At 74.0% G+C, this 55,967-nt stretch carries 50 protein-coding genes (2 of these 50 cut by a window edge); 22 read left to right on the top strand and 28 right to left on the bottom strand.

Annotated features, from left to right (window positions below; translation table 11 throughout):
• Nucleotides 1-549: the 5' portion of a DUF2637 domain-containing protein gene (locus ACIQPQ_RS20115; RefSeq protein ID WP_401305555.1), read on the bottom strand. It extends 501 nt beyond the left edge of the window; 549 of the gene's 1,050 nt are visible here — the first part of the coding sequence; it begins with the start codon at nt 547-549; its stop codon lies beyond the left edge, outside the window.
• Nucleotides 550-864: 315 nt separating this feature from the next.
• Nucleotides 865-1,722 (bottom strand): (2Fe-2S)-binding protein, encoded by an 858-nt coding sequence (locus ACIQPQ_RS20110; protein ID WP_401305553.1) that lies wholly within the window; start codon nt 1,720-1,722, stop codon nt 865-867.
• Nucleotides 1,723-1,904: 182 nt separating this feature from the next.
• Here ACIQPQ_RS20110 and ACIQPQ_RS20105 point away from each other — a divergent pair, with 182 nt between their 5' ends.
• The gene (locus ACIQPQ_RS20105; protein WP_401305551.1) at nt 1,905-2,777 is read left to right on the top strand and encodes a GntR family transcriptional regulator; all 873 of its coding nucleotides are present in this window, start codon (nt 1,905-1,907) and stop codon (nt 2,775-2,777) included.
• Between the two features lie 85 nt (nt 2,778-2,862).
• Here the strand turns inward: ACIQPQ_RS20105 and ACIQPQ_RS20100 are convergent, their stop codons facing one another.
• Nucleotides 2,863-3,621: a hypothetical protein gene (locus ACIQPQ_RS20100; protein ID WP_383775201.1), complete on the bottom strand. Its 759-nt coding sequence runs from the start codon at nt 3,619-3,621 to the stop codon at nt 2,863-2,865.
• Between the two features lie 142 nt (nt 3,622-3,763).
• Nucleotides 3,764-5,698 (bottom strand): PucR family transcriptional regulator, encoded by a 1,935-nt coding sequence (locus ACIQPQ_RS20095; RefSeq protein ID WP_401305549.1) that lies wholly within the window; start codon nt 5,696-5,698, stop codon nt 3,764-3,766.
• A 604-nt stretch (nt 5,699-6,302) separates the two neighbouring features.
• Here ACIQPQ_RS20095 and ACIQPQ_RS20090 point away from each other — a divergent pair.
• The 4 genes from ACIQPQ_RS20090 (at nt 6,303) to ACIQPQ_RS20075 (ending at nt 11,457) form a co-directional block, all read left to right on the top strand.
• Nucleotides 6,303-7,193, top strand: a complete 891-nt coding sequence (locus ACIQPQ_RS20090; protein WP_401305547.1) for an FAD binding domain-containing protein — start codon at nt 6,303-6,305, stop codon at nt 7,191-7,193.
• Nucleotides 7,193-7,783, top strand: coding sequence for a (2Fe-2S)-binding protein (locus ACIQPQ_RS20085; protein ID WP_401305545.1), 591 nt, complete (start codon nt 7,193-7,195; stop codon nt 7,781-7,783). Before ACIQPQ_RS20090 ends, ACIQPQ_RS20085 begins: the two co-directional genes overlap by 1 nt.
• A 1-nt stretch (nt 7,784) precedes the next feature.
• A complete protein-coding gene (locus ACIQPQ_RS20080) occupies nt 7,785-10,169 on the top strand; it encodes a xanthine dehydrogenase family protein molybdopterin-binding subunit (RefSeq protein ID WP_401305544.1) in 2,385 nt (794 codons plus the stop codon).
• Nucleotides 10,170-10,305: 136 nt separating this feature from the next.
• The gene (locus ACIQPQ_RS20075) at nt 10,306-11,457 is read left to right on the top strand and encodes an XdhC family protein (RefSeq protein WP_401305905.1); all 1,152 of its coding nucleotides are present in this window, start codon (nt 10,306-10,308) and stop codon (nt 11,455-11,457) included.
• A 75-nt stretch (nt 11,458-11,532) separates the two neighbouring features.
• Here ACIQPQ_RS20075 and ACIQPQ_RS20070 read toward each other — a convergent pair whose 3' ends face one another.
• Entirely contained in the window at nt 11,533-11,973 is a 441-nt protein-coding gene (locus tag ACIQPQ_RS20070) for an SRPBCC family protein (RefSeq protein WP_401305542.1), read from the bottom strand.
• A 124-nt stretch (nt 11,974-12,097) separates the two neighbouring features.
• Nucleotides 12,098-12,925, bottom strand: coding sequence for a polysaccharide deacetylase family protein (locus ACIQPQ_RS20065; protein ID WP_401305540.1), 828 nt, complete (start codon nt 12,923-12,925; stop codon nt 12,098-12,100).
• A gap of 219 nt (nt 12,926-13,144) precedes the next feature.
• On the opposite strand from ACIQPQ_RS20065, the gene ACIQPQ_RS20060 reads away from it, so the two are divergent.
• From ACIQPQ_RS20060 to ACIQPQ_RS20050, 3 genes are all read left to right on the top strand, one after another.
• The gene (locus ACIQPQ_RS20060; RefSeq protein ID WP_401305538.1) at nt 13,145-13,846 is read left to right on the top strand and encodes an SDR family oxidoreductase; all 702 of its coding nucleotides are present in this window, start codon (nt 13,145-13,147) and stop codon (nt 13,844-13,846) included.
• A 69-nt stretch (nt 13,847-13,915) separates the two neighbouring features.
• A complete protein-coding gene (locus ACIQPQ_RS20055) occupies nt 13,916-14,560 on the top strand; it encodes a TetR/AcrR family transcriptional regulator (RefSeq protein ID WP_401305537.1) in 645 nt (214 codons plus the stop codon).
• A 231-nt stretch (nt 14,561-14,791) separates the two neighbouring features.
• Nucleotides 14,792-15,877 (top strand): GNAT family N-acetyltransferase, encoded by a 1,086-nt coding sequence (locus ACIQPQ_RS20050; protein WP_383775179.1) that lies wholly within the window; start codon nt 14,792-14,794, stop codon nt 15,875-15,877.
• A 269-nt stretch (nt 15,878-16,146) separates the two neighbouring features.
• Here the strand turns inward: ACIQPQ_RS20050 and ACIQPQ_RS20045 are convergent, their stop codons facing one another.
• Complete coding sequence (locus tag ACIQPQ_RS20045; RefSeq protein ID WP_401305534.1) at nt 16,147-16,602, bottom strand: tellurite resistance TerB family protein; 456 nt, start codon at nt 16,600-16,602, stop codon at nt 16,147-16,149.
• Between the two features lie 80 nt (nt 16,603-16,682).
• Entirely contained in the window at nt 16,683-17,657 is a 975-nt protein-coding gene (locus ACIQPQ_RS20040; protein WP_401305533.1) for a sporulation protein, read from the bottom strand.
• A gap of 351 nt (nt 17,658-18,008) precedes the next feature.
• Here ACIQPQ_RS20040 and ACIQPQ_RS20035 point away from each other — a divergent pair, with 351 nt between their 5' ends.
• The 3 genes from ACIQPQ_RS20035 (at nt 18,009) to ACIQPQ_RS20025 (ending at nt 21,754) form a co-directional block, all read left to right on the top strand.
• Entirely contained in the window at nt 18,009-19,457 is a 1,449-nt protein-coding gene (locus ACIQPQ_RS20035; RefSeq protein WP_401305531.1) for a hemolysin family protein, read from the top strand.
• Nucleotides 19,454-20,503, top strand: coding sequence for a hemolysin family protein (locus ACIQPQ_RS20030; protein WP_401305529.1), 1,050 nt, complete (start codon nt 19,454-19,456; stop codon nt 20,501-20,503). The genes ACIQPQ_RS20035 and ACIQPQ_RS20030 overlap by 4 nt, the downstream gene beginning before the upstream one ends.
• A 123-nt stretch (nt 20,504-20,626) precedes the next feature.
• Nucleotides 20,627-21,754: a winged helix DNA-binding domain-containing protein gene (locus ACIQPQ_RS20025; RefSeq protein WP_401305527.1), complete on the top strand. Its 1,128-nt coding sequence runs from the start codon at nt 20,627-20,629 to the stop codon at nt 21,752-21,754.
• Between the two features lie 34 nt (nt 21,755-21,788).
• Here the strand turns inward: ACIQPQ_RS20025 and ACIQPQ_RS20020 are convergent, their stop codons facing one another.
• The 4 genes from ACIQPQ_RS20020 to ACIQPQ_RS20005 form a co-directional block, all read right to left on the bottom strand.
• Nucleotides 21,789-22,469 carry a LysE family translocator gene (locus ACIQPQ_RS20020; RefSeq protein WP_401305525.1) on the bottom strand — a complete coding sequence of 227 codons (681 nt, stop codon included), beginning with the start codon at nt 22,467-22,469 and terminating at the stop codon, nt 21,789-21,791.
• 294 nt (nt 22,470-22,763) lie between these two features.
• Nucleotides 22,764-23,555, bottom strand: a complete 792-nt coding sequence (locus ACIQPQ_RS20015; protein WP_401305524.1) for a S1 family peptidase — start codon at nt 23,553-23,555, stop codon at nt 22,764-22,766.
• 245 nt (nt 23,556-23,800) lie between these two features.
• Nucleotides 23,801-26,620: an AAA family ATPase gene (locus ACIQPQ_RS20010; protein WP_401305522.1), complete on the bottom strand. Its 2,820-nt coding sequence runs from the start codon at nt 26,618-26,620 to the stop codon at nt 23,801-23,803.
• A 349-nt stretch (nt 26,621-26,969) separates the two neighbouring features.
• A complete protein-coding gene (locus ACIQPQ_RS20005; RefSeq protein WP_401305520.1) occupies nt 26,970-27,980 on the bottom strand; it encodes a response regulator transcription factor in 1,011 nt (336 codons plus the stop codon).
• Between the two features lie 124 nt (nt 27,981-28,104).
• Between ACIQPQ_RS20005 and ACIQPQ_RS20000 the strand changes: the two genes are divergently transcribed.
• Both ACIQPQ_RS20000 and ACIQPQ_RS19995 read left to right on the top strand, forming a co-directional pair.
• Nucleotides 28,105-29,775, top strand: a complete 1,671-nt coding sequence (locus tag ACIQPQ_RS20000) for an AMP-binding protein (RefSeq protein WP_401305518.1) — start codon at nt 28,105-28,107, stop codon at nt 29,773-29,775.
• Nucleotides 29,772-31,403, top strand: coding sequence for an AMP-binding protein (locus ACIQPQ_RS19995; protein ID WP_401305516.1), 1,632 nt, complete (start codon nt 29,772-29,774; stop codon nt 31,401-31,403). The genes ACIQPQ_RS20000 and ACIQPQ_RS19995 overlap by 4 nt, the downstream gene beginning before the upstream one ends.
• 31 nt (nt 31,404-31,434) lie before the next feature.
• Here the strand turns inward: ACIQPQ_RS19995 and ACIQPQ_RS19990 are convergent, their stop codons facing one another.
• From ACIQPQ_RS19990 to ACIQPQ_RS19980, 3 genes are all read right to left on the bottom strand, one after another.
• Entirely contained in the window at nt 31,435-32,205 is a 771-nt protein-coding gene (locus ACIQPQ_RS19990) for a hypothetical protein (protein WP_401305515.1), read from the bottom strand.
• A gap of 104 nt (nt 32,206-32,309) precedes the next feature.
• Nucleotides 32,310-32,576 (bottom strand): hypothetical protein, encoded by a 267-nt coding sequence (locus ACIQPQ_RS19985; RefSeq protein WP_401305513.1) that lies wholly within the window; start codon nt 32,574-32,576, stop codon nt 32,310-32,312.
• A gap of 54 nt (nt 32,577-32,630) precedes the next feature.
• Nucleotides 32,631-33,479: a TIM barrel protein gene (locus tag ACIQPQ_RS19980; protein WP_401305512.1), complete on the bottom strand. Its 849-nt coding sequence runs from the start codon at nt 33,477-33,479 to the stop codon at nt 32,631-32,633.
• Nucleotides 33,480-33,671: 192 nt separating this feature from the next.
• Here ACIQPQ_RS19980 and ACIQPQ_RS19975 point away from each other — a divergent pair, with 192 nt between their 5' ends.
• The 6 genes from ACIQPQ_RS19975 (at nt 33,672) to ACIQPQ_RS19950 (ending at nt 37,846) form a co-directional block, all read left to right on the top strand.
• Nucleotides 33,672-33,998, top strand: coding sequence for a hypothetical protein (locus ACIQPQ_RS19975; protein WP_401305510.1), 327 nt, complete (start codon nt 33,672-33,674; stop codon nt 33,996-33,998).
• Nucleotides 33,995-34,363: a helix-turn-helix domain-containing protein gene (locus tag ACIQPQ_RS19970; RefSeq protein WP_401305508.1), complete on the top strand. Its 369-nt coding sequence runs from the start codon at nt 33,995-33,997 to the stop codon at nt 34,361-34,363. The genes ACIQPQ_RS19975 and ACIQPQ_RS19970 overlap by 4 nt, the downstream gene beginning before the upstream one ends.
• A gap of 176 nt (nt 34,364-34,539) precedes the next feature.
• On the top strand, nt 34,540-35,058 hold the full coding sequence (uraD, locus tag ACIQPQ_RS19965; RefSeq protein ID WP_401305506.1) for a 2-oxo-4-hydroxy-4-carboxy-5-ureidoimidazoline decarboxylase: 519 nt from the start codon (nt 34,540-34,542) through the stop codon (nt 35,056-35,058).
• Nucleotides 35,055-35,474 (top strand): hydroxyisourate hydrolase, encoded by a 420-nt coding sequence (gene uraH / locus ACIQPQ_RS19960; RefSeq protein ID WP_401305504.1) that lies wholly within the window; start codon nt 35,055-35,057, stop codon nt 35,472-35,474. The genes uraD and uraH overlap by 4 nt, the downstream gene beginning before the upstream one ends.
• Before the next feature lie 6 nt (nt 35,475-35,480).
• The gene (gene pucL, locus ACIQPQ_RS19955) at nt 35,481-36,401 is read left to right on the top strand and encodes a factor-independent urate hydroxylase (protein ID WP_401305502.1); all 921 of its coding nucleotides are present in this window, start codon (nt 35,481-35,483) and stop codon (nt 36,399-36,401) included.
• A 68-nt stretch (nt 36,402-36,469) separates the two neighbouring features.
• Complete coding sequence (locus ACIQPQ_RS19950; protein ID WP_401305501.1) at nt 36,470-37,846, top strand: 8-oxoguanine deaminase; 1,377 nt, start codon at nt 36,470-36,472, stop codon at nt 37,844-37,846.
• 16 nt (nt 37,847-37,862) lie between these two features.
• Here ACIQPQ_RS19950 and ACIQPQ_RS19945 read toward each other — a convergent pair whose 3' ends face one another.
• Complete coding sequence (locus tag ACIQPQ_RS19945; protein WP_401305903.1) at nt 37,863-38,243, bottom strand: Rid family hydrolase; 381 nt, start codon at nt 38,241-38,243, stop codon at nt 37,863-37,865.
• 319 nt (nt 38,244-38,562) lie between these two features.
• On the opposite strand from ACIQPQ_RS19945, the gene ACIQPQ_RS19940 reads away from it, so the two are divergent.
• Nucleotides 38,563-39,051, top strand: a complete 489-nt coding sequence (locus ACIQPQ_RS19940) for a MarR family winged helix-turn-helix transcriptional regulator (RefSeq protein WP_383777180.1) — start codon at nt 38,563-38,565, stop codon at nt 39,049-39,051.
• Between the two features lie 22 nt (nt 39,052-39,073).
• On the opposite strand, the gene ACIQPQ_RS19935 is transcribed toward ACIQPQ_RS19940, so the two are convergent.
• The 5 genes from ACIQPQ_RS19935 to ACIQPQ_RS19915 all read right to left on the bottom strand — a co-directional run bounded on the left by ACIQPQ_RS19935 (nt 39,074) and on the right by ACIQPQ_RS19915 (nt 44,486).
• Entirely contained in the window at nt 39,074-39,496 is a 423-nt protein-coding gene (locus ACIQPQ_RS19935) for an acyl-CoA thioesterase (RefSeq protein ID WP_401305500.1), read from the bottom strand.
• A 98-nt stretch (nt 39,497-39,594) separates the two neighbouring features.
• Complete coding sequence (locus ACIQPQ_RS19930) at nt 39,595-40,281, bottom strand: hypothetical protein (protein ID WP_401305498.1); 687 nt, start codon at nt 40,279-40,281, stop codon at nt 39,595-39,597.
• A 106-nt stretch (nt 40,282-40,387) separates the two neighbouring features.
• Nucleotides 40,388-42,448 carry an NAD(+) synthase gene (locus ACIQPQ_RS19925; protein WP_401305497.1) on the bottom strand — a complete coding sequence of 687 codons (2,061 nt, stop codon included), beginning with the start codon at nt 42,446-42,448 and terminating at the stop codon, nt 40,388-40,390.
• Between the two features lie 145 nt (nt 42,449-42,593).
• Complete coding sequence (locus ACIQPQ_RS19920; protein WP_401305496.1) at nt 42,594-43,193, bottom strand: histidine phosphatase family protein; 600 nt, start codon at nt 43,191-43,193, stop codon at nt 42,594-42,596.
• An 84-nt stretch (nt 43,194-43,277) separates the two neighbouring features.
• Entirely contained in the window at nt 43,278-44,486 is a 1,209-nt protein-coding gene (locus ACIQPQ_RS19915) for a pyridoxal phosphate-dependent aminotransferase (RefSeq protein WP_401305494.1), read from the bottom strand.
• 81 nt (nt 44,487-44,567) lie between these two features.
• Here ACIQPQ_RS19915 and ACIQPQ_RS19910 point away from each other — a divergent pair, with 81 nt between their 5' ends.
• Complete coding sequence (locus tag ACIQPQ_RS19910; protein ID WP_401305492.1) at nt 44,568-45,203, top strand: winged helix-turn-helix transcriptional regulator; 636 nt, start codon at nt 44,568-44,570, stop codon at nt 45,201-45,203.
• A 101-nt stretch (nt 45,204-45,304) separates the two neighbouring features.
• Here the strand turns inward: ACIQPQ_RS19910 and ACIQPQ_RS19905 are convergent, their stop codons facing one another.
• From ACIQPQ_RS19905 to ACIQPQ_RS19895, 3 genes are read right to left on the bottom strand one after another with little or no spacing between them, the layout of a single operon-like run.
• A complete protein-coding gene (locus tag ACIQPQ_RS19905; protein WP_401305490.1) occupies nt 45,305-46,108 on the bottom strand; it encodes a hypothetical protein in 804 nt (267 codons plus the stop codon).
• The gene (locus ACIQPQ_RS19900; protein ID WP_401305488.1) at nt 46,108-47,370 is read right to left on the bottom strand and encodes a vWA domain-containing protein; all 1,263 of its coding nucleotides are present in this window, start codon (nt 47,368-47,370) and stop codon (nt 46,108-46,110) included. The genes ACIQPQ_RS19905 and ACIQPQ_RS19900 overlap by 1 nt, the downstream gene beginning before the upstream one ends.
• A gap of 43 nt (nt 47,371-47,413) precedes the next feature.
• Nucleotides 47,414-48,937, bottom strand: coding sequence for an IucA/IucC family protein (locus tag ACIQPQ_RS19895; RefSeq protein WP_401305486.1), 1,524 nt, complete (start codon nt 48,935-48,937; stop codon nt 47,414-47,416).
• Nucleotides 48,938-49,314: 377 nt separating this feature from the next.
• Between ACIQPQ_RS19895 and ACIQPQ_RS19890 the strand changes: the two genes are divergently transcribed.
• Entirely contained in the window at nt 49,315-50,856 is a 1,542-nt protein-coding gene (locus ACIQPQ_RS19890; RefSeq protein ID WP_401305901.1) for an IucA/IucC family protein, read from the top strand.
• 202 nt (nt 50,857-51,058) lie between these two features.
• Here ACIQPQ_RS19890 and ACIQPQ_RS19885 read toward each other — a convergent pair whose 3' ends face one another.
• The 4 genes from ACIQPQ_RS19885 to ACIQPQ_RS19870 all read right to left on the bottom strand — a co-directional run.
• Nucleotides 51,059-51,862: a hypothetical protein gene (locus tag ACIQPQ_RS19885; protein ID WP_401305484.1), complete on the bottom strand. Its 804-nt coding sequence runs from the start codon at nt 51,860-51,862 to the stop codon at nt 51,059-51,061.
• Nucleotides 51,859-52,371: a hypothetical protein gene (locus ACIQPQ_RS19880; protein ID WP_401305482.1), complete on the bottom strand. Its 513-nt coding sequence runs from the start codon at nt 52,369-52,371 to the stop codon at nt 51,859-51,861. The genes ACIQPQ_RS19885 and ACIQPQ_RS19880 overlap by 4 nt, the downstream gene beginning before the upstream one ends.
• On the bottom strand, nt 52,368-54,617 hold the full coding sequence (locus tag ACIQPQ_RS19875; RefSeq protein ID WP_401305480.1) for a glycoside hydrolase domain-containing protein: 2,250 nt from the start codon (nt 54,615-54,617) through the stop codon (nt 52,368-52,370). Before ACIQPQ_RS19875 ends, ACIQPQ_RS19880 begins: the two co-directional genes overlap by 4 nt.
• A 1,126-nt stretch (nt 54,618-55,743) precedes the next feature.
• On the bottom strand, nt 55,744-55,967 hold the 3' portion of the coding sequence (locus tag ACIQPQ_RS19870) for a TetR/AcrR family transcriptional regulator (RefSeq protein WP_401305478.1). Its footprint extends 373 nt past the window's final position; 224 of the gene's 597 nt are visible here — the last part of the coding sequence; the start codon falls outside the window, past its right edge — the gene reads right to left on this strand; the stop codon is at nt 55,744-55,746.

The following is a 55,967-nucleotide window of genomic DNA, read 5'->3' as shown; positions in this document are numbered from 1 at the left end:
CAGCGCCGCCCGGCGGGTCTGCTTCAGCGCCCGGTCGAACAGCACGGCGGCCGAGAGGGACATGCCGGCGAAGAAGTGCGGCGCGCCGTCGTGGCCGAAGCCGCGGGGCGCGTGCACCCAGTTGAACCACGCCGCCGCGCCCGCGAACGTCCACACGAGTATGCGGGAGCCGAGGGCGGCGTCACCGTGGCTGGCCTCGCGCACGGCGAGCACCGAGCAGAACATCGCGGCACCGTCGAGGCCGAACGGGACCAGGTACTCCCAGCCGCCGGAGAGGTTCAGGTTCTGCTGGCCGAAGCCGACCAGTCCGTGGAAGGAGAGCGCGGCGGCCACCGCCGCGCAGCAGAACAGCAGGACATAGGAGGCCGTGCCGTATATGGCCTCCTTGCGCCTGCGGCGCTCCTCGCTGCGCTCCCACGAGTCTTCCGCGTGCGCGTTCTCCCCCGAGGAGCGCTTGCCGCGCGCGAGCACCGCAACCGCCGCCAGCATGCCCAGGAGCAGTACGGCGCCCGGAAGCAGCCAGTTCAGCGATATGTCGGTCAGTCTCATCTGGGGTCCCTTGCATTGGGATAGGGCGTAACGCCCGCCATAGTGGACCAATCCCGACGTCCCTCAGGGGGTTTCGGGGCAAGAGGCCGCCAAGGAGGTGCAAGGGATTGCCCAGGGCGGCGTTCTGCTCGAACTGCCGCTTGAGGGGCGGGAGTTGAGTTCGAATAAGACTACCCGTACGGGTGGTTCCTCGGAAACTTCCTGAGCCTGGTGAGGAAATCGTGAAGTCCCTGTGACCCAGGTGCGGAGGCGACCGGTGACGATCTTACGGGACGCGCCGGACGGCCACCGACCGCGCCCCCCGCCGACGGCCCGTCAACCGGCCGCCTCCGCCAGGAGTTTGGTGACCCGTTCGGTGTCGCAGGCGCGCGGGCAGGTGGCGCACGACTCCGCCGGGCGCACGGTGTAGAACATGCAGCAGCTCGCCCGGTCCCGCGTCGGCAGCGGCTCGCCGTCCGGCCCGGACAGCTCACGGAAGGCCGCCGAGCCGACGTACGGCCTCGTCGCCCCCGGCAGCAGCAGCTCCAGTTCGCGCCGCGCCCGCTCCTTCTCCTCCGCCCCGAACAGTTCGGCGACGTACCACAGGCTCTCGACGATCTCGTCGGTCACCATGCCCCACAGGGCGCGCCCGCGCCGCCGGGCGACCGGGCCGAACCCGGCCAGCACCGGCTCGTGGTGCGCGGCGACCGCGTCCCGCACCTCGGCGCGCAGCGCCGCCTCGTCGGCCACCACGCGCGCGCCGGGCAGCGCCGCCGCCGGGTCGCCCGGCAGGCACGCGAACGAGACGGGCGGGCGGACCGCCATCCGCATGACCTCGCCGGTCCGGTCGTAGGAGACGTGCGTCACGGGGAAGCGCGGGACCCGGCGGTGCAGGAACCAGGGCACGGTGATCAGCAGGCAGGCGGGCCAGGAGTACCGGTGGAGTCCGAAGCTCGCCACCACGTCCGGGCGGGCCCGCTCGCCGTAGTCCCGCAGCACCTGGTCGTCGTCCCACGCGAGGAAGTCCGCGAGGCCGCTCCCGCCCTCCGCCAGCGCCGCCGCCGAGACCCAGCCGCCGCCCCGGGGGGCCGGTTCGCCGGGGGCGAGTTCGGTCACGGTGAGGTCGGGCATCACCTCGGCGAGCCGGGCGTACGCGTCCGCCACGGCCGAGCGGACCGACGGGCGTGCGGGCATCACGGGACCACCGATCCACGGCGAGGGCGACTGGGCGTACGGAAAGCCGATGAGAAGTAAGGCTTACCTTAGCCAGTATGGTCGAGACGTGACCTGGCTGCCAGTACCCCTAAGGTGCTTGACGTGCGAGTGACAACCCGCCGTAATGACCCCTAAGTACTGACACGTCCGGAGGAGGACCCGTGGAGCGCAGCGCGCAGGCATGCTCGGGCGCGGCCGCTCCGGCGGGAACGACCACCGGCCCACCGGCCGCGGCGCCGCGCGTCCCGGCCCAGCAGCGCGCGACGGACCGTGACCGTACAGCTCGTACGGCGGGACCCGTGCTCGGCGGCGCGCGTGGCGAGCACACCCACGGCGAGACGCCCCTGCCGGGCACGGGTACCGGCACGGGTACCGGCTCCGGGGCGGGCGCCGCCCCCGCCGTCCGTCCCGTCGTGCGCCGCACCTCCGTCCGCGGCCAGATCCTCGACGCGCTGCGCACCGCGCTCGTCTCCGGGGACCTCGTCCCGGGCGAGGTGTACTCCGCGCCCGTCCTCGGGGAGCGCTTCGGGGTCTCCGCGACGCCCGTGCGCGAGGCGATGCAGCAGCTCGCGCAGGAGGGCGCGGTCGAGGTCGTGCCCAACCGGGGCTTCCGGGTCGTCGTGCGCGGCAGCCGCGAACTGGCCGAACTCGCCGAGGTGCGGGCCCTGATCGAGGTGCCCGTGATGCTGCGGCTGGCCCGGACCGTGCCCGCCGACGGCTGGGCGCGGATGCGTCCGCTGGCCGAGGCGACCATCCGCGCCGCCGCCTCCGGCTGCCGTGCCACCTACGCCGAGTCCGACCGCGTCTTCCACCGCGCCCTGCTCGGCCTGGCGGGCAACGAGCAGCTCGTCGCCGTGGCCGAGGACCTCCACCGCCGGTCCCAGTGGCCCCTGGTGGGCGGCCAGCCCGGCCGGGGCCGCGCCGACCTGGTGGCCGACGCGGCCGAGCACATGGCCCTGCTGGAGGCCCTGGCCGCGGGCGACCTGGACGCCGTCCAGGCCCTGGTCCGCGAGCACTTCACCCACGCGGCCTGAACTCCCGTACGGGGCAGGCCGGTACGGGGCAGGCAAGCAGGGCGGTCGTCATCCGGCGCGCGGTCCGGGGACCGGTGCCGCGGGGTCAGGCCGTCGCCGCAGGTGGGGCCAACTGGCGGGCGAGCCAGGTGGGGACGCCGCCGAGGAGGCGGAAGAGACGGCGGGCCTCCTCGCGCAGCCGGGACGCCTCCGGCTCGGACTCCGCGTCCGCCAGCGACACCAGCGCCGGGGCCGTGCCCACGAGATAGCCCAACTCCTCCCGGATGCGCAGCGATTCGGCGAAGCCGTGCCGGGCCTCGGCCGTCTCCCCGTCGCGCAGGGAGAGTCCGGCGAGGTGGCGCCAGGTGAACGACAGCAGCAGCGCGTCGGAGTGGGCGGCGGCGCCCGCGTGGGCCCGGCGGTAGGCGGCGCGGGCCGCCTGCGGGGAGCGGGTCAGGTTCTCCGCGAGGAGGCCCCGGCGGAAGTCCAGCACCGCCCGCCCGACCGTGTCCGGCGGGATCAGCGCGGCGGCCCGGCCGAGCGCGGCCCGCGCCTCGTCGACCCGGTCCCGTACCCCGTGCACCGTCGCCGCGTACGCCAAGTGCCCCCGTTCACAAGCCGCGGCGCCCCGCTCCTCGTCGGTGTGGGCGAGTGCCTCGGCCGACCGGAGCGCGTCCTCGGCGTCCCGCCAGCCCTGCTCGGTGTACAGGCACCGCTCCACGAACAGCGCCGCCCGCTGGACCGTCCCCGCGGCCGTGTCGGACGGGAGCAGCGCGGCGGCGTCGGCCCAGCAGGCCCGCGAGCGCAACCGCCATACCGCTATCTGGAGGGGATCGTCACCAGAGGTCGTTCCGTTACCAGACATGGCGGAATGCGCCACGTTGCCCTCCCCGAGCACACCGTTGAGCTTTGAGTGGTGGCGGCATCTCAGCACGGATCGCGGCGCCGGGCCAAGGGGGCGGGTGAAGGATTTCACAAAGTCGTGGGACTCAAGGGGTTCCCGGGATTCAGCTCATCCGCAGTGCCAGGAAGAAGTCCAGCTTGTCCTCCAGGCGCGCCAGGTCCCGGCCCGTCAACTGCTCGATCCGGCCGACGCGGTAGCGCAGCGTGTTGACGTGCAGGTGCAGCCGGGCCGCGCAGCGCGTCCACGAGCCGTCGCAGTCGAGGAACGCCTCGAGCGTCGGGATCAGCTCGGCCCGGTGGCGGCGGTCGTAGTCGCGCAGCGGGTCCAGCAGGCGCGCGGTGAAGGCGCGGCGCACGTCGTCGGGGACGAACGGCAGCAGCAGCACGTGGGAGGCAAGCTCCTGGTGGCCGGCCGCGCAGACCCGGCCGGTGCGGGCCGCCGCGACCCGGCGCGCGTGCCGGGCCTCCTCCAGCGCCCCGCGCAGCCCCTCCGCCGAGTGCACGGCCGCGCTCACGCCGAGGGTGAGCCGTCCGTCGCCGTCCAGGCCCGCCGTCAGCGGCTCCCGTACGGAGGCGAGGAGGGCGTCGGCGAGGATGCCGGTCTCGCTGCCGTCGTGCTCGCTGGACACGGCGGGCAGCGGGACCAGGGCCACCGCCTCGTCGCCGGTGTGCGCCACCGCGATCCGGTCGGACGGCTCGGTGCCGGTGGCGTGCGGGTCGACGAGGATCTCCTCCAGCAGGGCCTGGGCGACCGGTCCGCCCGCGATCCCGCTCCCCGTCCCCCCGCCGCCGGGCCCTCCGGCGGTTCCCCCGCCGCTCCCGGGCATGGCGCCACCGGTTGCGCCGCCGCTCCCCGCCAAGGTCCCCCCGGTTCCGCCGGTCGTCCCCGCCCCGCCGCTCCCACCGCCCGTGCCGCTCCGCCCGGCGGTCTCCCCGCCGTCCCCCGGCAGCCCGCCGCCCCCGCCCGCCGCGCCCGCCGCCCCCGCAGTACTGCCCGCGCCGCCCGCAGCCCCGGCGGCCCCCGCGCTCCGCGCGTCCCACTCCACCCGTGCCACGACCACCTGCCAGTGCGGCGCTGCCCCCAGCCCCGGCAGCAGCACCGGCGCGGCCACCCGCAGCCGCGCCGCGATCTCGGAGGGGGCCGCGCCCGACTGGACCAGTTCCAGGATCTCCTGCGCGAGCCGCCTGCGCACGGTGCGCGCCGCGTCCCGCCGCTCCCGCTCCACCGCGATCAGCTGCGTGACGCCGTACAGCAGGTCGAGCCGTTCCTCCGCCCAGTCCCCGGCGTCCGCCTCGACCGCGAGCAGCCAGTCCGACAGCACGCTCTCGCGCACGTCCCGCCCGGCCTCCCGCTCCCGGCCGCCGCCGCCGTGGATCGGGAAGAGGGAGTACGTCGTGCGTCCGGCCGCGACCCGGTGCGGTGCCCGGCGGCCCGAGCGGACGGCGGCGAGGTGTTCGGCGGCCAGCCGCGCGCCCACCTCGGGCGCCAGCCCGGGGCCCGCGGCCTTGGGGCCCGCGACGAGCCGTCCGGCGGGGGAGAGGACCCAGGCCCGCAGGTCCAGGTCGGAGCCGAGCAGGTCCAGGACCACGTCCGGGCCGCCGCCCGCCGGGCCGGAGGTCATCAGCCTGCGGTGCCGGTCGACGACGGCGGCGAGGTCCCCGGCCCGCTCCCCGGACACCTGCCGGACGACGTACTCGGTGATGGTGGCGAAGGCCACCGACTCGTGCACCGCGAACAGCGGCATCCGGTGCCGCGCGCAGGCCCGCACCAGGTCGTCCGGGACGTCGGCCAGCTCGGCCTCCCCGGCGGCGAGGCCGCTGACCCCCGCCTGCGCCAGGATGCGGACGAAGGGCTCGGAGTCGGCCGCGTCCCGGCGCCAGGCCAGCCCGGTCAGGACCAGCTCGCCGCCCGAGAGATAGCGGCTCGGGTCCTTGAGGTCGGTGGTCATGACCCCGCGGACCGAGCGGTTCAGCTCGTCCTCGCCGCCGAGCAGCCGCAGCCCCAGCGCGTCCGTGTCCAGCAGTGCGCGCAGCCGCATTCTCGTCGCCGCCGTTCCTTGTCCGGAAATCTACGATGAAGGTGTGGGGACGAGCGGGGTCCCGCGGCGCCCGCGACGGGTGCCCCGGCCGTCCGGCCTCCCGGCCGCTCTGTCCAGCGGCATTCTTCGGTGACCGGACCGCTTCCCACGTTTCCACGGGAAAACCAGGAGGTTACTGATGGCTTCCGTTCATACGAATCTACAAGATGCCTGGGGTGACCAGCCAACTCCTTCATGGTTTCGGTGACTGACCCGACCGGAGCAGCACCCTGTGTACTGGCGGCGATCCGTGTGAACAGCACAGGGGAGAAGACCCCTCACGGAAGGCGCCGGGCGCGCGGGACGCGTCTCCCGCCGCCCGTCACGAGAGCACAGATCAGGCCGCACGAGACCCGCCCGCACCATCCGGCCCACCGGCCCACCGCATCCGCGGACCCACCGGACCCGGAAGCCACGCCAGACCCCCAGCCCCCTGACCCGCCACCCCCTCCCCGACCCGCCACCCTTCCCGGACCCGCCGAGCCCCCCGACCCGCAGCGCCGCCTGCCCCGCCGCCCCCCCGGACCCGCCCGACACGCCTCACGACACCAGAAGAGAGCCGGTCATGGACTTCCTTCGCCCCGCCAGCTGGGAGGAGGCGCTCGCCGCGAAGGCCGCGCACCCCTCCGCGGTACCGATCGCGGGCGGCACCGACGTCATGGTCGAGATCAACTTCGACCACCGTCGGCCCACGCACCTGCTCGACCTCACCCGCGTCGGTGACCTCTACGAGTGGGAGACCGGCGCGGACTCCGTACGGCTCGGCGCCTCCGTCCCGTACACGCGGATCATGGAGCACCTGCGGACCGAGCTGCCTGGTCTGGCGCTCGCCTCGCACACCGTGGCCTCCCCGCAGATCCGCAACCGCGGCGGCGTCGGCGGCAACCTCGGCACCGCCTCGCCCGCCGGGGACGCCCACCCCGCCCTGCTCGCGGCGGGCGCCGAGGTCGAGGCGGAGTCGGTACGCGGCACCCGGCGCATCCCGATCGACGCGTTCTACACCGGCGTGAAGCGCAACGCGCTCGCCCCCGACGAGCTGATCCGCGCCGTGCACGTGAGGAAGGCCGACGGGCCGCAGCAGTACTCCAAGGTCGGCACCCGCAACGCCATGGTCATCGCGGTCTGCGCCTTCGGCCTCGCCCTGCACCCCGCCACCCGGACCGTGCGGACCGGGATCGGCTCCGCCGCGCCCACCCCGGTCCGCGCGAAGACCGCCGAGGAGTTCCTGAACGCGGCGCTCGACGAGGGCGGCTTCTGGGACAACGGCAAGGTCGTCACCCCCTCCGTCGTCCGCCGGTTCGCCGACCTGTGCGCCGCCGCCTGCAACCCGATCGACGATGTCCGCGGCACCGCGAGCTACCGCCGGCACGCCGTCGGCGTCATGGCGCGCCGCACGCTGACCTGGACCTGGGAGTCGTACCGCGGCGGTCGCCGCGCCACCGAGGGAGCTGCCTGATGCGTGTCACCTTCACCGTCAACGGACGGCCGCAGGAGGCCGACGACGTCTGGGAGGGCGAGTCCCTGCTGTACGTGCTGCGCGAACGGCTGGGCCTGCCCGGCTCCAAGAACGCCTGCGAACAGGGCGAGTGCGGCTCGTGCACGGTCCGCCTCGACGGCGTGCCGGTCTGCTCCTGTCTCGTCGCCGCCGGTCAGGCCGAGGGCCGCGAGGTGGTCACCGTGGAGGGCCTCGCCGACCTCGCCCGGCGGCGCGCCCACGGCACCGACGCCGCGGACCCGGCGCACGGAGGCGGGATCTCCCTCGACGAGGCCCGCACCTGGCAGGCCCGCGGGGCCGACTCGCAGACCGGCGAGGGCGACGCGCTCTCCCCGGTGCAGCAGGCGTTCGTCGACGCGGGCGCCGTCCAGTGCGGCTTCTGCACACCGGGGCTGCTGGTCGCCGCCGACGAGCTGCTGGAGCACCACCCGAGCCCGTCGGACGCCGACATCCGCGAGGCGCTCTCCGGCAACCTGTGCCGCTGCACCGGCTACGAGAAGATCATGGACGCGGTGCGCCTCGCGGCGGCCCGCCAGGGCGAGGGGGTCTGAGATGCCCACCGACGGTGTGCCCACCCGCCTCACCCAGGGCTCGCGGACCCGCGGCGGCATCGGCGAGTCCACGCTCCGCCCCGACGGCGTCCTCAAGGTCACCGGCGAGTTCGCCTACTCCTCCGACCTCTGGCACGAGGACATGCTCTGGGGGCAGATCCTGCGCTCGCCCGTCGCCCACGCCGAGATCGTCTCCATCGACACCGGCGAGGCCGTCGCCACCCCCGGCGTGTACGCCGTCCTCACCTACGACGACCTGCCGACCCGCGTACGGAACTACGGCCTGGAGATCCAGGACACCCCCGTCCTCGCCCACGGCAAGGTCCGCCACCACGGCGAACCCGTCGCCCTCGTCGCCGCCGACCACCCCGAGACCGCCCGCCGGGCCGCCGCCAAGATCCGGGTCGAGTACCGCGATCTGCCGGTCGTCACCGACGAGGCCTCCGCGACCGCGCCCGACGCCGTCCTCGTCCACGAGGGCCGCACCGACCACCACATCGGCCACGTCGCCCACCCCAACATCGTGCACCGCCAGCCCGTCATCCGTGGCGACGCCGACGCCGCCGCCCTGCGCGCGGACGTCGTCGTGCGCGGCGACTACGTCTTCGGCATGCAGGACCAGGCCTTCCTCGGCCCGGAGTCCGGCCTCGCCGTCCCCGAGGAGGACGGCGGCGTCCACCTCTACATCGCCACCCAGTGGCTCCACTCCGACCTGCGGCAGATCGCGCCCGTCCTCGGCCTGCCCGAGGAGAAGGTCCGCATGACGCTGGCGGGCGTCGGCGGCGCCTTCGGCGGGCGCGAGGACCTGTCGATGCAGATCCACGCCTGCCTGCTCGCCCTGCGCACCGGCAAGCCCGTCAAGATGGTCTACAACCGCTTCGAGTCCTTCTTCGGCCACGTCCACCGCCACCCCGCCCGCCTGCACTACGAGCACGGCGCGACCCGCGACGGGAAACTCACCCACGTCCGCTGCCGGATCGTCCTCGACGGCGGCGCCTACGCCTCCGCCTCCCCGGCCGTCGTCGGCAACGCCGCCTCGCTGAGCGTCGGCCCGTACGTCGTCGAGGACGTCGACATCGAGGCGATCGCCCTCTACACCAACAACCCGCCCTGCGGCGCGATGCGCGGCTTCGGCGCCGTCCAGGCCTGCTTCGCCTACGAGGCCCAGATGGACAAGCTCGCGAAGGAACTCGGCCTGGACCCCGTGGAGTTCCGGCAGCGCAACGCCATGGAACAGGGCACGGTCATGCCGACCGGACAGCGCGTCGACTCGCCCGCCCCGGTCGCCGAACTCCTGCGCCGCGTCAAGGCGATGCCGATGCCGCCGGAGCGCCAGTGGGAGAGCAGCGAGGGCGCCGACATCCGCGCGCTGCCCGGCGGGCTCTCCAACACCACGCACGGCGAGGGCGTCGTGCGGGGCGTCGGATACGCGGTCGGCATCAAGAACGTGGGTTTCTCCGAGGGGTTCGACGACTACTCCACCGCCCGGGTCCGCCTGGAGGTCGTCGCGGGCGAGGCCGTCGCCACCGTGCACACCGCGATGGCGGAGGTCGGCCAGGGCGGCGTCACCGTGCACGCGCAGATCGCCCGCACCGAGCTGGGCGTCGCCCGCGTCACCATCGACCCCGCCGACACCCGGGTGGGCAGCGCCGGTTCGACCTCCGCGTCCCGGCAGACGTACGTCACCGGGGGCGCCGTCAAGAACTCCTGCGAGCTGGTGCGGGAGAAGGTCCTGGAGCTGGGGCGGCGCCGCTTCGGGACGTACCACCCGGCGTGGGCGCACGCCGAACTCCTCCTGGAGGGCGGCAAGGTGGTCACCGACGCCGGTGAGGTCCTCGCCGACCTGGTGGACGTCCTCGGCGACGACGCCGTCGAGGTGGAGGCCGAGTGGCGGCACCGGCCCACCGAGCCCTTCGACCTGCGCACCGGGCAGGGCTTCGGGCACGTCCAGTACTCGTTCGCCGCGCACCGGGCGGTGGTCGAGGTCGACACCGAACTCGGCATGGTGAAGGTGGTCGAGCTGGCCTGCGCGCAGGACGTCGGCAAGGCCCTCAACCCGCTCTCCGTCGTCGGCCAGATCCAGGGCGGCACCGTCCAGGGCCTCGGCATCGCGGTGATGGAGGAGATCGTCGTCGACCCGGTGACGGCGAAGGTCCGCAACCCGTCCTTCACCGACTACCTGATCCCCACCATCCTCGACACCCCGACCATCCCCGTCGACGTCCTCGAACTCGCCGACGACCACGCCCCGTACGGGCTGCGCGGCATCGGCGAGGCACCCACCCTGTCGTCCACCCCGGCGGTCCTCGCGGCGATCCGCGCCGCGACCGGCCTGGAGCTGACCCGCACCCCGGTCCGCCCCGAACACCTCACGGGCACCGCGTGACCGCCCGCGCCCGGTCCCGCGCCCCGGCCGGGCGACCACCGCCCCCGCGGCCCCGAGCCCGCCACCGGGAGCGGTGCCACCAGGGACGTCGACCACCGCGGACGTGACACCGCCGGCACAGCCCGAGGAGACCGAGATGCTGGACATCGCCGAGGAACTCGACCGGTGGGTCGGGCAGGGCCGCGACTTCGCCGTGGCCACCGTCGTCGCGGTCGGCGGCAGCGCCCCGCGGCCGCCCGGCGCCGCCCTCGCCGTGGACCGCGGCGGCGAGGCGGTCGGCTCGGTCTCCGGAGGCTGCGTCGAGGGCGCCGTGTACGACCTGTGCGCGCAGGTGCTCGCCGACGGGGTGCCCGTCCTCGAACGGTTCGGCTACAGCGACGAGGACGCCTTCGCCGTCGGCCTCACCTGCGGCGGCGTCCTCGACGTCCTCGTCGTCCCGGTCCGCCGCGGCGATGCCGTGCGCCCGGTCGTCGCGGCGGCCCTGCGGTCGGCCGCGGAGGGCGCGGGCGCGGCGCTGGCGCGGATCGTCACCGGGCCGGCCGACCTGGTCGGCCGCGCCCTCCTCGTCGGCCCCGGCGGCTCCCGGCAGGGCGGCTTCGGCGCCCACCCCGAACTGGACCGCACGGTCGCCGCCGAGGCGCTCGCCCTCCTCGACGCGGGCCGCACCGGCACCCTGGAGATCGGCGCGGAGGGCTCCCGCTGCGGCGCCCCGCTCACCGTCCTCGTCGAGGCGTCCGTCCCGCCGCCCCGGATGATCGTGTTCGGGGCGATCGACTTCGCGTCGGCGCTGGTCCGGGTCGGCAAGTTCCTCGGCCACCACGTCACGGTCTGCGACGCCCGGCCCGTGTTCGCGACGCAGGCCCGCTTCCCGGAGGCCGACGAGGTCGTCGTCGCCTGGCCGCACCGGTACCTGGAACGCACCGCGACCGACGCCCGCACCGTCCTGTGCGTCCTCACCCACGACGCCAAGTTCGACGTCCCGCTGCTCCGCCTCGCGCTACGGCTCCCGGTCGCCTACGTCGGCGCCATGGGCTCCCGCCGCACCCACCTGGACCGCAACGCCCGCCTGCGCGAGGTCGGCGTCACCGAGCCCGAACTCGCCCGCCTGCACTCCCCGATCGGCCTCGACCTCGGCGCCCGCACCCCCGAGGAGACGGCCCTGTCCATCGCCGCCGAGATCGTCGCCCTCCGCCGCGGCGGCACCGGCGCCTCCCTGACGGGCGCCCACACCCCGATCCATCACGACCGGGTCGGGGGACCGGAGGGCCGGATCACCTCCCCGGCCTGACCGGCCCCACCCGCCGCGCCACCGGCTGATCGGGCCAGGCGAACGCGTACGCCGTCTTGCCCGCGCCGCGCACCTTCACGGCATGCGCAGCAACCGGTTCGCGGCGCGGCCGAAGACCGCCAGGGACGTGGAGCGGACCAGGGGGTTCGCGGCGGACGGGACGAGGCGGAGGCGGAGGTCCTCCTCCCAGCGGACGTGGGCGCGTCCGCCGGGGCCGGGGCCGACGGTGATCTCGGCCCAGCCGTGCACCGTACGGCCGCGCTTCTCCAGGCGGCAGCGGCCCGGTTCGCCGTCCCCGGGCGGGGACCAGACCGTCACCTCCATGCGGTCGTCGAAGGCGAGCGGGCCGATGCCCGAGCGGGCCACGAACTCCGTGCCGACGCGGGTCGGTCCCGGGGTGAGCATGGTGACGCGGGTCAGCGGGACCACGGCGCCGTGCCGGGGCCAGTCGGTGAGCCGCCGCCAGGCCTCCGCGGGGGAGAGCGGGGCCGTGCGTTCGAACTGGAAGGTGACCACACAGTGATCGTAAGGAGTCCCGGCGACCGGACGGACCGTTCCGTCCCGGCTCACACTTCCGGCCCAGCGCGGGATGCGCGCGCGAGCGTATGCGAAACGTTTCGCCGTGTCCGGTGCGCGGGGGTCAGCGGTAGACCTTTCCGGGCTCCGCCCGCCCCGGCGCGAGCAGTTGGGGGACCGTCACGAAGACGTAGCCGCGCTCCTTCAGCGCGTCCACGATGCCCGGTACGGCGGGCACCGTCCCGGCGTAGATGTCGTGCAGCAGGATGATGCCGTCCCGCTCGGTCCGGTCGAGGACGCGGCGGCGGATGAGGTCGGAGTCCTCGGTCGTGTAGTCCTTCGCGGTCACCGTCCACAGCACCTCGGCGAGACCCAGTTCGCGGCAGATCCGGTGCACGGTCGCGTCGGTGCGGCCCTGCGGCGGGCGCATCAGGGTGGGGCGGCGCCCGGTCAGCCGCTCTATCTCCCGGTCGGTGCGCTCCAGTTCGTCGCGTATCCCGTCCGGCGGGAGATCCGTGAGGATCTTGTGGTCCCAGGTGTGACTGGCCACCTCGTGGCCCTCGGCGGCCATCCGCCGCACCAGCTCCGGGTACTTCTCGATGTGCCGCGCCCCGAGCAGGAAGAACGTCGCGGGGACCTGTTTCTCCTTGAGGATGTCGAGCAGGCGGGCGGAGTTCTCGCTGGGGCCCGCGTCGAAGGTGAGGGCGACGCACTTCGCGACGCGGCAGTCGACGGTCCCGAACCGGGCCGCCTGCGTGGCCGCCGCCGTCACCGCGGGCTCCGCACGCACCGTGCTCGGCGCGGTGGTCTCCAGGCGCGTACAGCCGGTCAGGGCGAGTGTCAGCGCGGCGACGGCGGCGGCCACCGCGGCCCCCGTTGTCCGGATCGCGCCCAACGGGTTCCCCGTGCGCGCCGTCTTCGTGGTCGGAATCTTCTTGGTCAGAAAAGGCATGCCGGGACTATACAAAGAACGTATAGACGGTGTGTATAGCGGGTCACCTGCGGAGATGGTGCGGTGAGCCCGCGTTTTGGCGTGTCTGAGGCCGCCCCCCTCGCTCTTGGAAACCGATCGGTTTGACTCCTGAAACCGATCGGTTTACGCTGCCCTGGACAGCTCGGAAACCGATCGGTTTCAGGTGGGGGAGATGCTGAAGAAGATCAGGAGACGCCCATGACCGCGATCCAGAACTCCGTCGTCCTCGTCACCGGCGGCAGCCGCGGCGTCGGCAAGGCCCTCGTCGAGGAGGCGTACGCCCGCGGCGCGCGCACGGTGTACGCCACCGCCCGCGACCCGCGCACCGTGACCCACCCGGACGCCGTCCCGCTCGCCCTGGAGGTCACCGACCCCGCCTCCGTCGCGGCCGCCGCCGAGCGGGCGGGCGACGTCACGATCCTGGTCAACAACGCGGGCGTCGCCATCGGCGCCCGCTTCCTCGACGGCCCCCTCGACACCGTCCGCGCCGAGTTCGAGACCAACTTCTACGGACCCCTCCTCGTCGCCCGCGCCTTCGTGCCCGTCCTCGAACGCAACGGCGGCGGCCACCTCGTCAACGTCCACTCCGCGCTCTCCTGGGTCTCCGACGGCAGCGCCTACAGCGCCACCAAGGCCGCCCTGTGGTCCCAGACCAACGCCCTCCGCGTCGACCTGCACCCGCGCGGCATCCACGTCACCGGCCTGCACATGGCCTACGTCGACACCGACATGACCCGTACCGTCGACGCCCCCAAGTCCAGCGCCCACGACATCGCGACGGCCGCCCTCGACGGTGTGGAGGCCGGGGCGTACGAGGTCCTCGCCGACGACGTCACCCGCTGGGTCAAGGGACGGCTCTCCGGCGACGTCACCGAGCTGTACGAGCAGCTCGCCGCCTGATCCGGGCCGCCCCGCCGTCGGCAAACCGTTCGGTTTTCCCGCGGCGTCCGGCCGGGTTAGCCTCGCACCATGCGCACCGACATCAGCGGCACCGGCACCGCCGGTACCGTCCCCTCCGCCGCACCGGGTGGGCCGGACGGGCCGGACGCGTCCGCGGCCCGGCCCGGCGCCCGCGACCGGCTGCTCACCGCGGCGGCCGAACTCTCCTACCGCGAGGGCGTCGGCATCGGGGTGGAGGCCCTGTGCCGGGCCGCGGGGGTGTCCAAGCGGTCGATGTACCAGCTCTTCGACAGCAAGGACGAGCTGCTCGCCGCGAGCCTCGTCGAGCGGACGGCCGCGGTCACCGCGGCGATGCGCCCTCCGGCGGACAGCGGCGGCACACCCCGCGCCCGCGTCCTGTACGTCTTCGAACGCGTCCAGGAACAGGCCGTCCTGCCCGACTACCGGGGCTGTCCCTTCCTCGCCGTCCAGGTCGAGCTGAAGAACCCCGACCATCCCGCGAGCCGTGCCGCCCGCCGCGTCAAGGACGACCTCGCCGCGTTCTTCCGCGGCGAGGCCGAGCGGGGCGGCGCCGCCGATCCCGCCCTGCTGACACGCCAGTTGATGCTGCTCTTCGACGGCGCCAGCGCCCGCGCGGGCATCGGTGTCGACGACCTGTCCGGCCTGATCCTGCCCACCGTCACCACCCTCCTGGACGCGGCCGGCCTGCGCTGAGGACCGGGCGCCCGGAACGGAACCGGCCGGTGGCCGGAACGGGACCGGCCGGTGGTCGGCGCGGCGGGCGTGTCACCCGTCTCCGCGAATCTTCGGCTGAACGTTCACATCCGGTGATTCCGCCGTTACCCGGCGCGGGGCCGCGCCCCTCGCGGATCATGGACGGGCCGAGCGCCGCTCCGCCGGCCGTGTCCCCCCGCATCGGCGCGCCCCGCGTCACCAGGAGTCCGCATGACCACACCACGCATCGAGATCGTGCACCCGGGCGACCTCACCACCGTGGACATCGGCCACTGGAACGACCTGCGCACCACGGCCACGGCCGCCGCCAACCCCTTCATGAGCGCCGAGTTCACCCGCGCCGTCGGCCGCGTCCGGCCCGACACCCGGGTCGCCGTCCTGCGCCGCGCCGACCGCCCCGTCGGCTACTTCCCGCACCAGCGCGGCCCGTTGGGGCACGGGCGCGCCGTCGGCCTCGGCGTCTCCGACTGCCAGGGAGCCGTGCTCCAGCCCGACGTACGCCTCGACCCGCAGTACCTGATGCGCGCCTGCTCCCTCAACGCCTGGGAGTTCAACCACCTGGAGAGCGGCCAGGACCTCTTCCTGCCGTACGCCACCGGCCAGTTCGCCTCCCCGGTCGTCGACCTCCGCGGCGGCTTCGCGTCCTACGAGGCCCATCTCCGGTCCCACGCACGCGGGTTCCTCAAGGGCGCCCGCGCCCAGGAACGCCGGATGGCCCGCGATCTGGGCGAGTTGAGGTTCGTCTACGACGAGCGCGACCCCGCGGCGCTGCGCGCCCTCGTCTCCTGGAAGTCCGCCCACTACCGGCGCACCGGACGCCGCGACCCCTTCTCCCGGACCTGGATCGCCCGCCTCGTCGACCTCCTCGCCGAGACGGCCACGCCGCACTGCTCCGGCACCCTCTCCGTGCTGTACGCCGCGGACCGGCCCGTCGCCGCCCACTTCGGGCTGCGCTCCCGCACCGTCTTCTCCTGCTGGTTCCCCTCCTACGACCGGACCGTCGCCACGTACTCCCCGGGGCGGGTGCTGTGTCTGCGGATGATCGAGGCGTCCGCCGGGGCGGGGATCGACCTGTTCGACTTCGGGCGCGGGGAGGCCGCGTACAAGAACTCGTTCAAGACCGGGGATCTGCTGGTCCACGAGGGGGCCCTGCGGGCGGGCGGGGCGGGGGGTGCGCTGCACTGGCTGCGGCATGAGCCCGCGCGGGTGCTGCACCGGGTGGTGCGGGAGCAGCCTGCCCTGCGGGCGGCCGCGATCGGTACGTTGCGGTTCGTGGGGCGGGTGCGGGGGCGCTGAGGGTGCCGCCGGCGGGGGGCGGTTCCAGGGTGCCTCCGGTGGGGGCGGTCCAGGGTGCGCCCGGGGGTGCGGTGTCGTGCGCGGTTCCTCGCGCCCCTGGGGGAGTTGCGGCGGGCGCGGGTTCTGAGGGGGCCGGGGGCGGAGTGCTGTGCGCGGTTCCCCGCGCCCCTGAAGGGGGTGCGAAGGCCGCCGGAATGAGTGCTCTGTCCGCGGTTCCCCCGCGCCCCTGAGGGGGGTGGTGGTGCTGTTCCCCCTCAGGGGGCTGTTCGTCAGAGGTCGAACTCGTGCGGGGGGAGGTCCAGGGCGAAGCAGGCCTCGCGGACCACGGCTTGTTCCGTCTTGTCGAAGTCGCCGTCGGCGCCGCCGATGACGATGCCGATCTGGATGACGGCGCGGGCCTCGACGGGCTTCTTCTTCGCCTTGGCGACCTCCTGCAACACACTCACCTTGCCGAAGGCGAAGTCGGCGGTCAGCTTCGCGAGGTTCTCCTCGAAGCGGCGCTGGAGGTCGGTCGCGTCGAAGTTGCGCAGCACCTCGTTGGTGCCGATCAGCTGGGCCACGCGCTGCCGCTCCGACGGGTCCACCGTCCCGTCGGCCGCCGCGACCAGCGCGCACATCGCCATGCTCGCGTCGCGGAAGGCGCCGCTCTTCAGGTCGTTCTTCTTCGCCAGGAGCTGCGTCTGCATCGTCGACGCGGACTCCTTGAGGCGGTCCCACAGGGCCATGCGCACTCCACAGGTCGTCGGGGCCCGGACCGCCCGGACGGCGGCCCGCGACCCCTGTCTTTCTACGTCAGTGTAGAAGATCAGGACTCGTCGTCGCCCTCGAAGAAGTCCCCCACCTCGTCCACGACTTCGGCCGCGACCATGCCGCCCACGACGCCGACCGCCAGCCCGGCCGCGCCCGCCGCCACCGCCGTACCGACCCCCGGCCCGGACCGGTGCTCCCCGTGACCGTGCTCGTGGTCGGGTCCGTGGCCGTACGCCGCGTGGGTCCCGTACGACGCCCGGTGGTCGACCAGGTGCCGGACCCAGCCGTCGACCTCCGCGGTGCGGGTGGCCTGGTCCCGTACGTCGTGGTGGTCGACGGTGAAGCGGGCCAGCGCGTCGTGGCCCTCGGAGAGGAACCCGCCGCGCTTGTCCGCCTCCAGGACCACCTCGACGCCGCCGGGGTGGGCGAGGAAGGTCACCTCGATCTCGTTCACCTCGTGGGCGTACGCGGGGGGCGGCGTCAGTTCGATCTCCTGGTAGAACGGCAGCTGCTGCCCCGTCCCGCCGATCCGGCCGTACTCCAGGTCCGCCGAGCGGAAGCCGAACCCGAGCTGTCCGAACGCCTCCAGCACCGCCTCCTGCGCGGGCAGCGGGCCGACGGTGAGCTGGTCGAGGTCGCCCGTGTCGCGGGCCCCGGCCACCGCGAGCCCGGTCCGGACGCCGAGGACGACGCCCAGCGGCTGCTCGTACAGCTCCGTCACCGGGGTCTCCCACGGCAGGCCCACCGAGAACGGCACCGCGTGCTCCTCGCCCGCCGCCAGCCGGAAGCCGCCGCCGACGGTGAGCCGGTCGAAGACGACGACGCCCTCGCTCTCGCCCTCCGCGTGCTCCGCCTCGACCCGGGCGACCAGTTCCAGCGTGACCTGCTCGATGTCGGAGGCGGACGTCCCGCCCCGCAGGACCACCCGCCCCGAGAGGCTTCCGCCGGGCAGCGCCGGACCGGGGTCCAGCACCGTGTCCACCGTGGGGCCGCCCACACCGAGCGAACCGAGCAGTCGTTTGAACACCATCGCGGCGTCCACTCCTTCTTCCGTAGCGGCAACAGCCGAGAACGGCGGGAACCGGGCCGCCGGGACCGGCCGGGACCGGCCGGGGACGGCACGGAACGGTCCGGGAACAACCGGCGCACCCCGCTCGTTCTCTACAGGCACGTAGAAGCATAGGGTGGTCGCCACCCCGTGACCGGCCGATCCGGCCACCGTCCCCCGGACGGTGCCCGGCCGCCCGCACGGGACCCGAACACCCCATCGAGAGAGACGAAGGAGCCGGAGACCCGCCATGGGTGAGCCTCCCAGTACGAGCGGCAGACGCACGGCCGCGCCCCCCACCCCCACCGAGCCCGAAGGAACGGGGGTGGCGCGGTGACCGAGGTCCTGCTGCTGCTCCTGGCCTTCGCGCTGATCCTGGCCTGCGCGGTGTTCGTCGCCGCGGAGTTCTCGCTGACCACCGTCGAGCGCGGTGACCTGGAGCGCGCGGCCGAGGCGGGTGAGCGCGGCGCCGAAGGCGCCCTCAAGGCCGTCCGCCGCCTGACCCTCCAGCTGTCCGGCGCCCAGCTCGGCATCACCGTGACCTCCCTGGTCATCGGCATGCTCGCCGAGCCCTCCCTCGCCTCGCTGCTGCGCGGCCCGCTGCGCGCGGCCGGGCTCGGCGGGGCCGCGCCGACCGTCGCGACCCTGCTGGGCGTCGCGCTCTCCACCGTCGTGCTGATGGTGGTCGGCGAGCTGGTGCCGAAGAACTGGGCGATCTCCCGCCCGCTCGCCGTCGCCAAGGTGGTCGCCGGTCCGCAGCGCGGCTTCACCGCCGCCTTCGGCCCGTTCATCCACCACCTCAACGACACGGCGAACCGGTTCGTCCGCCGCGTCGGCCTGGAGCCCGCCGAGGAACTCGCCTCGGCCCGCGGCCCCGAGGAACTCGCCGCCCTCGCCCAGCACTCGGCCGCCGAGGGCGCTCTGGAGGCCGACTCGGCCGAACTCTTCGTCCGCACGCTCCACCTGGGCGAGCTGACCGCGGAGAACGTGATGACCCCGCGTGTCGACGTCCGCGCGCTGGAGGCCCACGCCACGGCCGCCGACGCGGCCGTCCTCACCCACGCCACCGGCCTGTCCCGCTTCCCGGTCTACCGCGACAGCCTGGACGAGGTCGTCGGCACCGTCCACATCCGCGACGTCCTCGCCCTGCCGCCCGAGCGGCGCGCCGACACGCCCGTCACCGAGCTGGCCACCGCCCCGCTGCTGGTCCCCGACAGCCTGCCCGCGGACCGGCTGCTGGAGCGGCTGCGCGCGCACCGCACCATGGCCGTCGTCATCGACGAGTACGGCGGCACGGCGGGCGTGGCCACCGTGGAGGACATCGTCGAGGAGGTCGTCGGCGAGGTCCGCGACGAGCACGACCCCGTCGAGGTCCCCGACCTGATCCCGGTCGGGACCGGCACGAACGGCACAAACGGCACGGCGGGCACGGACGGCGGGGCCGGTCCGGACGGTTCCGGAGGCACGGGCGCCCCGGCCGTCTGGGAGGCCGACGGCTCGGTCCGCGTCGACCGCCTCGCCGACCTGGGCCTGACCGCGCCCGAGGGGCCGTACGAAACCCTCGCGGGCCTGGTGGCCACCCGCCTCGGGCGGATACCGGCCGAGGGGGACGCCGTCGGCCTCGACGACGGCTGGCGCCTGGAGGTCCTGGCCGTCGCGCACCACCGCGCCGACCGCGTCCGCGTCACCGCCCCGCCGCCGCACGCACCGGACCGTCCCGGGCCCGGCCCGGACGCCGGTCCGCAGCGGGTGCCCGCCGTCGCCGGGGAGGAGACCCGATGACCGTCCTGCAACTCGTCATCGGCGCGCTCACCCTGGTGACCAACGCCTTCTTCGTGGGCGCCGAGTTCGCCCTGATCTCGGTGCGCCGCAGCCAGGTCGAGCCGCGCGCCCGGGACGGCGACAAGCGGGCCCGGATGACCCTGTGGGGCCTCCAGCACCTCTCGGCGCTGATGGCCACCGCCCAGCTCGGCATCACCGTGTCCTCGCTGGTCCTCGGCGCGGTCGCGGAACCGGCCATCGCGCACCTGCTGGAGCCGGTGTTCGAGGCGGTCCACGTGCCGCACGCCCTGGTCCACCCGATCGCCTTCGTCATCGCGCTCACCGTGGCGACCTACCTGCACATGCTGGTCGGCGAGATGATCCCGAAGAACATCGCGCTGGCCGCGCCGGTGCCGACGGCGCTGCTGCTCGGCCCGCCGCTGGTCGCCCTCACCCGGGCGCTGCGGCCGGTGGTGTTCGGCATCAACGCCTTCGCCAACGTCCTGCTCAGGCTGTTGCGGGTCGAGCCGAAGGACGAGGTGGAGTCCGTCTACACCGACGACCAGCTCGCCCGGATCGTGGTCGACTCCAGCGCGGCCGGACTGCTGACCCCGGCCGACGGCGAGCGGCTGCGCGACGCGCTGGAACTGGGCACCCGCCCGGTGGGCGAGATCCTCGTCCCCGCGCCCCTGATGCGGACGGTCGACGCGCGCGTCACCCCGGCCGAGCTGGAGCGGACGGCCGCCGCGGCCGGGTTCTCCCGCTTCCCGGTCACCGGCCCCGACGCCACCCTGCTGGGCTACCTGCACATCAAGGACACCCTCGGGGTCGCCGACCGCGACCGCCCCTTCCCGCGCACGGCCCTGCACCCGGTCACCCGGGTCCGGATCGACACCCCGCTGGACGACACCCTCACCGCGCTGCGCACCGACGGCAGCCACCTGGCCGCCGTCACCGGCGAGACGGGCACCGTGCTCGGCTTCGTCACGATGGAGGACGTCCTGACGGAACTGGTCGGCCCGGCGACGCCCCCCGACCGGGCACCGACGGCGGCGCAGCCCGCCTGACCGCCCGGCGGCGTCTCGCCGACGCCGCCCTGGTCCCCACGACGCCCCCGGAGCACCGAAGCCCCACCGCTCCGGGGGCGTCGAGGACCGTGGCTGTCCTCAACTCCCGTTAGCGTGCGGGGCATGAGGAAGACGACCGCCACTCCCGCGCCCGCCCCCGTGCTCGGCCGCCGCGCCCTCAACCGGGCCACCCTGGACCGCCAGCTCCTGCTGCGCCGCTCCCCAATGTCGGCGAAGGCCGCGGTGGCGCACCTCCTCGGACTCCAGGCGCAGAACGTCAAGCCGCCCTACCACGCCCTCGCCGCCCGCCTCGACGGGTTCGCCCCGCAGGAGCTGTCGGCGCTGATGGCGGACCGGGAAGTGGTCCGGATCGTCACGATGCGCTCGACGATCCACACCCACACCGCCGACGACTGCCTCACCCTGCGCCCGCTGGTGCAGCCCGCCCGCGACCGCGAGCTGACGTACTTCCGCAAGGGCCTCGCCGGGGTCGACCTGGACCGGCTCGCCGGACTGGCCCGCGGCCTGGTCGAGGAGGAGCCGCGCACCATGGGGCAGCTGCGTGAGGCGCTTGCCGTGGAGTGGCCGGACGCCGATCCGCAGTCGCTGGCCACCGCCGCCCGCTGTCTGCTGCCGCTGGTCCAGGTCACCCCGCGCGGACTTTGGGGGAGGAGCGGCCAGGTCGCGCTCACCACCGCCGAGCACTGGCTCGGCCGTCCCGCCGCGTCGTCCCCGGACCCGGAGACCGCCGTACGGCGCTATCTCGCCGCGTTCGGGCCCGCCTCCGTGAAGGACATGCAGACCTGGGCCGGGCTGACCCGGCTGCGCGAGGTCTTCGAGCGGCTCCGCCCGGAGCTGCTGACCTTCCGCGACGAGCGGGGCGTGGAGCTGTTCGACCTGCCGGACGCCCCGCGCCCCGACCCGGACACCCCGGCGCCGCCGCGTTTCCTGCCCGAGTTCGACAACGTGCTCCTCTCGCACGCCGACCGCACCCGGATCGTCCCCGACGACCTCAAGGGCCGCACCTGGCGGGGCAACCAGGCGTATCCCACCTTCCTGGTCGACGGCTTCCTCGCCGGGGTGTGGCGGCTGGAGGCGGACGCGCTGGTCGTCGAGCCCTTCGGCGAGCTGAGCGCGGCCCGGTGGCGTGAGGTCACCGCGGAGGCCGAGCGCCTGCTCGCCGTGATGCACCCGGACGCGTCGTACGGCGTCCGCCTCGGCACCGTCATCGACCGGCCCGCCGCCCCCTGAATGCCCGTCCCCCCGGTTCCTCAGGGCCCGCTCGTCAGTCCGCGCGGCCCGTGACCGCGACCGAGACGCCGAGGCCGATCATCGCGCAGCCGCCCGCGCCGCCCACCAGGGACAGGCGGCGGTCGGACCGGGCGAACCAGGTGCGGGCCACCGACGCGCCGAGCCCCCACAACGTGTCCGTGACCAGGCCGATCGAGACGGGCACCAGGCCGAGCAGGAGCATCTGGAGCGGGACCTGTCCGGCGGAGTGGTCCACGAACTGGGGGAGCACGGCGGCGAAGAACACCACGCCCTTGGGGTTGGTCACGCCGACCAGGACCCCGTCGAGCACCGTCCGCAGATCACCGCGCGCCGCGGCCACGGGCGCCCCCGGCTCCGTGCCGGGCGCCGGCCCGGCGGCCGCGGTGATCGCCGACGCCGTCAGCTCCTTGCGGTGCCGGAACGCCTGCACGCCCAGGAAGACCAGGTAGGCGGCGCCCGCCAGCTTCACCGTCAGATAGACCGTCGCGGAGCGCTCCACCAGCGAACCGATCCCGACGGCGACCGCCACGACCAGCAGGTACGAACCGAAGACGTTGCCGAGCGCGGTGGCGACCGCCGTGCGGCGGCCGTGGGCCAGCGCCCGCCCGATCACGAACAGCACACTCGGGCCGGGGATCACGATCACCAGCAACGACATGGCCGCGAAGGCCAGCAGACGGTCCGTGGACACCATCGACACCACCTCATCCGTTCCGTACGCGGCTCATTGAAACAGGCACCGAAACGGAAAGCACGGGGTCGTCGGCGAGAAGATCCCAGGTGAAGGGGCGGGACGGTACAGGCCCCGGAACCGGCCCGGCCCCGGCGCCGAAGCGGCCCCGGACCGGCGCCCGCCGGGAAGCGGGCCGGACGCGGGGCATGGAGAGGGGGCGCTGCGGGCCGCTCGTGGAGGCTCGCAGCGCCCCCTGGTCAGGCACACCCGGAGGGACGGCTCAGGGTGCGGGGCGGGGCGGGGTGCGCGGGCGGGTCAGGAGCTGACCTGCGCCGCGACCAGGCTGGAGAAGGTGGTCAGCCGGGTGTAGACACCCGGGTGACCGGCCTGGGCGCAGCCCTCGCCCCAGGAAGTAATACCTGCCAGGACGCCCCCGATGAGCAGGGGACCGCCGCTGTCGCCCTGGCAGGTGTCCACGCCGCCGGAGGAGTATCCGGCGCACACCATGTCGCTCGCGACGAAGTCGGAGCCGTAGGAACTGCCGCAGCTGCTGTTGGAGACGAGGGGCACGGTCGCCGTCCGCAGCTGGTTCGACGAGCTGCCGCCCGCCGAGGTGGTGCCCCAGCCGAGCACCCGGGCACTGGTCCCGGTGGTGTACACGCCGGTCTGGGAGGAGGTGACGTACGACACCGGGGTGTACGGCATCGACGTCGACAGGGTCAGGACGGCCACGTCGTCGCCGTCGGTGGCATCGGTGTAGTCGGGGTGCACCCAGATCCGGCTGACCCGGGCCACCGTGCCGTTCGTTCCGTTGAGGTACGTCCGGCCGCCGACGACGCGGACACTGCCCGTCGTCTCGCCGACCATGCAGTGGGCGGCGGTGACCACCTTGGTCGGCGAGACGAGGGTGCCGCCGCAGAACTGGTTCTGCGAGGCATCCGTGATCTGCATGACGAACGGGTACGCCGTCGTCGTGGTCGTGCTGCCGCCTACGATCGGCTGGGGGGCCGCCACAGCGTTGGGGGCGCTGAGAAGTGCGGTCACGGTCGCGGCGGCGGTGGCCGCGACGAGTGCCGCGGCCCTTCTCGCACGGTGGAACCCGAACATGGATCTCCTTGCTGGGAGCTGCCGGTGGGGGGTCGCGCGGGCGTGGGGGGTGCACCGGAGTCCTGGAGACCGACCCCGGTGTGCCCGGCGAGCGGCACGTCCCTTACGCTAGGGCGCGACCGCCACCCCTCCCAATGAGGGAACCCCCTAAGGGAGTTGGGGAGGGAAAACCCTCGGTCGGCCCTCCGGCACCCCTGCGCGGCGCACCCCGCCGGGCCCGTGCGAGCAGTGAACCCGCCGCCCGCTCAGTTCGCGTGACGCCCCGCCGCCAGCCGGACGATGTCCACCCGCGAGCGGATGCCCAGCTTCCGGTAGACCCGGGTCAGCGTCGCCTCCACCGTCTTGACGCTGATGAACAGGCGGGCGGCGATCTCCCGGTTGGTGGCGCCCTCCATCACCAGCGCGGCCACCTGACGCTCCATCGCCGCCAGCCCCTCCAGGGCGTCCAGCGCGGTGTCACGGGGCGCGGCGGCGGGCGGCGCGGCCACCGGACCGGCGGCGGCCGCCTCGACCTGCCGCAGCCAGGGCAGCGCGCGGCAGCGCCGGAACAGCCGCGCCGCCTCGTCGTACGAGGTCGGCCCCGGCCGCCCGGTACGGAGCCGGGCCAGGGCGAACGCGGCGCGCGCCTCCTCCAGGCCGTGCCCGAGCTTCGCGAGCCGGTCCTGAGCGGACGTCAGCTGCGCGAGGGCGGCCTCCTCGTCGCCGCGCGCGGCCCGCACCAGCGCCTCCGCGCGGTCCAGGATCGCGAGGACGCTCTCCCGGCCCAGCCGCAGGGCGTGCTCGCGGGCGACGTCGATGACGTCCTGCGCCTCGCCCGTCTCGCCGACCTGGACCAGGGCCTCGGCGAGGTCGGCCTGCCAGCGGCCCCGGCCGGGGTCGGTGATGCCGAGACCCAGCTCCAGTTCCCGCACCCGGCGCAGCGAGGTCACCGCGCCCGCCGGGTTCCCCGACACCAACTGGGCGTATCCCAGGGCGCCGAGAGCCCGCGACAGGTACATCTGGTCGCCGTCCTCCTCGGCGGTGGCGACGGCCTCCCCGGCGAGGGCGAGGGCCCGTTCGACGTCCCCGGCGGACGCCTCGGTGAACGAGGCGAGCATCGCGGAGGCGCCGAGCCCGATCCCCGAGTCACGGGCCAGCCGCAGGCTCTCCCGCGCCAGGTCCAGGGCGCGCCCGCAGTGACCGGTGCGCAGTTCGGTCTCGGCGAGGAAGCGGTGGAAGTGCACCTCGCTCTCGACCATGCCGCGCCGCCGCACCTCGCGCAGCAGGCCGGTGATCGTGGTACGGGCCTCCGGCAGCTGGTCCGTCATCAGCAGCCAGCGGAACCGGGCCATCCCGGCGCCGTTGTGGTGGCACGCCACGTAGGGGTCCTGGGGTTCGGCGAGCGCCTTCCGGATGGTGGCGGGCGCGTCCGGGTGGCCCATCAGGGTCTCGGTGGACGCCTGGAACGACAGCGCCATCAGTTCGGTGCGGCGGTCCCCGCCGCGCGCCGCGAGGTCCGCCGCGTGCGCGGCCTCGGTGCGCGCGGTACGGAAGTCGCCCTCGACGATGAGGCCCCGCCAGGCGAGCCGGTAGTGGACCAGGGCGAGCAGCCGGGGGTCGTCGCCCGCGTCGGCGAGGACCTGCGGGAAGACGGCGTCGACGTCACCGAGGGACTGGCCGGCCGCCTCGATGACGACCTCCCAGGCCCGGACCCGCTCGGCGGGCGCGGTGGCCCGGGTCAGCACCTCGCGCGCGATGTCGCGGGCGAGGTCGACCTCGCCCGCGGTGATGGCGTCCTCGGCGGCCTGGAGCCGCCGGTCGTCGGGGTGCGGTTCGCCGTCGGCGGGGGTGTGCCGGGCGGCGAGCAGACCGAGGGAGGCGGCCACCGAGGGCGCGCCGCGGTCCCGGGCCTGCGCGGCGGCGTCCGCGAGCCGTCCCGCGACCTCGGGGTCGGTGCCGATGGTGGCGAGGGCCAGGTGGCGGGCGCGCTCGATGGGGTCGGAGGCGGCCGTGGAGAGCGCGGCGTGCGCGGCCCGCCGTTCGTGCGCGGGCGCCTCCGCGTAGAGCGCGGCCGAGATCAGGGGGTGTGCGAAGCGGACGCCCGCCGGGCCCTCGGGCTCGGTGGAGAGCAGGCCCAGCGCGGCGGCCTGCGCCATCTCGGCCTCGGCGTGCTCGCGGCCCGCCGCGTGCAGCAGGGCCGGGGTCGGCCGGGCGCCGGCGCTGGCCACCAGGAGGGTGCGGCGGGCCTCCTCGGAGAGCATGTCGAGGCGGCTGAGCACCAGGGCGCGCAGCGAGGTCGGCACCGGCAGCGGCTCGCCCGGCCGGGGCGGGACGGGGTTCTCGCCGAGGGCGCGGCCCAGCTCCAGGGCGAACAGCGGGTTGCCGCCGCTGGTGCGGTGGATCTCCCGCACGGTGGAGCGGGGCAGGTCGGTGTAGCCGCGGTGGCCGAGGAGGGTGGAGACCTGGGCGAGGCCCAGCGGGTTGAGCCGGATGGCCAGGGTGTCGGGCGGGGACGCGCGTAGATGCCGGTCGTACTCCTGTCCCTCGGTGCGGACCGCGCACAGCAGCTGCACCGGGGTGTCACCGAGGCGGCGGGCGGCGAAGCCGAGGAGTTCGGCGCTGGCGGAATCCAGCCACTGGAGGTCGTCGGCGACCAGCAGCACCGGGCCCTCGGCGGCGAGGGCGCGCAGCGCGGACAGGACGGCCAGCCGCAGGGCGAGGCCGTCGTGCAGGAGGGTCGACTCGGCGCGGCCGGTGAGCGCCGATTCGAGGGCGCTGCGCTGGGCGGCGGGCAGCTTTCCGGCGACCTCGTCCAGGACCAGACCAAAGAGGTCGGCGAGCGCCAGGAACGGCAGGTGCGATTCCGACTCGGTCGCCGAGCAGCGCAGGACGGTGCGGGCCGTCTCGCCGTAATCGGCGGCCAATGCCCGCAGGACGGTCGACTTTCCTATTCCGGCGGGCCCGTGCAGGAGGACGCTGCCGCCGCCGGTGAGCTGCTCCCGGGCCGCCGTGAACAGCTCGTCCCTGCCGATGACCAGGTCGGGGCGGCATCGGGCAGGCTCCTGGAAGTCCCGTCGCACGGTCACCGCTCCCTTCCTAGTGTCGTGTTCGGGCCAAATTCTAGGCAACGTCTCTTTGAAATTCGGAGGGACGGTGTGGTGAGGGAGATAACAGCGGACGCATGGAGCAATTCATCCAGGCGGTTGCTGAATGGACTGTCATCGTTCCGAGACCTCCCCGGCCGGTTTCCGACCGCTTCCGGCGCCGGTGCCCACGCCCCCTGCGCGCCCCCTGCCGGGGGTCGCGCGGGCCGCGCGGGACGCCGCCGCGCACCCGAGGCGCACCCGCCGCGTCCGGGGCCGGAAACCGGCCGCCGCGCACGCCGCGCACCCGCCACACACCTGCCGGACGGCGGTCCGGCACGTCGCTCGCACCCTATGGCAGCAGACCCGCCCGCCGGGCCGAGACCACCGCCTCTCCCCGCGTGCGGGCGCCCAGCTTGCGCATCGCGGACCGCAGATAGCCCTTCACCGTCTCCGCGCGCAGCCCCAGCCGGGCCCCGGCCGCCGCGTTGGTGGCGCCCGCCGCCACGCACGCCAGTACGTCGAGTTCGCGCGGCGCCAGCGTCACCCCCGGCGCCGGACCACCCGGCAACCCACCGCCCGGCCCGGCCCCGACTGGTCCCGCACCGCCGGGACCGGCGCCCTGCGGCGCCCATCCGCCGGGGGTCAGCAGCCCGCAGGCGCTCTCCAGCTCGGCCCGCAGCGCCGGGTCCGTGATGCGCGGGGCCAGCGCCCGCAGCGCCGCGTGCGCCGCCCGCACCTGCTCCCAGCCGCCGACCGGACCGGCCCCGCCCGGCACCGGGGACGTCCGGCCGGACCCGTCCGACGGCCCCACGGAGCCTCCGGGCCAGCCGTACGCCTCGGGGTGCCCGCCCGCCCGCACCGGCAGCGCGGGGTGTCCGCCGGGCCGGGCCGCCGCCAGCAGCGCCCGCACCTCGTCGGCCGCCACCAGCGCCTGCTCCACGTCCCGCGCCACCGCGACGGCCGCCGTCAGCGCGCGGTCGCCCAGCGGCTCCGCCGTGCGCAGCGCCCCGTACAGCACCCCGCGCACCCGGCGCCGCACCACCACGGGCACCGCGAGGACCGAGCGCAGGCCCTCCTGGGCGACCGCCGTGTCGTACTCGTGGCTGATGCGGCGGGAGCGGGAGTAGTCGGTCACCGCGCACGGCCGGGCCAGCGCGACCGCCTTCCCGCCGAGGCCGTTGCCCGAGGTCACCGCGAGGCCGCGCAGGGCGGGGGTGCCCGCGCCGCTCAGCTCGCTGATCCGCACCCGCGGCCGGCCCGGCTCCACCAGGCCGCCGAAGGCCACCGGCAGCCCGGTCGCCCGGCGCAGCCGCGCCAGCGCGCCGCGCATCTCGGCCGTTCCGGCCGTGTCCGCCGTCACCCGACCGCCCCCTTCCGGAGTCGTCCGCCGCGGGTGACCCCCGTTCGGGGGTAGTGAGACCCGCATCACGGATTACACGATGGCAGAGAGCCGCCCGGCAATGGTCCGGCAACCAGGAGGACAGATGACGACGGCAACGGATCGGTTCCGCGGGGCGCGGGACTTCCTGCTGGCCCACCGAGAGGACTGGGCCGCCGCCCACGCGGGCTTCGAGTGGCCCCGGCCCGACCGCTTCAACTGGGCGCTCGACTGGTTCGACGTCATCGCCGAGGGCAACGACCGCACCGCCCTGCACATCGTCGAGGAGGACGGCTCCGAGGTCCGCCTCACCTTCGCCGACCTCTCCGAGCGCTCCCACCGGGTCGCGAACCTGCTGCGCGAGCGCGGGGTCGCCGCGGGCGACCGGGTCCTCGTCATGCTCGGCAACCAGGCCGAACTGTGGGAGACCGCGCTCGCCGCGATGAAGCTGCGGGCCGTCGTCATCCCGGCGACCCCGCTGCTGGGCCCCGCCGACCTCCGCGACCGCGTCGAGCGCGGCGAGGTCGGCCACGTCGTCGTGCGCGCCGGGGACGCCGCCAAGTTCGACGAGGTGCCCGGCGCCTACACCCGCATCGCCGTCGGCGGCACGCCGGAGGGCTGGCAGCGCTACGAGGACGCGTACGCCGCCTCCGCCGACTTCGTGCCCGACGGGCCCACCCTCGCCGACGACCCGCTGATGCTGTACTTCACCTCCGGGACGACGGCCCGCCCCAAGCTGGTCGAGCACAGCCACGTGTCCTACCCGGTCGGGCACCTCGCCACCATGTACTGGATCGGCCTCAAGCCCGGCGACGTGCACCTCAACATCTCCTCGCCGGGGTGGGCCAAGCACGCCTGGTCCAACCTGTTCGCGCCCTGGAACGCCGAGGCGACCGTCTTCCTGCACAACTACACCCGCTTCGACGCGGCCCGGCTGATGGCGGAGATGGACCGCGCGGGCGTCACCACGTTCTGCGCCCCGCCCACCGTGTGGCGCATGCTCATCCAGGCCGACCTGACCCAGCTGCGCACCCCGCCCCGCGAGGCCGTCGCCGCGGGCGAGCCCCTCAACCCCGAGGTGATCGAGCAGGTCCGCCGCGCGTGGGGCGTCACCGTCCGGGACGGCTTCGGGCAGACCGAGACGGCCGTCCAGATCGCCAACAGCCCCGGCCAGCCCCTCAAAACGGGCTCCATGGGCCGCCCCAGCCCCGGCTACCGCATCGAACTCCTCGACCCGGTCACCGGCGCGCCCGGCGCCGACGAGGGCGAGATCGCCGTCGACCTCTCCACCCGCCCGGTCGGCCTGATGACCGGCTACCACGGCGACCCCGACCGCACCGCGGAGGCCATGGCGGACGGCTACTACCGCACCGGCGACATCGGTTCCCGCGACGCCGACGGCCACCTCACCTACGTCGGCCGCAGCGACGACGTCTTCAAGGCCTCCGACTACAAGATCAGCCCCTTCGAGCTGGAGAGCGCGCTGCTGGAGCACGAGGCCGTCGCCGAGGCCGCCGTGGTCCCCGCCCCCGACCCGGTCCGCCTCGCCGTGCCGAAGGCGTACGTCGTGCTGGCGGCGGGCTGGGAGCCCGGACCCGACACCGCGAAGGTGCTGTTCGAGCACTCCCGGCGGGTCCTCGCCCCCTACAAGCGGCTGCGCCGCCTGGAGTTCGCGCCGCTGCCCAAGACGGTCTCCGGCAAGATCCGCCGGATCGAACTGCGGGAGGCGACGGCCGCGGGCTCCGCCGACGAGTACCGCGAGGAGGACCACCGATGACCCGGCCCCTGGAAACGGCTACTGCGCCCGCCGCCCCCGAACCCTCCTACAGCCACGGCACGGGCCCGACCGCCCTCCTCGGCGACACCATCGGCGCGAACCTGGACCGGGCCGTCGCCGCCTGGCCCGACCGGGAGGCCCTGGTCGACGTCCCCTCCGGCCGCCGCTGGAGCTACGCCCGCTTCGCCGCCGACGTCGACGAACTCGCGTACGCCCTGCTGGCGAGCGGGGTCGGCAAGGGCGACCGGGTGGGCATCTGGGCGGTCAACTGCCCCGAGTGGGTGCTCGTGCAGTACGCCACCGCCCGCATCGGCGCGATCATGGTGAACATCAACCCGGCCTACCGCACCCACGAGTTGGCGTACGTGCTCCGGCAGGCGGGCGTCTCGCTGCTGTTCGCCTCCGTCGGCCACAAGACCAGCGACTACCGCGCCATGGTCGCCGAAGTCGACGGCGACTGCCCGGCGTTGCGGGAAACGGTGTTCATCGGCGACCCCACCTGGCACGCCTTCCTGGACCGCGCCGTCCCCGCGCCGTTCCCGGAGCTGTCCTGCGACGAGCCCATCAACATCCAGTACACCTCCGGCACCACCGGCTTCCCCAAGGGCGCCACCCTCTCCCACCACAACATCCTCAACAACGGCTATTTCGTGGGGGAGATGGTCGGCTACACCGAACGCGACCGGATCTGCGTGCCGGTGCCCTTCTACCACTGCTTCGGCATGGTGATGGGCAACCTCGCGGCCACCTCGCACGGCGCCTGCGTCGTCATCCCCGCGCCCTCCTTCGAACCGGCGGCCACCCTGGAGGCCGTCCAGCGCGAACGCTGCACCTCCCTCTACGGCGTCCCCACCATGTTCATCGCCGAACTGGCCCTGCCCGGCTTCGCCGCCTTCGACCTCTCCTCGCTGCGCACCGGCATCATGGCGGGCTCCCCCTGCCCGGTGGAGGTGATGAAGCGGGTGGTGGCCGAGATGAACATGGCCGAGGTGTCGATCTGTTACGGCATGACGGAGACCTCGCCCGTCTCCACCCAGACCCGCCGCGACGACGACCTGGAGCACCGCACCGGCACCGTCGGCCGCGTCCTGCCCCACATCGAGGTCAAGGTCGTCGACCCGGTCACCGGCATCACCCGCCCGCGCGGCGCCACCGGTGAACTCCGCACCCGCGGCTACAGCGTGATGCTCGGCTACTGGGACGAGCCCGAGCGCACCGCCGAGGCCGTCGACGCGGGCCGCTGGATGCACACCGGCGACCTCGCGGTGATGCGCGACGACGGCTACGTCGAGATCGTCGGCCGCATCAAGGACATGATCATCCGGGGCGGCGAGAACATCTACCCGCGCGAGGTCGAGGAGTTCCTGTACGGCCACCCGGCGGTGAAGGACGTCCAGGTCGTCGGCGTCCCGCACGAGCGGTACGGCGAGGAGGTCCTCGCCTGCGTCATCCCCGCCGACCCGGCCGCGCCGCCGACCCTGGACGACGTCCGCGCGTACTGCGAGGGACGGCTCGCCCACTACAAGGTCCCGAGCCGCCTCCAGGTCCTCGACGCCTTCCCGATGACGGTGTCGGGGAAGGTGCGCAAGGTCGAACTGCGGGAGACGTACGGGGAGTCCGGGGAGTAGCCCGACGCGGGGTCCGGCCGGGGCCGCGTGGTCAGTCCCGGCCGGGGGCGTCGGCGTCGAGGCGTTCGGCCGTCGCGTTGACCGGCTGGGGCGTCCCGTCGAGGTCCAGGACGAACAGGGGGACGCCCAGCGCGTCGGCGTGGGCGAGGGCGTCCGCCGAGAAGCCCGCGAGGGAGAAGTAGACGCAGGCCGCGGCGTCCGTCATCGCCGTCAGCCACAGGCACTCCACCTCCCGGCGCCCGGCGGGGTGCGCGCTCGGGTCGACCAGCGCCAGCAGCCCCCGCGCGGCGAGGCCGATCCCGGCCACCGGCCGCTGGTCGGCCCGCCGGACGCCCGTGTGCCCGAGCCGCCGCAGATACAGCACGGCGGCGGTGACGGCGTCCCGCGCGGTGCGCACGGGCGGGGGCACCGGCCGCCGGGCCGAGGGCGGCGACGGCGCGGCGGCCCCGCCGGGCGCCGGTGCCCGCCCGCCCGGTGCGGCCGGGTCCCTGCGGCCGCCGTCGCCGCCCTCCCCGCCGGTCGAGCCGCCCCGCTCGCCGTGGACCGCTATCCGCAGCACCGTCCCGCAGGGGCAGCCCAGTTCGGGGTACGGCCACACGTCGCGCCGCCCGCACGCCGCGCACGGCACGGTGATCCACTCGTCCTCCCAGACCCGCCGGACCACGGCCGTCGGCGGGGCGCCCGGATCCAGCCCCGGGGCCACCGGGGCGCCGCACGCGCAGGGGTAGGACGGCGCGGTGTAGAGGCGCTCGCGCCCGCAGGCCGGGCAACACACCGGCACGCTCTCGGACATGACGCCCATAGTCCTCCAGACACCCCCCTTCTGTCCGACCGTCGGCCAGGTCCACCGCACGCGCCCCGCCGCGCGGCACCCCTCAGCCGACGACGGCGGCGACGGCGTCGGCGTCACGGCTGCTCGTGGTCCTCGTGGTCCTCGTGGCGCTCATGGTGCTCCGACAGTCCCGGCCAGTCGTCCGGGCCGCCGCCCTGCCAGTCGACGATGTCGGTCACCTCCACCTCGGTGGTGTCCAGGTCGGCCAGCCGGAGGATCTCCACGACGTCGTCCAGGTGGGTGGCGATCCCCAGGACGGCGTCCCCGTCGGTGACCCGCCGGGACCCGTCGAGGGCCGGGGGGTGGACGACGATGCGCGGGTACTGCGTCGGATTGCCCATGCCCCCAGCCTCCGGCGGCCCGCCCCGATCCGCACCCCGTGCCCGACGGCACCCCTACGGGATGGGTCGGGCGCCGCGCGCCGCGGTGGGCAGCCAGTCGAAGGCCGCCGCGCCGGGGCTGTCGCCCGGCTTGTACTCCAGGCCCACCGGGCCGTCGTACCCGGCCTTCGCCAGCCGGTCCAGGAGGTCGGCGAGCGGCAGGGTGCCGGTGCCGGGCGCGCCCCGGCCGGGGGCGTCGGCGATCTGCACATGTCCGGTGCGGGCGGCGTACCGGTCGATGACGGCCGGAAGGTCCTCGCCGTCGACCGCCAGGTGGTAGAGGTCCATCAGGAAGCGGGCGTTGCCCAGCCCGCCGGCCGCGTCCACCCGGTCGGCGACCTCGACGGCCGCCGCCGCGGACACCAGGGGGTACGCCGGTGACTCGACCCGGTTCAGCGCCTCGATCAGCAGGACCGCGCCGATCCGGTCGGCGGCGCGGGCGGCCAGGACCAGGTTCTCCAGGGCCAGCGCGTCCTGCTTGGCCGGGTCCACGCCCGCGACCCGGTTGCCGTACAGCGCGTTCAGCGCGCGGCAGCCCAGCGACTGCGCGAAGTCCGCCGCCACGTCGACGTTGGCGCGGAACCGCTCCGACTCCACGCCGGGCAGGGACAGCGCGCCCCGGTCCGGGCCGGGCAGCTCGCCCGCGTAGAGGTTCAGCCCGGCGAGCCGGACGCCCGCCCGCTCGATCGCGCCCCGCAGCCCGTCGAGCGCGGACCGCTCGGGCACGGGGGAGTCCGGCCAGGGCCACCACAGCTCGACCGCGCGGAATCCGGCCTCGGCGGCGGCCGCCGGGCGTTCCAGGAGCGGCAGCTCCGTGAAGAGGATCGACAGGTTGACGGTGTAGCGGTGTGCGGCGAAGCCCATGGGGGCGACGCTCCCTTCCGGGGCGAGGACAGGGTCCGGACCGGCGGGGCCCGTACCGCACGAGCCTATCCATCCGTATTACGGAATATGAATTCTGTCGGGCGGAAGCGTGAGGGTGTTCGTCGGTCCTGCCCGGACCGCCGGGGCCGGTCCGTTAGGGTCGGGCAGACGCAGAACGACAGGGGGCGCGCCGTGCGGCTGAGAGTCGAGTTCACCACCGAGCCGTTCGACCTCGACGAGGCGCCCGCGCACGCGCTGGTGGCCCGGCGGGTCGTCGAGTCCGCCGACCTGGACACCGTGGACGTCGGCCCGTTCGGCAACACCGCCGAGGGCGGCGCCGAGGCGATCCTCGGCACCGTCGACACCCTGCTCCGCCAGAGCCTGGCGGCCGGGGCCACCCGCATCTCCCTCCAGGTCAACGTCCTCGAAGCCGAGGGAGCCGAGGGGTCCGAGGGAGCCGACGGGACCGGCCGGACCGACGGGGGCGACGGTTCCGGTGCCGTCGGGGGCGGCGCGTGACCGGCGCCGGGCGCGAGCCGTTCATCGCCGCGGTGAAGCCCCTGGTGGACGCCATGGGCGGGGAGCTGGTCCCGCCGGGCGAGGCGGGTCCCGACGACGTCGTCCTGGCCTGGGAGGGCGCCGACGCCGTCGCCGTACGGCTGCCGCAGCTCGCGGACTCCCTGGACCACATCCTCGCCGCCATGGAGCGCCAGCGCGGCAAGCCCCTCGCCGATCTCGACCGCAAGGCCAAGCAGGAGGTCGTACGGGTGCTGGAGGCGCGCGGCGCCTTCTCCGTGCGGCACGGCGTGGAGACCGTCGCGGGCGCGCTCGGCGTCAGCCGGTTCACCGTCTACAACTACCTCAACCGCGAGAAGAGCGGCTGACGCGGACCGCCGCAGCGGGGGGACCCGGCGGCCCGGCGCGGGGCCCGGCCCGGTTTCGTAACCCGGAATTTTCAACAAACTGTTGACGCGATGTCGCGGGGAGGCGTTAGCTGACCGCACCCGTCCAGCAGGGCGGCCGTGCACCGAGACGGCCGTCCACGGCCACGGAGGCGCCCGTGACGTCGACTTCCCCGCCCCCCGGACTGGCCCGGCTCAACGCTCTGGAGGAGCCCGCGGCCCACGCCGCGCTCCACGAGGTCTGCGCCGCGACGGCCTGGGTGAAGCACCTCCTGGCGGCCCGTCCCTACGCCACCGCCGACGCCCTCTACACCGAGAGCGACACCGCCAGCGCCGCCCTGTCCGCCGCGGACCTCGACGAGGCGATGGCCGGGCACCCGCCCATCGGCCGCCCCCGCCCCGGCGACCCGGTCTCCGCCCGCGAACAGCGCGGCATGGCCGGTGCCTCCGAGGCGCTGCGCGCCGAAATGCTGGAACTGAACCTGGCCTACCAGGAGCGGTTCGGGCACGTCTTCCTGATCTGCGCCACCGGCCGCACCGGCGAGGAGATGCGCGACGCGGCCCGCGAGCGGCTCGGCGACACGCCGGAACGCGAACGCGCGACCGTCCGCACCGAGCTGGGCAGGATCAACCGGGTCCGCCTGGCCCGGCTCGTCGAAGAGGACCGACCCGCATGAGCACCCGCACCACCGCCTCGGTGTCCACGCACATCCTGGACACCGGCCTCGGCCGCCCGGCCGCCGGGGTCGCCGTCCGGCTCGCCGTCCGCGCCGGGCGCGACACCGGCTGGCGGCCGCTCGGCGGCTCCACGACCGACACCGACGGCCGGTGCGCGGACCTCCCGGCCCCGCCGGAGGGCACCACCCACGTACGGCTCGACTTCGCCGTGGAGCCGTACCTCGACCGGACCGCCGCCGGGCGGACCGGCCACCGGACGGCCGACGCGCGGCAGGACGCCCCCGCGGACCGGGCCGGCGGACCCGGCGTGTTCTTCCCGGAGGTGACGGTGACGTTCGCCGTCGTCCCGGGCGAGCACTTCCATGTGCCGCTGCTGCTCAGCCCGTTCGGATACTCCGTCTACCGAGGGAGCTAGCGGGAGATGCCCACCATCCTGGGACAGAACCAGTACGGCAAGGCCGAGAACCGGGTCGTCCGGATCACGCGCGACGGTGCCACCCACCACATCAAGGACCTCAACGTGTCGGTGGCGTTGAGCGGGGACATGGACGCGGTGCACCACGTCGGGTCCAACGCGCGCGTCCTGCCGACGGACACCATGAAGAACACCGTGTACGCCTTCGCCAAGGAGCACGGCATCGACTCCGCCGAGCAGTTCGGCATCCACCTCGCCCGCCACTTCGTCACCTCGCAGGACTCCATCCACCGGGCCCGCGTCCGGATCGAGGAGTACGCGTGGGACCGCATCGAGACCGACAGCGCGGCGGAGGACGCCTGTTCCGACGTCCCGCGGCACTCCTTCGTCCGCGCGGGCCAGGAGACCCGCCTCACCCAGATCACCTTCGACGGCACGTCCTGGGAGATCGTCTCCGGCCTCACCGACCTGGTCGTCCTCAACTCCACGGACTCCGAGTTCCGGGGCTACGTCAAGGACAGGTACACGACCCTGCCCGAGGCCCGCGACCGCGTTCTCGCCACCCGTGTCTCCGGCCGCTGGCGCTTCGCCTGGAGCGACGACGCCGAACCGGCCCCCGACTGGGAGGAGTCGTACGCGGCGACCAAGGGCCACCTGCTGCGGGCGTTCGCGGAGACCTACTCGCTCTCCCTCCAGCAGACGCTCCACCGGATGGGCGCCCGGATCATCGAGCACCGCGACGAGATCGACGAGGTCCGCTTCTCCCTGCCCAACCAGCACCACTTCCTCGTCGACCTGACGCCGTTCGGCCTGGAGAACGACAACGAGGTCTACCTCGCCGCCGACCGCCCCTACGGCCTGATCGAGGCGACCGTGCTGCGGGACGGCCGCGAGGCCCGCATACCCGCCGACCTCACCCACCCCTGACCCCGCCGCCCCGGCCCCGACCCACGCACCCCGTCGCCCCCGGCTCCCCTCGCAAAGGACCCCCACCCATGGCAGCAGACCGGCGCATCGTCATCGAGAACGCCGCGATCGCGACAGTGGACGCCGACGGCACCGAGTTCGCCGACGGCCATGTCGTCCTCGCCGGTCACCGGATCGAGTCGGTCGGCGCGGGCCCCGCCCCCGAGGGGCTGACGGACGTGGCCCGCCGCATCGACGCCACCGGACACCTGGTCACCCCCGGCCTGGTCAACACCCACCACCACTTCTACCAGTGGATCACCCGGGGCCTGGCCACCGACCACAACCTCTTCGACTGGCTGGTCGCCCTCTACCCGACCTGGGCCCGCATCGACGAACCCATGGTCCGCGCCGCCGCGCGGGGCAGCCTCGCGATGATGGCCCGCGGCGGCGTCACCACCGCCATGGACCACCACTACGTCTTCCCGCACGGCTCCGGCGACCTCTCCGGCGCGATCATCGGCGCCGCCCGCGACATGGGCGTCCGCTTCACCCTGGCCCGCGGCTCCATGGACCGCGGCCAGAAGGACGGCGGCCTGCCCCCGGACTTCGCCGTCGAGACCCTGGACGGCGCCCTCGCCGCCACCGAGGAGACCGTACGGCGCCACCACGACCCCGCCCCCGACGCGATGACCCGGATCGCCGTCGCACCCTGCTCCCCCTTCTCCGTCTCCACCGCGCTCATGCGGCAGGGAGCCGAGCTGGCCCGCTCCCTCGGTGTGCGGCTGCACACCCACGGCTCGGAGACCGTCGAGGAGGAGAAGTTCTGCCACGAGCTGTTCGGCATGGGCCCGACCGACTACTTCGCCTCCACCGGCTGGCTCGGCGACGACGTGTGGATGGCGCACTGCGTCCACATGAACGACGCCGACATCGACGCCTTCGCCCGCACCCGCACCGGCGTCGCCCACTGCCCCTCCTCCAACGCCCGCCTCGCCGCCGGGATCGCCCGCGTCCCCGACCTGCTCGCCGCCGGGGTCCCCGTCGGCCTCGGCGTCGACGGCACCGCCTCCAACGAGTCCGGTGAACTCCACACCGAACTCCGCAACGCCCTCCTCGTCAACCGCCTCGGCCCGCACCGCGAACACGCCCTCACCGCCCGGCAGGCCCTGCGCCTCGGCACCTACGGCGGCGCCCAAGTGCTGGGCCGCGCGGGCGAGATCGGGTCGCTGGAGCCGGGCAAGCTCGCCGACCTCGTGCTGTGGCGGATGGACACCCTCGCCCACGCCTCCATCGCCGACCCGGTGGCCGCCCTCGTCCTCGGCGCCCCCGCACCCGTCACCGCCTCCTTCGTGAACGGCTGTCAGATCGTCGAGGACGGACGGCTGCTCACCGCCGACGAGGACGCCATCGCCCGCGCCACCCGCGCCGAGGCCCGCCGCCTCGCGGAGATCGCCGCCCGCTGACCCCGCCGCTCCGGGGTCAGGCGTCCCGGTGGCCGACCACGGCGGTGACCCGGATCTCGATCCGCATCCCCGGCGCCCCGAGCGCGGGCACCCCGGTCTGCGTCCAGATCGGCGCGCGCTCGCCCATCCGCGCACGGAACTGGGCCACCATCACCCGGTTGTGGTCCGCACCGATCGTGTCCGGTGCGCTCGGCAGGTGGTACGAGTTCACGGCGACGACGTCCGGCCAGCCCGCCCCCGCCTGCGCGAGGGTCCGCTCCACGTTGTCGAAGGCCCGGACGATCTCGTCCTCCAGGGACTCCGGGAACGTCCAGTCGTCGTCCCAGCCGCCCTGCCCGGAGATCTCGACCCGGTCCCCGATCCGGACCGCCTGGCTGTAGCGCAGCGTGGCGAGCAGATGGTCGCCGTAGCCGGGGGTGACGTGGAACTCGGGCGCGGCCGAGCGCGCGCCCGTCCCGGTGCCTGTTCCTGCGGCCGGTGCGGTGTCCGTCGCGGTGTCCGTTCCGACGTCCCCGGTGGGTGTGCCGGTGCTGGTGGTGGTCATGGCGGGCCTCTCGCTCTCGGTCGCGGGCACGGTCTCGTCCGTCGTCTGGTCCACGGTGTCAATGACTTCACGCATGAAGTGAACGTACCACTTGTTCGCTTCATGCGTGAAGTCATGAGGTGGGGTGACGGCTTCATGGGTGAAGTGATCGCGGCTTGGTAGGCTGGCCGTCATGACCAGCGGACCCCCGGTGACCGGCGCCGACGAGCCCCTGTGGCTGGACGCGGCCGAGAAAGAGGCGTGGACGGGGCTGGTGTCGCTCGTCCTGCTGCTGCCGGGGCGGCTGGAGTCGCCGCTCCAGCGGGCCTCCGGGCTGACCCTCTTCGAGTACCTGACCCTGAGCCACATCTCCGAGAGCCCGGAGCGGCGGCTGCGGATGAGCGAGCTGGCCTACCTGGCGAACGGCTCGCTCTCCCGGCTCTCCAACGTGGTGAAGCGCTTCGAGCAGCGGGGCTGGGTGGAGCGCCACCCCGACCCCGAGGACGGCCGCTTCACGCTGGCCGCGCTGACCGACGCGGGCTACGAGAAGGTCGTCGAGGCGGCGCCGACCCATGTCGACGCGGTCCGCCGCCTGGTCCTCGACCCGCTGACCGCCGCCGACCAGCGGGCGCTGGCCCGGATCGCGGCGAAGCTGCGGACCCGCCCCGAGGACCTGGCATAGCGGCGCGGTCCGCGCGTCCGGCTCAGAGGCCGAACAGAGCCGGGTCGGCCGCCAGCTTCCGGAAGTGGGCGCGCGGGTCCTCGATGAGCCGCCGCGCGGTGAGGTCCAGCAGGCCGCCGACCCCGGACACCTCGGCCGCGACCGTGCCGTCCGTCTTGCGGATGACCTGCTCGATCCGGAACGTCTTCCCGGTGCCCCAGTCGAAGACGCAGGTCACGTCGACCTCGTCCCCGGCCAGCAGCTCCCGCCGGTAGCGGACGGTCGTCTCCAGCGCGACCGGCCCGACGCCCCCGGCGACCAGCCCGGCCTGGGTGATGCCGGCGGCCTGGAGCAGCGACCAGCGGGCGTGCTCGGCGTAGTTGAGGTACACGGCCTGGTTGAGGTGGCCCTGGGTGTCGGTCTCGTACCCGCGGACGGTGACCCGGACGGAGAACGGCTCGCTCACGGCCGGCCCCTTTCTGTACGGCGCCTCGACGGCGTGATCTGTGTGCTGTGCACCGATCTTGGCACGCGGGCCGGGCCGGGGCCGCGCCGGTCCGCCCGTCACACCCGGCGGGGCGAGGCCAGCAGGTAGCGCGCCCGTGTCCGGGGTTCGGTGTGCTCGCTCGTCTGCCAGCCCGCCGCCGTGAGCGTCGCCGCGCAGGCGGTCAGGGTGCCGCCGGTGCGCGGGCCGTGGACGGCTACGGCGTCGGGCTGGGGGGTGGCGCGCACCCGGTAGCCGTCGTCGCCGCCGGGTCCGGCGGGCGGGTGCCCCGCCGCCTCCAGGGCGAGCGCGGCGGCCCGCACGAGATGCGTCCGCTCCCAGCCGCACGGCCGGTCCACCGCGCTGTCGGGGTTGGTCATCCGGCGCAGCTCCAGCAGGCCCTGCCAGGCGCTGTGCACCTCCCGCACACGGGCCGGTCCGCCCGCGGGGGGCCGCTCCTCGCCGCCGACGCGGGCCGCGAAGACCCCGCCGGGCGCCTCGGAGGGCCGTACCGCCCCGGCGGCGGGCTCCGTACGCCCGTCCTGCCCGGCCGCGCCCTGTCCCGGCGGGTCCTGTCCGGGCGGGGCGTCCCGTACGCGGTGTCCGGCCGGGGTCAGGAAGTGGTCGTGGGGCGGGCGCGGGTGCCGGAAGGCGAGGCCGCGGGCGACCAGCGCGGCGAGCTGGGCGGGCGTGCCCCGCAGCCGTCCGGTGACGGGGTCGGCGGCGTCGATCACCCGGCGCTGCGCGGCGGTGGGCGGTCGTGTCACGGCGTCCCCTCCCCGACGAAACGGTCCCGACCAGGTCCTTCGCAGCGTACGACGCCCCACTGACACTGCGCCCGGACGACGCCCCCTGCCGGGTCCCGCTCCCCGGTCAGCCCTCGGTGCCGGGCAGTTCCCAGCGCTCCAGCTCCCGCAGCCAGGCCCTGGCCGTGCTGTCGGAGGGGGCCCGCCAGTCGCCGCGCGGCGAGAGCGAGCCGCCCGCCAGCACCTTCGGCCCGTTCGGCAGGGCCGAGCGCTTGAACTGGGCGAACCCGAAGAAGCGGCGGAGGAAGTACTCCAGCCAGTGCCGGATCTCGGGCAGGTCGTACGCCGTGCGGTCCGCCTCGGGGAAGCCGGGCGGCCAGGCGCCCGCGTCCCGCTCGTGCCAGGCGTGCCAGGCGAGGAACCCGATCTTCGACGGCCGGAAGCCGTGCCGCAGCACGTGGAAGAGGCTGAAGTCGTGCAGGGCGTACGGGCCGATCTTCGACTCGGTCGACTGGAGTTCCTCGCCGGGCACCAGCTCGGGGCTGATCTCGGTGTCGAGGATCGCGGCGAGCGTGGCGTCGGCGCCCTCCTCCGCCGCGAACTGGCCGCTGCTGATCACCCACCGGATGAGGTGCTGGATCAGCGTCTTCGGGACGCCGCCGTTGACGTTGTAGTGGCTCATCTGGTCGCCGACGCCGTACGTGCACCAGCCGAGGGCCAGCTCCGAGAGGTCGCCGGTGCCGAGGACGATCCCGCCGCGCTGGTTGGCCAGCCGGAACAGGTAGTCGGTGCGCAGACCGGCCTGCACGTTCTCGAAGGTGATGTCGTAGACCGGCTCGCCGGAGGAGAACGGGTGGCCCATCTCCTGGAGCATCAGGCGGGCGGTGGGGGAGATGTCCAGTTCGGCGGCGGTCACGCCGAGCGCCTTCATCAGCCGGTGCGCGTTGCCCTTGGTGTGGTCGCCGGTGGCGAAGCCGGGGAGGGTGAAGGCGAGGATGTCGGTGCGCGGGCGGCCCGCGCGGTCCATCGCCTTCGCGGCGACGATCAGCGCGTGCGTGGAGTCGAGGCCGCCCGAGACACCGATGACGATCTTCGGGTCGCCGATCGACGCCATCCGCTGCTGGAGCGCGGCGACCTGGATGTTGTACGCCTCGTAGCAGTCCTGGGCGAGGCGTTCGGCGTCGGCGGGCACGAACGGGAACCGCTCGACGCGGCGGCGCAGCCCGAGGTCGGTGCGGGGCGGGTCGAGGCGGAACGCCACCTCGCGGAAACCGGCGGTGCGGGCGGCGTGGGTGCGGCGGTTGTCGTCGAAGGAGCCGGTCCGCATCCGCTCCTGGCGCAGCAGGTCCAGGTCGACGTCGGCCGTCGCGTACTGGTCGGTCTGCGCGAACCGCTCGGTCTCGGCGAGCAGCGCGCCGTTCTCGTAGATCATGGTCTGGCCGTCCCACGAGAGGTCCGTGGTCGACTCGCCCAGTCCGGCCGCCGCGTAGACGTAGGCGGCGGTGCAGCGCGCGGACGCCGAGCGGCACAGCAGCCGCCGGTCCTCGGCGCGGCCCACCGTGATCGGGCTCCCGGAGAGGTTGAGCAGCACGGTCGCCCCGGCGAGCGCCGCCTCCGCGCTCGGCGGCACCGGCACCCACATGTCCTCGCAGATCTCCGCGAAGAGGACGAGGCCGGGGACGTCCTCGGCGGTGAACAGCAGGTCGGTGCCGAACGGCACCGTCACGTCGAGCCCGCCGACCCGGATCGTGCCGCCGCGCTCGTCGTCCCCGGCCGCGATCTGCCGCTTCTCGTAGAACTCGCGGTAGTTCGGCAGGTACGACTTCGGGGCGACGCCCAGGACCCGGCCGCGGTGGACGAGGACCGCGCAGTTGTAGAGCCGGTTGCGGTGGCGCAGCGGCGCGCCGACGGCGAGCACGGTCGGCAGCTCGGCCGAACCGGTGACGACGGCCGCGAGCGCCGCCTCCACCTCGTCGAGGACCGCGTCCTGGAGGAGGAGGTCCTCGATGGAGTAGCCGGTCAGGCACAGCTCGGGGAAGACGGCGACGGCGACGCCGTCCTCGGCGCAGTGGCGGGCCTGGCGCAGGACCGCCTCGGCGTTGGCCTGCGGCTCCGCGATCGCGGCGTGGCCGGTGCAGGCGGCGACGCGCGCGAAACCGTGCTCGTAGATCGACCAGAAGTTGCTCATCCGTGGTGCCCTCTGCTGCCTTTCCCGGCGCGGACCGCGACCGTGCCTCCACCCTAGAGGGTGGCTCCGACACATGATCGGCCGCATGGGCCGCACCGGCCGCCGCACGCGGTCGGGCGGGGGCCGGGCGGTCGTCGGGCCGTCGTCAGGCTCCGGGGCGGATGTTCCAGGCGGCGATCACATGCCGCCCGTGCTCGGTGCCGAGCCGCCCGAGGGTGCCGGTGGCCAGCTGGAACAGGGCGCCCGCCGACGGGGGCAGGCCCAGGCGGCGGGCCGTGAGGACGCGCAGGAAGTGCCCGTGGGCCACCAGCACGACACAGCCCTCGGTGTTGGCGAGCGCCGCGTCCGCCTTGGCGAGCATCCGGTCCGCCCGCTCCCCGACCTGCTCCGGGCTCTCGCCGGGGTGCTCGGGCGGCCCCGGCGCGACCCCGTCGGTGAACAGGAACCAGCCCGGCCGCTCCCGCTGGATCTCCGGGGTCGTGATGCCCTCGTAGCCGCCGTAGTCCCACTCGCGCAGGTCGGCGTCGACCTCCGGCTCGTGGAGTCCGATCAGCTCGGCCGTCTCCCGCGCGCGCTGGAGGGGGCTGACGAAGGAGGCGCCGATCCGGTGCGACCGGATCAGCGGGACGAGCCGCCGCGCCTCGTCCCGCCCGTGCTCGGTGAGGGGGACGTCGGTGCTGCCGGTGTGCCGCCCGTTGCGCGACCACGCGGTCTCCCCGTGCCGCACCAGAAACAGATCACCCATGCGCCCCATCCTTCCACTCAGCAGAACCGTGCCACACGCCGCCCTGTCCCGCAGGGCGGGGGGCAGGGCGTGTGCCGACGGCGCCTACTGCCGGTAGCCGCCGAGGAAGCGGCCGATGCGGCCGATCGCCGCCTCCAGGTCCTCCGCGTGCGGGAGGGTCAGGATGCGGAAGTGGTCGGGGCGGGGCCAGTTGAAGCCGGTGCCCTGGACGACCTGGATCTTCTCCCGCAGGAGGAGGTCGAGGACGAACCTCTCGTCGTCGTGGATGGCGTGCACCTTGGGGTCGATGCGCGGGAAGGCGTACAGGGCGCCCTTGGGCTTGACGCAGCTCACGCCGGGGATCTCGTTGAGCTTCTCCCAGGCGACCTGCCGCTGCTCGTACAACCGGCCGCCGGGCGCGGTGAGTTCGCGGATGGACTGGCGGCCGCCGAGCGCGGCCTGGATGGCGTACTGGGCGGGCGCGTTGGCGCACAGCCGCATGGAGGCCAGCATCGTGAGGCCCTCCAGGTAGTCCTTCGCGTGCTGCTTCGGGCCGGTCACCACGAGCCAGCCCGAGCGGAATCCGGCGACGCGGTAGGTCTTGGACAGGCCGCAGAAGGTGAGGACGACCAGGTCGGGGGCGAGCGCGGCGGCCGAGTGGTGGACGGCGTCGTCGTAGAGGATCTGGTCGTAGATCTCGTCCGCGAAGACCATCAGGCCGTGGCGGCGGGCCAGATCGAGGATGCCCTCGACGATCTCCTTCGGATAGACCGCGCCCGTCGGGTTGTTGGGGTTGATGATCACGACGGCCTTGGTGCGGTCGGTGATCTTCGCCGCCATGTCGTCCAGGTCCGGGTACCACTCGGCCTGTTCGTCGCAGAGGTAGTGCACGGCCTTGCCGCCGGCCAGCGTCGTGACGGCCGTCCAGAGCGGGAAGTCCGGTGCGGGGACCAGGATTTCGTCGCCGTCCTCGATCAGCGCCTGTACGGCCATGGAGACCAGCTCGGAGACGCCGTTGCCGAGGAACACGTCGTCGACGTCGACCGCCAGGCCCAGCGTCTGGTAGCGCTGCGCCACGGCCCGCCGGGCGGACAGGACGCCGCGCGAGTCCGTGTAGCCGTGGGCCTGCGGGAGCATCCGGATCATGTCCTGGAGGATCTCCTCGGGCGCCTCGAACCCGAAGAGCGCGGGGTTGCCGGTGTTGAGGCGCAGCACGCTGTGGCCCGCCTCCTCCAGCGCGTTGGCGTGCGCGATCACCGGGCCCCGGATCTCGTAGCAGACCTCGCTGAGCTTGTTCGACTGCCGGAACTCCATGCGCCCCTCCGGTATCTGGTGTTGCTTGGTTTTACCAAGTTCCCGCTTGGAAAGTCCAACGACATGTCTAGACTGCGTCGCATGTCTCGCCGCCGAAGCTACGACCAGTACTGTTCCGCCGCCCGCGCCCTCGACCTCGTCGGCGACCGCTGGACCCTGCTGATCGTCCGGGAACTGCTCGCCGGGCCGCGCCGCTACACCGACCTCCACGCCGACCTGCCCGGCGTCAGCACCGACGTCCTCGCCGGACGGCTGCGGGACATGGAGCGCGACGGACTCGCCGGGCGCCGCCGGATGCCCCCGCCCTCGGCCGCGTACGTCTACGAACTCACCGAGCGGGGACGCGCGTTGCTGCCGGTGGTGCAGGCCCTCGGCGCCTGGGGCGAGAGCGAGCTGGGGGAGCGCGGGCCCACCGACGCCGTCCGCGCCCACTGGTTCGCCCTGCCGCTGCTGCGCCGCCTGCCGGGGCAGGGCCTCGTCGAAGTCCGCCTGGAGGAGGGCGTGTTCCACCTCTACGCCGGTGCCGGTGCCGCGCCGGACGGTGCGGTGTACGGCGACGGGCCCGCGCCCCGCGAGCCGGACGCCCGCCTCGCCCTGGACGCCGACACCTCGGCCGCCGTCGCGCGCGGCACCCTGGACCTGCTCGACGCGGTGCGCGCCGGGCGCGTCGAGGTCGGCGGCGACGGCCCCCTCGCCAAGGAGCTGCGGGAGGCGTGAGCGGATGCGGGCAGGCACGTCGGCCGTCGGGGGCGTGAACGGGCGGAGGGCCCACCGCGCGGACGCGGTGGGCCCTCCGGGGCCGTCGGACGTGGAGCCGGTCAGGCGCCCGGCGGCACGTGCCGGGGCCGTCCCGGTCCGCGCGTCAGCGTGTAGCCGCCGATGCCCGCCAGCGCGGCCAGCACCGCGCCGATCCCGGTCCACACCCAGCGGTCGGACCACCAGCCCGACGTCCAGCCGTCGTCGGGCTCCAGGCTCGACAGCACGGCCCCCGCCGACGCGTCGTCCTCCTCCTGCGCGGACTTGACGGCCACGCCCGGCACCAGCGGCTCGGCCAGCGAACCGTCCACCGCCGCCGCGCCGCCGATGTCCTTGGAGTCGACGCGCAGTTCGGCGCCGACCGGCAGTCCGAGGTCGGACGTCTTCAGCCCGGTCGCCGTCAGCCGGACGTAGTACGTGCCCGGCAGCGGGTCATCAGCCCACGGCTCCGACCAGGCGCGGACCGTGCGCAGGACGCAGGCCAGCTCCACGGAGGCGGTGCCCGGTGCGGCCGTCCGGGTCTGCGCGCCGTACTGGCAGGCCTGGCGGCGGCGCAGACCGTCGTACACGTCGACCTGCCAGCGCTGCCCGGCGTGCTGCTCCGGCAGTTTCACCTTCGCGGTCACCGTGGGCCGTTGGCCCGTGTCCGCGGGGAACGACCAGTACAGGTAGTCACCGGTCGAGGCGCTCGCGGTGGCCGTCTGCCCCTGGTCGACCTCGACCGCCGTACGGAACGACGTGCCCGCCGAGGTCGGCGCCTTCGCGTCGCCGGACGTGCTCGGGGACGGGGTGGAGTCGGCGGCGGCCGGAGCCGCGGCCAGACCCAGCACCAGCAGGGCCGTGCTCAACACTCGGGTGATCCGCATCAGTTGGTCCTCCAGACCGTGACACGCCAGCGCGACAGCCAGCCCCAGACGAGCCCCGCGAGGAAGCCGACCAGCACCAGCACGCCGAGCAGCCACCAGCCCCGGCCGAGCCCGAAGGCGGCCACGTCGCTCGCCTGCGAGGGGCCGTCGACCACGTCGACCGTCAGCTCCAGCGGCAGACCCGGCGTCGTCTTCACGCCGGACGCCCCGGAGTAGGAGTGGGTGACCTGGAGGCAGACGGTCTCCGCCGGGGCGTCGTCCTCGTCGCTCTCCGCCTTCGGCTGCCGCAGCCCCGCCGAGATCACGTCGGTGCGGCCGGTGCCCGCCGCCTCGCCGCGCACCATCTCGCGGCCGTGCACAGTCACCGCGCGCAGCAGCACCCCGTAGTGCGGGCCGACGGCCCGGTCCGCGGACACGCTCACCGACGCCCGCAGCTCCTTGCCGGGTTCGAGGTCGACCCGGTACCAGCGCTGCTGCCCGAACTCCTCGCGGTCGGTGTAGAGACCCGACTTCAGCGTGGGCGCCTTCGCGCAGGTGTCCGCGCCCTGCGTGGCGACCGGGGTCACCACCGGGTCGGCCGCCCGGTCCACCAACTGGTTCACCTTGTCGGCGAGTTCGTCGGTGTGCTCCACCGAGGTGTAGGTGCCGCCGGTGGCCTCCGCGATGCAGCTCAGCTGCTGCCGCATCTTCACGTTGGGCACCAGACCCAGGGTGTCGATGGTCAGGCCGATGCCCTTGGCGGCTATCTCGCGGGCCACCTCGCACGGGTCGAGCGGCGCGCAGGTGTCCTCGCCGTCACTGATCAGCACGATGCGCTTGGAGCCCGTACCGCCGTCCAGGTCGTCGGCCGCCTTCAGCAGGGCCGGACCGATCGGCGTCCAGCCGGTGGGCGTGAGGGTCGCCACCGCCGTCTTCGCCTCGGTCCGGTCCAGCGGCCCGACCGGGTAGAGCTGCGCGGTGTCCTTGCAGCCCGTCTTGCGGTCGTCGCCGGGGTAGTTCGCCCCGAGGGTGCGGATGCCGAGCCGGACCTCCTCGGGCGTGGCGTCCAGCACCTCGTTGAACGCCTGCTTGGCCGCGGCCATCCGCGACCCTCCGTCGATGTCCTTCGCCCGCATGGAACCGCTGACGTCGAGGACCAGGTCGACCTTCGGCGCGTTGGCTGTGGTCTCGTCGGCGACCGCCCCGGCCGGGAAAGCCAACCCGGCCGTGAACGCGGCGAGCAGGGCGCACAGGCCCGCCGCCAGCCGTTGTGTTCTGATCATCGGCGGATCCTATTGACCCGCGGTGTCCCGCTTCAAAACGGTCTCAGAACTCCTCGCCCGCCAGGGGGTTCGGCAGCAGCGCCCACCGGTCGCCCGACCCGCCCGGCGACAGCCGCATCAGCGTCAGCGCCTTCACCGGCAGCGGCTCCTCGCGCAGCGCCCGCAGGTCCGCCGTCTCCGGCAGGTCCGGGACGGCCGCCGCCAGCGCCGCGCGCAGCGCCTCCCGGTTCCCGGCGGTGGCCGCCAGCGCGCCCGCCACCAGCGACCCGAACAACTTCCGCCGCAGCGCGGTGACATCGTCGGTCAGGATGCGCTCCGGCAGGTCCGGCGGCAGGGCGACACCGTGCCGCGCCAGCCGGGCCGGGCTGACCCGGATGTCGGCCAGGTCCCGGTAGACCAGCCGCAGCGGCCGCCCCGAGGCGGAGAGCACGACCAGCAGGTTCTGCCCGTGCGCCTCCAGCGCCACCCCCAGCTCCAGCAGCCGCAGCCCGCCCGTCAGCGCCAGCCGCGCGAACTCCGCCAGCCAGACAGGAGATTGAGGCAGGCCGGTGGTGACGAGCGCGGCGACCGGGACGACGTACTCGCCCGCCCCCGGGTCCGCGTACGCGGCGGGCGACTCCCGCAGCACGGCCGCCAGATCGGGCGAGTCGGCGGTCACCGCGCCCAGGGTGCGGGTCATCCGCACCAGCCCCCCGGTGTGCCCCGCCAGGCCCTCGGCGAACGCCGACAGCGCGGCCGACGCCGCCACCGAACCGATGGAGATGTCCCGCACCGACGACGTCAGCCGCGTGCTCAGCGCCGTCTTCACATGCGGGCCGCCCGCGACGGCGAGCGTCCGCAGCGACATCAGCGGATGCGCCGCCAGCCCGTCCTCGCACACCCGCTTCAGCACATGCGCCGCCTGCCACGGATGCACCGGGATCAACAGCCGCTCCCCGTCGCGCAGTTCGTCCGGCCATCCGCCGGACACCAGGCACGCGTCGGCGGGCACCGGCAGCAGACCCAGCCGCACGTGGTCGGGCCGGTGCTCCGGCCCGTACGCCAACTGCTCCGCGACCGAGAACCCCGGCCGGGAGCGGCAGTTGGGGTGGTACGGGTGCCCGTCCACCACCCGCTGCTCCCACTCCCAGTCCGGCCGGGACGGCACCGGGTGCCCGGCGGCGGGGTCCTGGTCGGCGCGGGACAGCGCCAACGAGGCCGCGCTGTGGTCGAGTTCCCCGGCGAAGCCCCCGCCGTGCGGCACGGCCAGCCCGGTCAGCAGCCGGGCGGCGTCGTCGTGCGCCGCGCCGTCCAGGGTGACTTCGGACACGTACCCGCTCGTGGCGTACGGGTCGGCGGCCGGGCCATGCAGCCGCCGCCCGTCGGCGAGGACCAGCGTCAGCCCCTCGCCGTCGTGCTCCCGGCGGGCGATCCACGGCAGCGGCTCGTACGCGAGGGCCCGCCACAGGCGGGTCAGCACGGCCGCGCGGGCGCCGGGCAGCTCGGCCGCGAACCCCGCGCCGAGCGCGGGGCGCACGCCGGCGAGTTCGGCGGCCAGTTCGGCCTCGGCGGTGGGAGGACGGTGCACGGGCGGGCTCCTCGGGTACGTAGGACGTCACGGGCGGGACGCGACGACAGCGATCTTGCGCGACGCCAGCGATACTGATCGTCTCCGCCCGCAAGAACCGTAGGGAATCAGTGGAACGCGTGGACCTCATCCCCCTGGCTGCCGACTCCGAGACGCCCGGCACCCACAAGAGTGCGGCGGCCGGGGGGACACCCGGCGGGTTCGAGACAACCGGGGGGCGGGCGGAGCCCGGGGGTCGGAGGGACGGGGACCGGCAGGGCGGGGCGGAGCGCGGTGCCGTCCCGGGCGCCGAGGCCCGCGACGCGTCGGCGGAGGCTGGCGACGCGCCTGCCGAGGCCCCCGAGCCGTCCGCCGAGGCCCGTGCCCGGCGGGCCGAGGTGCTTGCCCTCGCTCCCCTCCTGAACTGCCTGATCAGGGAGGTGGCGGTGCCCCTGCCGTCCTCGGCGGGGCGTCCCGCCCACCGTCTCCCGTCCGGCCGTGAGCTGCGCGTCCGGGGCACCCGTCGCCCCGCCGCCCCCGAGGTGCGCCCGCCCGGCGACGCCACCTGGCGCTCCCTGGACCACGACGGCCTGATCGCCGTGGTGGCGGAGGAACTCCGGGTGCGGACGGGGGTGGACCACCCCGGCCTGCCCGCCGAGATGCGCGACAGCAGGCACGTGCTGGAGGCGCTGCTCGCGGCGCGCGCAGAGGCCGACGCCCCCGCCGACCCGTACCTGGTCTCCGAGCAGAGCCTGCTCACCGGGCACCCGTACCACCCCGCCCCCAAGACGCGCGGCGGCGGCGCCCCGACCGGCTGGCTGCCGTACGCCCCGGAGGCCTGCGCCCGTTTCCCGCTGACGCTGCTGGCGGTGCGCGAGGACCAGGTGGTGGAGGAGGGCGACACGGCGGCCCTGGACACGCTGGGGGAGGCGCCGCCCGGCTACCGTCTGCTACCTGCCCACCCCTGGCAACTCGCCCTGCTCGGCGACGCGTTGGCGCCCGCCTTCGCCGACGGCCGTCTGGTCCGGGTGGGCGGGACGTCCGAGGCGTGGTGGCCCACGGCGGCGGTCCGCACCGTGTACGCGCCGGAACGTGACCTGTTCCTGAAGTTCAGCCTGGACGTCCGCATCACCAACGACGTACGCCGCCTGTGGCGCCACGACCTGCTGCGGCTGCGCCGGGTCGACGCGGCGGTGAGCCGCGCCTTCGCCGCCGCAGACGCGCCCGCCGACGGGACCGCCGACGGGACCGGGGGCGGGGCTGGGGGCGAGGCCGGGGGCGGTCGCTCGGGCTGGCTGAGCGACCGCGGGTACCGCACGGCCCGGTTCGCCTTCGAGGAACTGGCCGTCATGGTCCGCGACGGCCTGCACGCCCATGTCGCCCCGGGGGCCACGCCGTTGCTCGCGGCGGCCCTCGCGGAGGGCTTCGACGGCAACCCCCTCGCCACGACCCCGGACCCGGCGGGCTGGTGGAAGGCGTACCTCGCGGCGGTCGTCCCCCCGGCCCTGACCGCCTTCGACCGGCACGGCGTGGTCGTGGAGGCCCACCTCCAGAACACCCTGGTCACCGTGTCCGCCGACGGCACCCCCGTCCAGGCCCTCTACCGGGACGCCGAGGGCGTCAAGCTCGTCGCCGAGACGGGGCGGGCGGCGGGCTGGGAACGGCTGGTCTACTGCCTGGTCGTCAACCACCTGCTGGAGATCGCCGCCGCGCTCACGGAACACCACCCCGGCCTGGACCCCTGGCCGCCCCTGCGCGCCGAACTCGCCCGCCACACCGCCCCCGAGGCCCACGCCCTCCTCACGGCCCCCACCCTCCCCGGCAAGACCAACCTCCTGCTCCGCTGGACGGACGCGGACGGGGCGGACGCCCGCTATCTGCCGCTCGGCAACGTGCTGACGGGCGGCGCGACGGAGGGGTCCGGCCAGGACATCGGCTGAGACGGCCGCGCAGCCCCCGCGCGCATCGCTCGTCCGGGGGCCGCACCCTAGGCCGATGGAGAGCCTGATCCTGCCGCCACGCCGTCCCCGGGGCGCACGCCGTCCGCTCGGCCCGACCCCCGCCGACGAGATGTACCGGCTGGTCCGGTGGACACAGGTGGACTACCCGGTCCGTCGGACGGACCGGGCCGCTCGCGTACGGTCAGGCGGCCGCGACCTGACGGCGTTCCAGGTTCCGGGCCGCCCTGCGCCGTTCCGCCGCCTGGACGTCGACGGGAGTGCCCGCGCCCTGGCCCGGGGTCAGGTTCCAGCCGCGGATCCTGCCCGCGACCTCCGCCAGCAGCGGGTCGCCCGGCTTCACGTCGATCGAGAACAAGGACTCGTCGACGTGCCGGTCGTCGCCTCCCCAGCGCACCACGCCGTCGAGTTCGGCGAGAACGTCGCGGATCACCGTCAGCTCCGGGGCGAAGAACCCGCCCCGGGAGCCGGGAGGGTAGAACGCGGGCCGGATCCGTACGGCCGTGCCGGAGGCGAGGTTGCCCTCGGTGCGGCCCTTGCGGACCGTGCCCGGCCCCTCCCAGCCGGTGACCTCACCTGTCCGCACCTCGCCGACCTCGTAGTGGAATCGGCGGATCACGTGGACCAGTACCGTCTCGACGTCCCCGGTGCGCACCGCGACACCGGTCAGCGGGGTGCCCGGGACGGGGCGGGTGGCGATGCTGCCGCCACCGTCGATGACCTTCTCCATCTCCCATCCGTTCGGGCTCGCCGTGCGCGTGCGCACCCGCTGCTCGCCGCGCTCGAAGCGGCGGAACGCCGTACGGATCTCCTCACCGGTGGGAGTCGTCGAGCCCGAGGCGCCCGCGGGGCCCGGGGCCTGAGGCGAGTCGGCGTAGGCGGGCGAGGCGAGGGCGAAGGAACCGGGGAGGGAGGCGAGGAACGCCGCTCCGGCCAGCGCCCCGGATTTGGTGAGCAGAGAACGGCGGGACATACCGGGCTTGGTCATGCGCTTCCTTTCGTGTCGTGGGTGAGGGAGGGGGGTCGACGGCCGTCGGACACCGTCCGTGACGCCGCGGCGGTCAGCACACCCAGGGCGGCGAACACCGTCGCGGCCGGATTGATCCAGGACGGGACAGCGGCCGGGTAGCCGCTGTCCTCGCCGGTACGGCAGGTGAAGCGGAGTGGGAGGTAGCTGTGCTCGTATCCGCGCACCATGAAGGCGGAGGTCTCGCCTCCGGCCTCCTTGCATGCCTGACGCATGTTGAGGTCCTCCATGGCCAGCACGTGCAGGATGCCCCACAGGTAGACGCCGAGGGCCGCGCCCGCGCACAGCGCGGCACCCGACCTGACCCACACCCGCGGGTCGCCGGGAGCGCGCTGTGCGAGGGACGAGCCGATGTACACGAGCAGGCTGAGGAGCACCAGGAGTCCGCAGACCACGACGAAGAACACCGCGGTCTGGTCGAAGCCGCCGGACGAGGAGAAGGGAGAGGCGAGCACCACGGCAGAGGTCATCGCATCATCCTGTTGTACTTCTCGAAGATGTAGTACAGCGGCATGCGCTTTCGGGCGTCGGTGAAGGCGGGCTCCACGGGTCCCTGGTAGCGGCGCAGCACCTCGTAGATCTCCGAGTCCGTGTAGTCGATGTTCGGCATCCGCTTCATCGGCGTCTCCCGGTCACCCCCCGGTTTTCCGGAGGCCGCCCAGATGTGGGCGTGGCCGACGCTGGTGAGGGCGAAGTCGTTGTCGGTGCGCAGCTTGTCCCAGACGTAGAAGATGTCCGCGTCCTTGGCCGGGTCCTTCTTGGTGCCGCTGACCAGCCCGAGGTCGATGGAGTTGTTCCATGCCAGGACACCCACGAAGCCGAACATCTGTCCGACTCCGGTGCTGCTGTCCCGCAGCCCGCTCACGACGGGCAGGCCCTTGCCCCAGTCGGGGATCACACCGGTGTGGTAAAACCACACGCCGACGTCCTTGCCGAGGTCCTCGTTGCCGTAGTGACGGAACTCCCAGAAGGCGGTCGTCTGGATGAGCGCCTTGCGCATGCCGTACGCGCGCGCGGTGTCCGTGACGGCGGCATCTCCCGCCATGATCGTCTCCAGGCACTGCGTGGTGGTGTACAGCCTCCCGTCGTCCTCGGCGAACCCGATGCTCTCCATGTACGCCCGGATGTCGGCTCGCAGCCCCGGGAAGTACGCGGAGTTGAACCGGACGTCGGGGGTGCGGCTCTTCGGAATGTTGAACGATCCCTGACCGGTGTCCCGGCCGGAGGCGATGTTGACGTCGATGTTGATCGACCCGTTCCCGGACCCGATCGTGCGCGTGACGATCTGGTCGTACGCCCAGTTAGAGGGGAGGGGGAAGCCGAAGTTCCCGGAGAAACCGGAGGACATGTCGGAGACGAAGGACGCGGTGGCGTGGCCCGCCTCCCCGACCCGGGTGCAGACGTTGCGCGGGCCGTAGACACCGACCGCGTACATGTTGCCGTTGGACGCCATCGCGTCCTCGATGCCCTTGAAGTACGGCAGCACGTTGTCGGTGACATCGTGGTCCAGCGCGTCGAAGTCGACGGCGAAGAAGATCCGGGTCCCGTTCTTGAAGCCGTGGTCCTGTGCGGCGTTGACCGCGGCCTGCCCGGCGGCCCGCCCCGTCGGGTAGTTGAAGCCGTCCGCGTCACGGCCGTAGGTCTGGTAGATCGGGAAGCAGCGCAGCCCGCTGTCGGCGATCGTCTGCAGTTCGCCGGGCTGGATCGCCTTGTGGACCAGGTCGCCCGTGGGCGCCGGGTCCGGGTTGGTGAGATAGCGGCCGACGTACTTGATGCCCTGGGCCTTCAAAGTGGCGGCTCGCGCGGGCGTGATGAGGGTGACGCCGTCGCATGCCTCCCCGTCACGGTTCTGGTCACCGTAGGAGACCAGCAGGGAGGCCCAGGTGGAGAAGTCACCGCGCCCAGTCCTGGGCAGCATCACGAACGCCTGGAAGTCGCTCACCTCGGTGCTGAGCGCGGCGGTGAAACTGCTGGTGAAGGAGACAGGGCGCTGGTTCAGGGCCATCGCGCCCGAGAACAGCTGGACCCATACACCGGACGAACCCTGCCCGACGGCATGGTCCTTGAGCCCGCTCTGTGTGCCGGGCCCGAAGACGCCGTTGGCGACGCCGTCGGCCATGCCCAGCTCGTACTGGACCGCGAAGAGCATCGACTTGGCGACGTCCCGGGAGTGGTGGCCGTCGCAGGGGATCGGATAGAAGTCCTTGCGCAGCACGTAGCGCCCGTTCAGCCACTGCTGGACGGAACGGATGACGCCGGAACCGTTGTTGACGGTGACGTAGGCGTCCATGTTGAACAGGCCCTTGCAGACCTTGGGCCAGATCGCGTGCCCGGGGTAGGTGCCCGAGACCCCCATGTCCTGGTTGAGCTTGGCGACGCCTGCCTGGACACGCTCGTTGTACGTACCGTCGATGCCGCCCCCGTCGTACCCCTTGCAGTAGAGGGCGGCCTGGAGGGTCTTGCAGAGATTGCCCGAGACGACCGTGGTCTCGTCGAACTTGCCGTACCGCTCGGCGATGGTGGCGAGGGTCGTCGGACCGAAGCTGTTCGACAGCGCGGTGATACCCATCTCGTGCTGAAGCGCCCGGGTGAGGGCGTACATGACGGTCCAACTGGTCTGACCGTTCTCGGTCAGTTTGGATATGCCGAGCGTCGCTCCGTCGTTGTACGTGGTGTTGATGAACCGCTGGGCTTGCAGCACCATCTGGTCGGCCATGAAGTGCCTTTCGTGGAAACGGTGGGGTACGAGAGCCGGGAGCGTCCCGGCGGAACGGCAGCCCGGCGACCGCTGATCCGCAGCCCGTCCGGTCGGCAGGCTGCTTGATCCGCTGCGCCGGAGGCGCTCCGTCGGCGGTGTTCTTGTTCGCGAGACCGGATGGCAGGGGTCAGGTTGACCACGTCCTCGGCGGTGGCCGGCATCGGAGTTCTCCGACGGCCGATACACCCCGCGCGTGGGCGAGGACGTCAGGCCGGTGCCCCGAGGGTCGACATGGGGCGGATTCGGTGTTTGACCGTGCTCCTGCCGTTCGCGGCTGACGCGGCGGGGCCGTTCATGAACGGCCCTTCACTTGAAGCGCCCGGTCGGCAGCCGCCGCACGGGCGGAGACCATGGCTGACCCGAGAATCGGCCTCGGCGTCGTCAGGCGGGCGTGGGCGGTGTGTCCCCGGTGGTCGGGACCTTGCGGTCGGGGACGCCCGGTGGGGGACGGTCCTGTCGGGCACGAGACGGGAGGCGGCCGCTTCGCCGTCGAACTGCCGGACCCACTCGGGTCCTTCGGCTGTCCCTGCACCGCCTCCACCACCGGCGAGCGTCCCGACGGCAACGGCAACGGCATTGGCAGCCACGCCGGAGGCGGGCCGGCTGGCGGGCGAGGCCCCGGTGCCGCTTCACGTAAGCGCCGTCGTGCGGGTGTTCGTCCTGCCCGATGCGACCGCGAAGCACTCTGCCGGTGCCGCGGAGAGCTTCGCGGCTCACGGGTGCGCAGCCGCCGACACGTGGCGTGGAGCCTTCGTCGGGAAGCCACCCGGTTTGGGAACCTTGCCGACTCGCAGCGCACAGTGCCCCTCATGTGATGGGTTCGGTTAAGCCTTTCGGCCGATGCTCACGGTAGACGCCGATCCAGCGCTCTGGCCCGACCGCACGGAAATACGACGCGATCATGTCGTCGGCCGCTGTCGGCAGAAACCCGGACGTCACCGTCCCGCAGCTGCTCTCAAGTGGGCTTTTGCTCCGCTGGAGAGGCAAAGCGACGCCTTGGATGGCAGGTGCACGGAACTGGCTGTTCTTCGACGCCCATGCCCGTCAGGGGTGTTCGTCGCGTGGTGGGTCTACGGCTTGTGGTTCAGTTCAGACCCGCACGGTCCGCGCGGAGTTCGGCCAGCCCCGCCCGCAGCGAGGCCAGTGACTCCTCGGACTGGCCCAGGTAGCCGCCGATCATCGCACCGTCCCGCAGCAGCACCATGCGGCGGGCGGCGTGTGCCGGATCGGGGTGACCGGCGCGGCTGAACAGGTCGAGCAGGACGCTGTGGAACCAGGCGCGGTGGGTCTGGACCGCGCGGTGGATCG

Source organism: Streptomyces sp. NPDC091281 (assembly GCF_044757425.1).
In the GTDB taxonomy this organism is placed as follows: domain Bacteria; phylum Actinomycetota; class Actinomycetes; order Streptomycetales; family Streptomycetaceae; genus Streptomyces.
The sequence above is the reverse complement of the archived record's forward strand: the minus strand, read 5'-3'. Positions and strand labels throughout refer to the sequence as shown.

What these genes read in the sequence shown, in the direction of transcription:
- ACIQPQ_RS19915 (WP_401305494.1), bottom strand. Translation starts at nt 44,486, where the DNA reads ATGGAGTTCCGGCAGTCGAACAAGCTCAGCGAGGTCTGCTACGAGATC.
- ACIQPQ_RS20080 (WP_401305544.1), top strand. Translation starts at nt 7,785, where the DNA reads ATGCCCACCGACGGTGTGCCCACCCGCCTCACCCAGGGCTCGCGGACC.
- ACIQPQ_RS19925 (WP_401305497.1), bottom strand. Translation starts at nt 42,448, where the DNA reads ATGAGCAACTTCTGGTCGATCTACGAGCACGGTTTCGCGCGCGTCGCC.
- ACIQPQ_RS19950 (WP_401305501.1), top strand. Translation starts at nt 36,470, where the DNA reads ATGGCAGCAGACCGGCGCATCGTCATCGAGAACGCCGCGATCGCGACA.
- ACIQPQ_RS20075 (WP_401305905.1), top strand. Translation starts at nt 10,306, where the DNA reads ATGCTGGACATCGCCGAGGAACTCGACCGGTGGGTCGGGCAGGGCCGC.
- ACIQPQ_RS20020 (WP_401305525.1), bottom strand. Translation starts at nt 22,469, where the DNA reads ATGGTGTCCACGGACCGTCTGCTGGCCTTCGCGGCCATGTCGTTGCTG.
- ACIQPQ_RS19875 (WP_401305480.1), bottom strand. Translation starts at nt 54,617, where the DNA reads ATGGCCGACCAGATGGTGCTGCAAGCCCAGCGGTTCATCAACACCACG.
- ACIQPQ_RS20030 (WP_401305529.1), top strand. Translation starts at nt 19,454, where the DNA reads ATGACCGTCCTGCAACTCGTCATCGGCGCGCTCACCCTGGTGACCAAC.
- ACIQPQ_RS20085 (WP_401305545.1), top strand. Translation starts at nt 7,193, where the DNA reads ATGCGTGTCACCTTCACCGTCAACGGACGGCCGCAGGAGGCCGACGAC.
- ACIQPQ_RS20060 (WP_401305538.1), top strand. Translation starts at nt 13,145, where the DNA reads ATGACCGCGATCCAGAACTCCGTCGTCCTCGTCACCGGCGGCAGCCGC.
- ACIQPQ_RS19900 (WP_401305488.1), bottom strand. Translation starts at nt 47,370, where the DNA reads ATGATCAGAACACAACGGCTGGCGGCGGGCCTGTGCGCCCTGCTCGCC.
- uraH (WP_401305504.1), top strand. Translation starts at nt 35,055, where the DNA reads ATGAGCACCCGCACCACCGCCTCGGTGTCCACGCACATCCTGGACACC.
- ACIQPQ_RS19905 (WP_401305490.1), bottom strand. Translation starts at nt 46,108, where the DNA reads ATGCGGATCACCCGAGTGTTGAGCACGGCCCTGCTGGTGCTGGGTCTG.
- ACIQPQ_RS19995 (WP_401305516.1), top strand. Translation starts at nt 29,772, where the DNA reads ATGACCCGGCCCCTGGAAACGGCTACTGCGCCCGCCGCCCCCGAACCC.
- ACIQPQ_RS19990 (WP_401305515.1), bottom strand. Translation starts at nt 32,205, where the DNA reads ATGGGCGTCATGTCCGAGAGCGTGCCGGTGTGTTGCCCGGCCTGCGGG.
- ACIQPQ_RS20045 (WP_401305534.1), bottom strand. Translation starts at nt 16,602, where the DNA reads ATGGCCCTGTGGGACCGCCTCAAGGAGTCCGCGTCGACGATGCAGACG.
- ACIQPQ_RS20025 (WP_401305527.1), top strand. Translation starts at nt 20,627, where the DNA reads ATGAGGAAGACGACCGCCACTCCCGCGCCCGCCCCCGTGCTCGGCCGC.
- ACIQPQ_RS20000 (WP_401305518.1), top strand. Translation starts at nt 28,105, where the DNA reads ATGACGACGGCAACGGATCGGTTCCGCGGGGCGCGGGACTTCCTGCTG.
- ACIQPQ_RS20015 (WP_401305524.1), bottom strand. Translation starts at nt 23,555, where the DNA reads ATGTTCGGGTTCCACCGTGCGAGAAGGGCCGCGGCACTCGTCGCGGCC.
- ACIQPQ_RS19920 (WP_401305496.1), bottom strand. Translation starts at nt 43,193, where the DNA reads ATGGGTGATCTGTTTCTGGTGCGGCACGGGGAGACCGCGTGGTCGCGC.
- ACIQPQ_RS20110 (WP_401305553.1), bottom strand. Translation starts at nt 1,722, where the DNA reads ATGCCCGCACGCCCGTCGGTCCGCTCGGCCGTGGCGGACGCGTACGCC.
- ACIQPQ_RS20100 (WP_383775201.1), bottom strand. Translation starts at nt 3,621, where the DNA reads ATGTCTGGTAACGGAACGACCTCTGGTGACGATCCCCTCCAGATAGCG.
- ACIQPQ_RS19980 (WP_401305512.1), bottom strand. Translation starts at nt 33,479, where the DNA reads ATGGGCTTCGCCGCACACCGCTACACCGTCAACCTGTCGATCCTCTTC.
- ACIQPQ_RS20055 (WP_401305537.1), top strand. Translation starts at nt 13,916, where the DNA reads ATGCGCACCGACATCAGCGGCACCGGCACCGCCGGTACCGTCCCCTCC.
- ACIQPQ_RS20040 (WP_401305533.1), bottom strand. Translation starts at nt 17,657, where the DNA reads ATGGTGTTCAAACGACTGCTCGGTTCGCTCGGTGTGGGCGGCCCCACG.
- pucL (WP_401305502.1), top strand. Translation starts at nt 35,481, where the DNA reads ATGCCCACCATCCTGGGACAGAACCAGTACGGCAAGGCCGAGAACCGG.
- ACIQPQ_RS20050 (WP_383775179.1), top strand. Translation starts at nt 14,792, where the DNA reads ATGACCACACCACGCATCGAGATCGTGCACCCGGGCGACCTCACCACC.
- ACIQPQ_RS20090 (WP_401305547.1), top strand. Translation starts at nt 6,303, where the DNA reads ATGGACTTCCTTCGCCCCGCCAGCTGGGAGGAGGCGCTCGCCGCGAAG.
- ACIQPQ_RS19985 (WP_401305513.1), bottom strand. Translation starts at nt 32,576, where the DNA reads ATGGGCAATCCGACGCAGTACCCGCGCATCGTCGTCCACCCCCCGGCC.
- ACIQPQ_RS19880 (WP_401305482.1), bottom strand. Translation starts at nt 52,371, where the DNA reads ATGACCTCTGCCGTGGTGCTCGCCTCTCCCTTCTCCTCGTCCGGCGGC.
- ACIQPQ_RS19885 (WP_401305484.1), bottom strand. Translation starts at nt 51,862, where the DNA reads ATGACCAAGCCCGGTATGTCCCGCCGTTCTCTGCTCACCAAATCCGGG.
- ACIQPQ_RS19940 (WP_383777180.1), top strand. Translation starts at nt 38,563, where the DNA reads ATGACCAGCGGACCCCCGGTGACCGGCGCCGACGAGCCCCTGTGGCTG.
- ACIQPQ_RS19910 (WP_401305492.1), top strand. Translation starts at nt 44,568, where the DNA reads ATGTCTCGCCGCCGAAGCTACGACCAGTACTGTTCCGCCGCCCGCGCC.
- ACIQPQ_RS20065 (WP_401305540.1), bottom strand. Translation starts at nt 12,925, where the DNA reads ATGCCTTTTCTGACCAAGAAGATTCCGACCACGAAGACGGCGCGCACG.
- ACIQPQ_RS20095 (WP_401305549.1), bottom strand. Translation starts at nt 5,698, where the DNA reads ATGCGGCTGCGCGCACTGCTGGACACGGACGCGCTGGGGCTGCGGCTG.